Source organism: Acidovorax sp. (assembly GCF_034519795.1).
GTDB lineage: Bacteria > Pseudomonadota > Gammaproteobacteria > Burkholderiales > Burkholderiaceae_C > Acidovorax.
Map to the genome: position 1 here is coordinate 340031 of NZ_JAXHOB010000004.1, position 56372 is coordinate 396402.

At 62.0% G+C, this 56372-nt stretch carries 59 protein-coding genes and 1 pseudogene (2 of these 60 running past the window's edge); 38 read left to right on the top strand and 22 right to left on the bottom strand.

Annotated elements, in window-relative coordinates; genetic code table 11:
- Positions 1 to 540, top strand: the 3' end of a protein-coding gene (gene hpnE, locus U5N23_RS05365; RefSeq protein WP_322591782.1) for a hydroxysqualene dehydroxylase HpnE. The gene continues 774 nt to the left of window position 1, outside the view; 540 of the gene's 1314 nt are visible here — the last part of the coding sequence; its start codon lies beyond the left edge, outside the window; its stop codon occupies positions 538 to 540.
- A 1033-nt stretch (positions 541 to 1573) separates the two neighbouring features.
- Here the strand turns inward: hpnE and U5N23_RS05370 are convergent.
- The 11 genes from U5N23_RS05370 to U5N23_RS05420 form a co-directional block, all read right to left on the bottom strand.
- Positions 1574 to 1786: a DUF2788 domain-containing protein gene (locus U5N23_RS05370; RefSeq protein ID WP_044402495.1), complete on the bottom strand. Its 213-nt coding sequence runs from the start codon at positions 1784 to 1786 to the stop codon at positions 1574 to 1576.
- Positions 1783 to 2670 (bottom strand): DUF2189 domain-containing protein, encoded by an 888-nt coding sequence (locus U5N23_RS05375; protein ID WP_322591783.1) that lies wholly within the window; start codon positions 2668 to 2670, stop codon positions 1783 to 1785. Before U5N23_RS05375 ends, U5N23_RS05370 begins: the two co-directional genes overlap by 4 nt.
- Before the next feature lie 123 nt (positions 2671 to 2793).
- The gene (locus U5N23_RS05380; RefSeq protein ID WP_322591784.1) at positions 2794 to 3498 is read right to left on the bottom strand and encodes an HAD family hydrolase; all 705 of its coding nucleotides are present in this window, start codon (positions 3496 to 3498) and stop codon (positions 2794 to 2796) included.
- Between the two features lie 144 nt (positions 3499 to 3642).
- The gene (locus U5N23_RS05385) at positions 3643 to 4707 is read right to left on the bottom strand and encodes a LacI family DNA-binding transcriptional regulator (RefSeq protein ID WP_322591785.1); all 1065 of its coding nucleotides are present in this window, start codon (positions 4705 to 4707) and stop codon (positions 3643 to 3645) included.
- A complete protein-coding gene (locus U5N23_RS05390) occupies positions 4704 to 5669 on the bottom strand; it encodes a 2-hydroxyacid dehydrogenase (protein ID WP_416208572.1) in 966 nt (321 codons plus the stop codon). The genes U5N23_RS05385 and U5N23_RS05390 overlap by 4 nt, the downstream gene beginning before the upstream one ends.
- Positions 5670 to 5719: 50 nt before the next feature.
- Positions 5720 to 6673, bottom strand: coding sequence for a sugar kinase (locus tag U5N23_RS05395; protein ID WP_322591787.1), 954 nt, complete (start codon positions 6671 to 6673; stop codon positions 5720 to 5722).
- Complete coding sequence (locus U5N23_RS05400; protein ID WP_322591788.1) at positions 6670 to 7047, bottom strand: hypothetical protein; 378 nt, start codon at positions 7045 to 7047, stop codon at positions 6670 to 6672. Before U5N23_RS05400 ends, U5N23_RS05395 begins: the two co-directional genes overlap by 4 nt.
- 431 nt (positions 7048 to 7478) lie before the next feature.
- Positions 7479 to 8267: an amino acid ABC transporter ATP-binding protein gene (locus tag U5N23_RS05405; RefSeq protein WP_322591789.1), complete on the bottom strand. Its 789-nt coding sequence runs from the start codon at positions 8265 to 8267 to the stop codon at positions 7479 to 7481.
- A 12-nt stretch (positions 8268 to 8279) separates the two neighbouring features.
- Positions 8280 to 9086, bottom strand: a complete 807-nt coding sequence (locus tag U5N23_RS05410; protein WP_322591790.1) for a transporter substrate-binding domain-containing protein — start codon at positions 9084 to 9086, stop codon at positions 8280 to 8282.
- Positions 9087 to 9146: 60 nt separating this feature from the next.
- Entirely contained in the window at positions 9147 to 9800 is a 654-nt protein-coding gene (locus U5N23_RS05415; RefSeq protein ID WP_322591791.1) for an amino acid ABC transporter permease, read from the bottom strand.
- A gap of 8 nt (positions 9801 to 9808) precedes the next feature.
- On the bottom strand, positions 9809 to 10480 hold the full coding sequence (locus tag U5N23_RS05420) for an amino acid ABC transporter permease (RefSeq protein WP_322591792.1): 672 nt from the start codon (positions 10478 to 10480) through the stop codon (positions 9809 to 9811).
- Positions 10481 to 10766: 286 nt separating this feature from the next.
- Between U5N23_RS05420 and mutS the strand changes: the two genes are divergently transcribed.
- From mutS to U5N23_RS05460, 8 genes are read left to right on the top strand one after another with little or no spacing between them, the layout of a single operon-like run.
- A complete protein-coding gene (gene mutS, locus U5N23_RS05425) occupies positions 10767 to 13358 on the top strand; it encodes a DNA mismatch repair protein MutS (RefSeq protein WP_322591853.1) in 2592 nt (863 codons plus the stop codon).
- 19 nt (positions 13359 to 13377) lie between these two features.
- The gene (locus U5N23_RS05430; RefSeq protein WP_322591793.1) at positions 13378 to 16434 is read left to right on the top strand and encodes a class I SAM-dependent DNA methyltransferase; all 3057 of its coding nucleotides are present in this window, start codon (positions 13378 to 13380) and stop codon (positions 16432 to 16434) included.
- A 60-nt stretch (positions 16435 to 16494) separates the two neighbouring features.
- Positions 16495 to 17679, top strand: coding sequence for an ATP-binding protein (locus tag U5N23_RS05435; protein WP_322591794.1), 1185 nt, complete (start codon positions 16495 to 16497; stop codon positions 17677 to 17679).
- Positions 17676 to 18197: a hypothetical protein gene (locus U5N23_RS05440; protein ID WP_322591795.1), complete on the top strand. Its 522-nt coding sequence runs from the start codon at positions 17676 to 17678 to the stop codon at positions 18195 to 18197. The genes U5N23_RS05435 and U5N23_RS05440 overlap by 4 nt, the downstream gene beginning before the upstream one ends.
- Before the next feature lie 46 nt (positions 18198 to 18243).
- The gene (locus U5N23_RS05445; protein ID WP_322591796.1) at positions 18244 to 19071 is read left to right on the top strand and encodes a proteasome-type protease; all 828 of its coding nucleotides are present in this window, start codon (positions 18244 to 18246) and stop codon (positions 19069 to 19071) included.
- Between the two features lie 33 nt (positions 19072 to 19104).
- Positions 19105 to 19908 (top strand): alpha/beta hydrolase, encoded by an 804-nt coding sequence (locus U5N23_RS05450; protein WP_322591797.1) that lies wholly within the window; start codon positions 19105 to 19107, stop codon positions 19906 to 19908.
- 9 nt (positions 19909 to 19917) lie between these two features.
- Positions 19918 to 21711 (top strand): ATP-binding protein, encoded by a 1794-nt coding sequence (locus tag U5N23_RS05455; RefSeq protein WP_322591798.1) that lies wholly within the window; start codon positions 19918 to 19920, stop codon positions 21709 to 21711.
- A 5-nt stretch (positions 21712 to 21716) separates the two neighbouring features.
- Positions 21717 to 23423 carry a putative bifunctional diguanylate cyclase/phosphodiesterase gene (locus U5N23_RS05460; RefSeq protein ID WP_322591799.1) on the top strand — a complete coding sequence of 569 codons (1707 nt, stop codon included), beginning with the start codon at positions 21717 to 21719 and terminating at the stop codon, positions 23421 to 23423.
- On the opposite strand, the gene U5N23_RS05465 is transcribed toward U5N23_RS05460, so the two are convergent.
- The 4 genes from U5N23_RS05465 to U5N23_RS05480 all read right to left on the bottom strand — a co-directional run bounded on the left by U5N23_RS05465 (position 23420) and on the right by U5N23_RS05480 (position 27531).
- On the bottom strand, positions 23420 to 24256 hold the full coding sequence (locus U5N23_RS05465) for an undecaprenyl-diphosphate phosphatase (RefSeq protein WP_322591800.1): 837 nt from the start codon (positions 24254 to 24256) through the stop codon (positions 23420 to 23422). The two genes, U5N23_RS05460 and U5N23_RS05465, sit on opposite strands and share 4 nt — an antisense overlap.
- A 64-nt stretch (positions 24257 to 24320) precedes the next feature.
- Positions 24321 to 25556, bottom strand: a complete 1236-nt coding sequence (locus U5N23_RS05470) for an ABC transporter permease (protein ID WP_322591801.1) — start codon at positions 25554 to 25556, stop codon at positions 24321 to 24323.
- On the bottom strand, positions 25553 to 26257 hold the full coding sequence (locus tag U5N23_RS05475) for an ABC transporter ATP-binding protein (RefSeq protein ID WP_322591802.1): 705 nt from the start codon (positions 26255 to 26257) through the stop codon (positions 25553 to 25555). Before U5N23_RS05475 ends, U5N23_RS05470 begins: the two co-directional genes overlap by 4 nt.
- On the bottom strand, positions 26257 to 27531 hold the full coding sequence (locus tag U5N23_RS05480; RefSeq protein ID WP_322591803.1) for an efflux RND transporter periplasmic adaptor subunit: 1275 nt from the start codon (positions 27529 to 27531) through the stop codon (positions 26257 to 26259). Before U5N23_RS05480 ends, U5N23_RS05475 begins: the two co-directional genes overlap by 1 nt.
- A 241-nt stretch (positions 27532 to 27772) precedes the next feature.
- On the opposite strand from U5N23_RS05480, the gene U5N23_RS05485 reads away from it, so the two are divergent.
- The 9 genes from U5N23_RS05485 (at position 27773) to U5N23_RS05525 (ending at position 34863) form a co-directional block, all read left to right on the top strand.
- Positions 27773 to 28297: a DUF6622 family protein gene (locus U5N23_RS05485; RefSeq protein ID WP_322591804.1), complete on the top strand. Its 525-nt coding sequence runs from the start codon at positions 27773 to 27775 to the stop codon at positions 28295 to 28297.
- Between the two features lie 12 nt (positions 28298 to 28309).
- Complete coding sequence (locus U5N23_RS05490) at positions 28310 to 29107, top strand: MipA/OmpV family protein (protein WP_322591805.1); 798 nt, start codon at positions 28310 to 28312, stop codon at positions 29105 to 29107.
- Entirely contained in the window at positions 29097 to 29744 is a 648-nt protein-coding gene (locus U5N23_RS05495; RefSeq protein ID WP_322591806.1) for a DUF2306 domain-containing protein, read from the top strand. The genes U5N23_RS05490 and U5N23_RS05495 overlap by 11 nt, the downstream gene beginning before the upstream one ends.
- 7 nt (positions 29745 to 29751) lie before the next feature.
- Positions 29752 to 30174 (top strand): DUF2306 domain-containing protein, encoded by a 423-nt coding sequence (locus tag U5N23_RS05500; RefSeq protein WP_322591807.1) that lies wholly within the window; start codon positions 29752 to 29754, stop codon positions 30172 to 30174.
- Positions 30171 to 31223, top strand: a complete 1053-nt coding sequence (locus tag U5N23_RS05505) for a sensor histidine kinase (protein ID WP_322591808.1) — start codon at positions 30171 to 30173, stop codon at positions 31221 to 31223. Before U5N23_RS05500 ends, U5N23_RS05505 begins: the two co-directional genes overlap by 4 nt.
- Positions 31220 to 32062, top strand: a complete 843-nt coding sequence (locus tag U5N23_RS05510) for a LytTR family DNA-binding domain-containing protein (protein ID WP_322591809.1) — start codon at positions 31220 to 31222, stop codon at positions 32060 to 32062. The genes U5N23_RS05505 and U5N23_RS05510 overlap by 4 nt, the downstream gene beginning before the upstream one ends.
- Before the next feature lie 25 nt (positions 32063 to 32087).
- The gene (locus U5N23_RS05515) at positions 32088 to 32798 is read left to right on the top strand and encodes a transporter substrate-binding domain-containing protein (protein WP_322591810.1); all 711 of its coding nucleotides are present in this window, start codon (positions 32088 to 32090) and stop codon (positions 32796 to 32798) included.
- Positions 32799 to 32836: 38 nt separating this feature from the next.
- On the top strand, positions 32837 to 33436 hold the full coding sequence (locus tag U5N23_RS05520) for a hypothetical protein (RefSeq protein ID WP_322591811.1): 600 nt from the start codon (positions 32837 to 32839) through the stop codon (positions 33434 to 33436).
- A gap of 212 nt (positions 33437 to 33648) precedes the next feature.
- Complete coding sequence (locus tag U5N23_RS05525) at positions 33649 to 34863, top strand: branched-chain amino acid ABC transporter substrate-binding protein (RefSeq protein WP_322591812.1); 1215 nt, start codon at positions 33649 to 33651, stop codon at positions 34861 to 34863.
- Positions 34864 to 34931: 68 nt separating this feature from the next.
- Here the strand turns inward: U5N23_RS05525 and U5N23_RS05530 are convergent, their stop codons facing one another.
- Positions 34932 to 35060 (bottom strand): hypothetical protein, encoded by a 129-nt coding sequence (locus tag U5N23_RS05530; RefSeq protein WP_322591813.1) that lies wholly within the window; start codon positions 35058 to 35060, stop codon positions 34932 to 34934.
- A 131-nt stretch (positions 35061 to 35191) separates the two neighbouring features.
- Between U5N23_RS05530 and U5N23_RS05535 the strand changes: the two genes are divergently transcribed.
- The 11 genes and pseudogenes from U5N23_RS05535 (at position 35192) to U5N23_RS05585 (ending at position 41466) form a co-directional block, all read left to right on the top strand.
- The gene (locus tag U5N23_RS05535; protein WP_322591814.1) at positions 35192 to 36982 is read left to right on the top strand and encodes a glutamine--tRNA ligase/YqeY domain fusion protein; all 1791 of its coding nucleotides are present in this window, start codon (positions 35192 to 35194) and stop codon (positions 36980 to 36982) included.
- 30 nt (positions 36983 to 37012) lie between these two features.
- Positions 37013 to 37639: a DUF4062 domain-containing protein gene (locus U5N23_RS05540; protein WP_322591815.1), complete on the top strand. Its 627-nt coding sequence runs from the start codon at positions 37013 to 37015 to the stop codon at positions 37637 to 37639.
- A 21-nt stretch (positions 37640 to 37660) separates the two neighbouring features.
- Positions 37661 to 38200: a DUF924 family protein gene (locus tag U5N23_RS05545; protein WP_322591816.1), complete on the top strand. Its 540-nt coding sequence runs from the start codon at positions 37661 to 37663 to the stop codon at positions 38198 to 38200.
- Between the two features lie 107 nt (positions 38201 to 38307).
- Positions 38308 to 38655 carry a nucleotidyltransferase domain-containing protein gene (locus U5N23_RS05550; RefSeq protein ID WP_322591817.1) on the top strand — a complete coding sequence of 116 codons (348 nt, stop codon included), beginning with the start codon at positions 38308 to 38310 and terminating at the stop codon, positions 38653 to 38655.
- Positions 38652 to 39035 (top strand): HEPN domain-containing protein, encoded by a 384-nt coding sequence (locus U5N23_RS05555; protein WP_322591818.1) that lies wholly within the window; start codon positions 38652 to 38654, stop codon positions 39033 to 39035. The genes U5N23_RS05550 and U5N23_RS05555 overlap by 4 nt, the downstream gene beginning before the upstream one ends.
- Before the next feature lie 13 nt (positions 39036 to 39048).
- Positions 39049 to 39225, top strand: a pseudogene (locus tag U5N23_RS05560) (DUF924 family protein); the annotation flags it as partial.
- Positions 39226 to 39343: 118 nt separating this feature from the next.
- Complete coding sequence (locus tag U5N23_RS05565) at positions 39344 to 39973, top strand: nucleotidyltransferase domain-containing protein (RefSeq protein ID WP_322591819.1); 630 nt, start codon at positions 39344 to 39346, stop codon at positions 39971 to 39973.
- A gap of 128 nt (positions 39974 to 40101) precedes the next feature.
- A complete protein-coding gene (locus U5N23_RS05570) occupies positions 40102 to 40371 on the top strand; it encodes a hypothetical protein (protein ID WP_322591820.1) in 270 nt (89 codons plus the stop codon).
- A 9-nt stretch (positions 40372 to 40380) separates the two neighbouring features.
- The gene (locus U5N23_RS05575; RefSeq protein WP_322591821.1) at positions 40381 to 40707 is read left to right on the top strand and encodes a DUF924 family protein; all 327 of its coding nucleotides are present in this window, start codon (positions 40381 to 40383) and stop codon (positions 40705 to 40707) included.
- A 130-nt stretch (positions 40708 to 40837) separates the two neighbouring features.
- On the top strand, positions 40838 to 41128 hold the full coding sequence (locus tag U5N23_RS05580) for a nucleotidyltransferase family protein (protein WP_322591822.1): 291 nt from the start codon (positions 40838 to 40840) through the stop codon (positions 41126 to 41128).
- A gap of 53 nt (positions 41129 to 41181) precedes the next feature.
- Positions 41182 to 41466, top strand: a complete 285-nt coding sequence (locus tag U5N23_RS05585; RefSeq protein ID WP_322591854.1) for a DUF86 domain-containing protein — start codon at positions 41182 to 41184, stop codon at positions 41464 to 41466.
- A gap of 134 nt (positions 41467 to 41600) precedes the next feature.
- On the opposite strand, the gene U5N23_RS05590 is transcribed toward U5N23_RS05585, so the two are convergent.
- Positions 41601 to 42401 carry an MBL fold metallo-hydrolase gene (locus tag U5N23_RS05590; protein ID WP_322591823.1) on the bottom strand — a complete coding sequence of 267 codons (801 nt, stop codon included), beginning with the start codon at positions 42399 to 42401 and terminating at the stop codon, positions 41601 to 41603.
- A 132-nt stretch (positions 42402 to 42533) separates the two neighbouring features.
- Between U5N23_RS05590 and U5N23_RS05595 the strand changes: the two genes are divergently transcribed.
- The 7 genes from U5N23_RS05595 (at position 42534) to U5N23_RS05625 (ending at position 47955) form a co-directional block, all read left to right on the top strand.
- Entirely contained in the window at positions 42534 to 43532 is a 999-nt protein-coding gene (locus U5N23_RS05595; RefSeq protein ID WP_322591824.1) for a GlxA family transcriptional regulator, read from the top strand.
- A gap of 222 nt (positions 43533 to 43754) precedes the next feature.
- The gene (locus U5N23_RS05600; protein ID WP_322591825.1) at positions 43755 to 44207 is read left to right on the top strand and encodes a TerB family tellurite resistance protein; all 453 of its coding nucleotides are present in this window, start codon (positions 43755 to 43757) and stop codon (positions 44205 to 44207) included.
- A 29-nt stretch (positions 44208 to 44236) separates the two neighbouring features.
- Positions 44237 to 44479 (top strand): hypothetical protein, encoded by a 243-nt coding sequence (locus U5N23_RS05605; protein WP_322591826.1) that lies wholly within the window; start codon positions 44237 to 44239, stop codon positions 44477 to 44479.
- Positions 44480 to 44567: 88 nt separating this feature from the next.
- A complete protein-coding gene (locus tag U5N23_RS05610) occupies positions 44568 to 45524 on the top strand; it encodes a GGDEF domain-containing protein (protein WP_322591827.1) in 957 nt (318 codons plus the stop codon).
- A 55-nt stretch (positions 45525 to 45579) separates the two neighbouring features.
- On the top strand, positions 45580 to 46224 hold the full coding sequence (gene udk, locus U5N23_RS05615; RefSeq protein ID WP_322591828.1) for a uridine kinase: 645 nt from the start codon (positions 45580 to 45582) through the stop codon (positions 46222 to 46224).
- Between the two features lie 212 nt (positions 46225 to 46436).
- Positions 46437 to 46763 carry a hypothetical protein gene (locus U5N23_RS05620; RefSeq protein ID WP_322591829.1) on the top strand — a complete coding sequence of 109 codons (327 nt, stop codon included), beginning with the start codon at positions 46437 to 46439 and terminating at the stop codon, positions 46761 to 46763.
- A 25-nt stretch (positions 46764 to 46788) separates the two neighbouring features.
- Positions 46789 to 47955, top strand: coding sequence for a diguanylate cyclase (locus U5N23_RS05625; protein WP_322591830.1), 1167 nt, complete (start codon positions 46789 to 46791; stop codon positions 47953 to 47955).
- On the opposite strand, the gene U5N23_RS05630 is transcribed toward U5N23_RS05625, so the two are convergent.
- The 4 genes from U5N23_RS05630 to mobA all read right to left on the bottom strand — a co-directional run bounded on the left by U5N23_RS05630 (position 47952) and on the right by mobA (position 54381).
- Entirely contained in the window at positions 47952 to 50468 is a 2517-nt protein-coding gene (locus tag U5N23_RS05630; RefSeq protein WP_322591831.1) for an ABC transporter permease, read from the bottom strand. The genes U5N23_RS05625 and U5N23_RS05630 overlap by 4 nt on opposite strands.
- 88 nt (positions 50469 to 50556) lie before the next feature.
- On the bottom strand, positions 50557 to 51375 hold the full coding sequence (fdhD, locus tag U5N23_RS05635) for a formate dehydrogenase accessory sulfurtransferase FdhD (protein WP_322591832.1): 819 nt from the start codon (positions 51373 to 51375) through the stop codon (positions 50557 to 50559).
- Positions 51372 to 53663: an FdhF/YdeP family oxidoreductase gene (locus U5N23_RS05640; protein ID WP_322591833.1), complete on the bottom strand. Its 2292-nt coding sequence runs from the start codon at positions 53661 to 53663 to the stop codon at positions 51372 to 51374. The genes fdhD and U5N23_RS05640 overlap by 4 nt, the downstream gene beginning before the upstream one ends.
- Positions 53656 to 54381, bottom strand: coding sequence for a molybdenum cofactor guanylyltransferase MobA (mobA, locus tag U5N23_RS05645; RefSeq protein ID WP_322591834.1), 726 nt, complete (start codon positions 54379 to 54381; stop codon positions 53656 to 53658). The genes U5N23_RS05640 and mobA overlap by 8 nt, the downstream gene beginning before the upstream one ends.
- Positions 54382 to 54422: 41 nt before the next feature.
- On the opposite strand from mobA, the gene U5N23_RS05650 reads away from it, so the two are divergent.
- Entirely contained in the window at positions 54423 to 54986 is a 564-nt protein-coding gene (locus U5N23_RS05650) for a nitroreductase (protein ID WP_322591835.1), read from the top strand.
- A gap of 49 nt (positions 54987 to 55035) precedes the next feature.
- On the opposite strand, the gene apbC is transcribed toward U5N23_RS05650, so the two are convergent.
- Positions 55036 to 56127, bottom strand: a complete 1092-nt coding sequence (gene apbC, locus U5N23_RS05655; protein WP_322591855.1) for an iron-sulfur cluster carrier protein ApbC — start codon at positions 56125 to 56127, stop codon at positions 55036 to 55038.
- Positions 56128 to 56228: 101 nt separating this feature from the next.
- Here apbC and U5N23_RS05660 point away from each other — a divergent pair, with 101 nt between their 5' ends.
- Positions 56229 to 56372: the start of a patatin-like phospholipase family protein gene (locus tag U5N23_RS05660; protein WP_322591836.1), read on the top strand. Its footprint extends 1140 nt past the window's final position; 144 of the gene's 1284 nt are visible here — the first part of the coding sequence; the start codon lies at positions 56229 to 56231; its stop codon lies off the right edge, out of view.

The following is a 56372-nucleotide window of genomic DNA, read 5'->3' on the forward strand; positions in this document are numbered from 1 at the left end:
AGCCGCCTGGTCGAAGGCCTGGCGGGCACAGCGGGCCTGGCCAGTGCGGCCCGCTGGAGCGCCACCACCAGTGCCCTGCAGTTTGAGGCCATCACCACCGTCTATGCCCACGCCCTGGGCGCCCACCTGCCCCAGCCCATGCTGGCGCTGCGCAATACCGCTGCCCATCCGGCGCAGTTTGTGTTTGACCGGGGCCAGCTCGACGGCCAGCACGGGTTGCTGGCCTTTGTGGTGAGCGCCAGCGACGGCGACCGGGCCTTGATCGAGCAGCAGGTGCTGCAGCAGGCCGCCAAGCAGCTGGGCCTGCCCAGCCTGCAACCGGTGCAAACCGTGGTGGAGAAACGTGCCACCTTTGCCTGCACCCCCGGCCTGCAGCGGCCCGGCATGCAGGTGCTGCCGGGGCTGACGGCCTGCGGCGACTATGTGGACGGCCCCTACCCCGCCACGCTGGAAGGCGCGGTGCTCAGCGGCACGGCTGCGGCGCGGCCAGGTGAGAAAGAGGACCGCGTAAGGGGCAGGGTCGGGCTCGTAACCCGATAGGTTTTTAGGTGATTTTGTGTGATTAGGAATACCTAGATGACGAAGAATGGGAAGGGTCCAAAAAAAAAAGAGCGAAAAGAGCAAGCTATCAGTTCCAACGGGTCTGTCACTTCCAGTTTCAGCCCTGTAGGAGGAGAGAGTGGAGCGCGCCTTTGTGGCCGCCCGTGGCCCCTGTAGTGGAGTGCGCACACTGGGTGAAGGCTTCTTTAACACCCGAATGGGGTGGTCGATTGTGTGGGAGTGCTTCATCTGTGGTACCAAAGCTCATCCATCGTGGGACGTGATGGAGCACACCCATCTGCCCCTGAGGTGTGGTTCCTGGTATGTATCTGCTCACAAGAACAAGAACGCCATCAGCGCTCTGGCCCTCAAGCGCCAACTGGGGTGTCCTACAAAACGGGTGGTATGAAGAAGTGATGAGACATGGGAGGGATGAGGCTACCGCCTGAAGGGGTGTGGAGATCGACGATGCCTACCCTCGGGGGAGGTGAGGCCACATCAACGGGGGGAAGGTGCCAACAAGACAGCCTTCGTCGCCGGGGAGACCAGTGCCGATGGCCGTCCCCTGACATGCGCCTGACGCCCGGGCGGCCCCAAGAGCAAAAGGGGCGACACGGGCTTGGCGCCAGTTCGCGCAGGGTGGCGCCTGGTGTGCACTTTTTAGGGGGCAGGCCAGGCCAGATGAGGCCATGGACGGGGTGGACGCAGGGTGGAGACGCCGAGCTTCGCACTGGGTCAACACCTTCTGGGGAACCTCAAAACCAGATGGCCGGAACCTATCACCGCTGACCATGCCAAGTATGCCCAGCGCTATCTGGCCGAGTTCTGCTGGGATTTAACCGTCCTTTGATCTGCCTGCCATGCTGCCCAGAACTGCGCGAGCTGGGCTACTACACGCCCTCCCATTGCCGTACTACGCCTATCGGGAAACCTCAAGCCATTTCAGCCTCTGGCGCTTATCCATAAAGCGCTTAACAGCTATCCATTCAATAGCAAAAGCACAAGACCCGGCTTACGGATCGAAGGCTCCCCGTCAGCGCTCCAGCCACCACTGGATCACCACCTTGGCCAGGAACCCCAGAAACCCCACGCCCAGGCCCAGGAAGAGCACAAAGGTGCCAAACCGCCCCGCCTTGGACTCCCACGCCAGCTGCCCGATGATGAACAGCATGTACAGGATGAACGCCCCCACGCCATAGGTGAGGAAGAAGCCCGAGATCTGCGCCTCGGTAAAGCCGAAGATCACGGCGCTACCCCGCTCTGTGGGGCGGCGGGTTGTGTGCCGCTGCCGCATCCGCGTGGCGGCAGGCTGGACGGGTCAATCAGGTCGCGGTAGGCGTGCCAGCTGGCATGGCCCAGCATGGGCATCACGACGATCAGGCCCAGCAGCAGCGAGCCCAGGCCCAGCAAGGTAAAGCCCAGGATGATGGCCGCCCAGAACGCCATGGGCAGCGGGTTGGTCAGCACCGCCTGCCAGCTGGCCAGCACGGCTTGCAGCAGCGTGGCGCGGCGGTCCAGCAGCAGCGGCATGGCCACCACGCTGGAGGCAAATATCGGCGCCGCCATCAGGCTGCCCAGGGCCAGCCACAGCTCAAACAACCATCCGTCGTTGGCCAGCACCACATGGCGCAGAAAGTCGAGCGGCGTCTCGATCGGCACCGGGGCCAGCAGCGTGATGAGCGCCGCCGAGGTCATGACCCAGCCCGAGGCCGCCAGCGCCAGCAAGGCACCAAACTGCACCATGCACCAGTAGTCGTTGCCCCATTTGTTCACGTGGCTGTTCTGCCAGTTGAACCAGGTCTTGAGCACCACGCCCAGGTTGGCGCTTTCGCCGCGCTCCAGCGCGCGGCTCAGCGCATACAGGCTGGTGGCCAGCACCGGCGCCACCACCAGAAAGCCCGACAGCGCCCCCGCCAGCAGCCAGAACCGGTTGTGCGCCACGGCCATGATGGCCGCGCCCAGCACCGTCATGGCCAGGCCGTGGGCAAAGCTGATCCAGCCCGCCCGCGCCATGTCGCGCCAGGCCAGCACCAGCCAGGTCAGCGGCTGCGTGAGGCCAATGGTGCGAACGGCGGGTAGTTTGGGAGGTGGGGGATGGTGGAGTGCGCGGCATGAGAGGGTGAAGTGCACGCCGAGTGTGGCGTCAACCGCTGGACGGATCAAGCGCGCATGCGGCAGTTCAAGCCATGCCGCACCCAAGTCTTGACCTGGGACAAGAAACCGGGCGGGAGCGCACCCTGCTCCCGACAGGCGTCAGGCCATCAGCTTGCACAGCGCCGTGAGGCTGCCCACCGTGGCATGGGGCTGTGCGCCGTGCGGCCAGGGGTGGTTGGCGGTGTTGATCCACACCGCCTGCATGCCTGCGTTCAGCGCGCCCTGGGCATCCAGCGTGGCGTCGTCGCCAATATGCAAGACCTCGTGCGGCTGCACCTCGCTGCGTCGGCTGCAGCATGAAATATGCGCACGTCGGGCTTGGCAATACCGAAGCATCGACGCACTGATGCTGGCCCGAAAGTAGTGGCCGATGCCAATGCGGTGCACATCGGCATTGCCGTTGGACAGCGCCACCACGGGGTAGCGCGCCGACAGAAAGGCCAGCGTGTCGTGCGCATCGTCGAAAAGCTCCACACGCTGGCGTTCGGCAAAGAACAAGTCAAAGGCAGGCTCTGCCAGCGCGGGCTCGTCACCCGCCTGCGTCAGCGCAAGGCGGATGGACTCGCGCCGCATGGCGCTCAGGTCGCTTCGCAGATCAGGCCGCAACGACACCATCTGGTTGCGGATGGCCCGCAGCGCCTCGGTGTTGGAGAACAAGGCTGCCGTGGCGGGCGCGTGGTGGGTGAGCCAGTCCAGCAGCACGTTTTCGGCCCGCGTGATGGTGGGCCAGATGGGCCAGAGCGTGTCGTCCAGGTCGATGGAGATGGCGCGGATGCGGGAGATGTCCAGGGAGGGGTTCAGCACAAGGGCGCACCTGCAAAAATCAGCACGGGGAGAGGGAAGCGAAACGGGATGATGGCGCACGGGGCCCGACGCGCCCGGTGGCAGCCACAAAGCATACCGCAGCACCTCCTGCACCAACGGGCCAATGCACCCATCGACAAAGGGTCAGCCCGGCGCCTTGGGCGATGGCAGACCCTGCGATGACCCGCGCACGATTAGCCGCCCCGGCAGCAGGCTTTCGCGCACAGGGCCTTGCAGTCCTCCGAGCCGCTCCAGCAGGCACTGCGCGGCGCGGTGGCCAATGGCGTCGGTGGGCTGCGCCACCGTGGTCAGGCCGGGCCGTATCAGCGGCGCCCACTCGGGGTCGTCAAACCCTACAAACCCCAGCTCCTGCCCAAAGGTCCAGCCCACCCGCGACACGGCCGCTGCCACGCGCAGTGTCACCACCGAATTGCCAGCGACCACGGCGCAGCGCTCGCCCGGCTTTGCCTTTTGGCGCCAGCGCGCAAGGGCCTGGTCCAGCACCTCGTCGCTTTGCTCCGCCGCAAGCTCCAGCACCTCGCCGCGCACGCTGCGCCCTTGTGCAGCCAAAAAAGCGCGAAACGCCGCCGTGCGCTCGATGCGGGAGCTCACGCCCAACAGCGGCTGGGTGATGTACAGCAGGTGCTGCCACCCTTGTTCCACCAGGTGCGCGCAGGCGTCGCGCATGGCGCCTTCGTTGTCCAGCGACACAAAGTCGGCCGCCAGGCCGGTGTGGCGCCGGTCTACCAGCACGGCGGGTTTGCCGTGCAGGGTGTTCACGTCGGTTTGGCCGTCGCCCTGCCCCAGGGTGTTGAGGATGAACCCGTCCACCTGGTAGCTGGCCAGGGCGTCGATGGCGGCGCGCTCACGCTCGCGGTCGTTGCCCAGGTTGAACAGCATGACCAGGTAGCCCGCCTCCTGGCAGACCTTCTCGGCACCGCGCAGCACGGCCACCGAATACGGGTTGGTAATGTCGGCCACCACCAGGCCGATAAGCCGCGAGCGCCCGTGGCTCAGCGCCTGCGCCATGGGGCTGGGCACATAGGCCAGCTTGGCAATGGCGGCCTCCACGCGGGCGGCGATGTCGGGGCTGAGCAAGCGCTCACGGTGGTTGAAGAACCGCGACACCGTGGCCTTGGACACGCCCGCCTCTGCCGCCACATCGGCAATGGTGGGGCGGGCCCGGGGGGTGTTGGGAAGGGTGCTCATGCCTGTGCGCAGTGGTACACCGCTGCGGGGCGCTGGCCTGCCAAGGCCTGCAGCAGGTTGGTGGTGGCCAGCGCCGCCATGGCATGGCGCGTGTCGTGCGTGGCCGAGCCGATGTGGGGCAGCGGCGTGACGCGCGGGTGGGTGCGCAGGGGCGAAGCCAGCGGCAGCGGCTCCGTGGCGAACACATCCAGGCCCGCCGCGCGCAAGTGGCCGCTGTCCAGCGCGGCCAGCAGCTCGTCTTCCACCACGGTGGCGCCCCGGCCGCCGTTGATGAAAATCGCGCCGGGCTTCATGGCCGCAAAAATGGCTGCGTTGACCATGCCCCGCGTGCTGTCCGACAGCGGCAGCATGGCCACCACGAAGTCAGCGCGGGCCAGCAAGCTGGGCAGCGGCACGTGGTGGGCCTTGCCTTGCAGCTCGGGCGCCTGCGCGGCCAGGTCCACCGGCCTGCGCGCGTGGTAGAGCACCGGCATGCCGAAGCCCAGCGCTGCGCGGCGCGCGATCGCCTGGCCGATGCGGCCGAAGCCGAGCAGCCCCAGCGTCTTGCCGTGCACATCGCAGCCAAACAGATCCTCGCCAATGTTCTTCGTCCAGCGGCCTTCGCGCACAAGTTGCGACAGCTCCACCACGCGGCGGCTCGTGGCCATCAGCAGCGCAAACACGGAGTCTGCCACCGTTTCGTCGAGCACTCCGGGGGTGTGGCACAGCAGAATGCCGCGCGCCTGCAGCGCATCGAGCGCGTAGTTGTCCACGCCCACGGAAACGCTGGAGACCACCTCCAGACGCGGCGCGCGGGCCAGCAAAGCCGCATCCACGGGGAAGCTGGAGCCAATCAGCCCGTGCGCCTGCGCCAGCGCGGCATCAAAACGGGCGCGTTCTTCGGGCTTGCGCGGGTCGGCCACGGTCACGTCGTGCACGGCCTGCAGCCGCGCGAGCTGGTCGGGCGGCAGCTCGCGAAACACCAGCACCTGCTTGCGTCACGGCGCCAGGTGCACTAGCGGCTGGGATGGGGTCACAGCCCGCCTCCTGCGCTGCGCCTGGTGGGCAGCCCTTCGGTGTCGCCGAGCACCTGCACGGCACGCGCGCCAATCCATGCGCCGCGGCGCACGGCAGCCTGCACGGGCTGCCCGGCCAGCAAGGCGCTGATCACGCCCACGGCAAAACCATCGCCCGCACCCACGGTGTCCACCACCTGCGCCACCGGCACGCCGGGCACATGGCCCGTGCCTTCTGTGGCGCTGTCGTAGTAAGCACCCTCGGCACCCAGCTTGACCACCACCAGCTTGGCGCCGCGTTCCCGGTAGAAACGCGCCACGCCCTCAGGGGTGGTTTCACCGGTCAGGAAAACGCCCTCTTCCATGCCCGGCAGCACCCAGTCGGCATAGGTGGCCAGGGTGTTGATCCAGTGGCGCATGGTCTCGGGCGATGACCACAGCGTGGGCCGCAGATTGGGGTCGAACGAAATGGTGCGGCCCGCGGCACGCATCACCTCCAGCGTGCGGATGGCGGCCTGCAGGCTGGTGTCGGAAATGGCGGCGAACACGCCGGTGGCATGCAGATGGCGCGCGGACCGCAGCCAGGCTTCGTCCACATCCGCAGGGCCCATCTGGCTGGCGGCCGAGCCCTTGCGGTGGTATTCCACCTGCGGGTCGCGGCCATCGGTCACGCGCTCCTTGAACTGGAAGCCGGTGCGCTGCGTGGCATCGCACACCACGTGCGAGCAGTCAATGCCCTCGCCCTGCATGGCAGCCAGCAGCGCGCGGCCCATGGAGTCGGTGCCCAGGCGGCTGGCCCAGCCCACCTTCAGGCCCAGGCGCGCCAGGCCAATGGCCACATTGGTTTCCGCACCCGCCGTGCGTTTGTAGAAACCCGTGGCGTTCTCCAGCGGGCCGGGCTCGTTGGCGACCAGCAGCAGCATGGCCTCGCCAAACAGCGCAACGTCAAAGGTGGACTCTGTCGTGGTCATGCAAGCTCCCGCGCTGCGCGGATGAAGGCCACCTGGTCGCGCGTCACGGCCACCAGGTCGTCGCCGATCAACGGGTATTCAATGGCGTGGGGCACATCGGCGGGCAGTGCGCGCAGCACGGCGCGCCAAGGCGCCACCGACTCACCCAGCGGCACCGCCACCCACTTGCCCGGCAGGCGCTGCACGCCCTTGCAGTGCACGTAGCGCACATACGGCGCCAGGGCCTGCGCGGCCTGCAGCGGGCATTCGCCCTGCCAGTGCCAGTTGCCCATGTCAAAGGTCATGCCCAGGTCCAGGCCCGCCTGCGCCTGGGCTGTAAAAAAGGCCTGCATGGCAGGCAGCGTGCCTGCGGCAGGTGTCTGGTCGTTCTCCATGCACCAGCTCCACCTGCGGCTGCGCCACGAGCAGAACCTTTCAGGTGGCGCCAGCGATGCCGTGCGACAGCGGCGCCAAAGCCACCGATCGACATCTTCAACCGCGACGCGCCGCAGCACCTGCGCTGCGGTGGCAAGGCCACGCGCCAAGGCCGCCAGTGTCGAGATCGGCCCTGTGCGGTCCACAGGCCTTCGGGGCTGGAATACACCGCAGCCAGGCCCGCCAACGCGGGCAATTCCACAGCCGCATCACGCAGCAACTCGCCGCGCACTTCCACGCCATCGGCACCAGCCGTCTGGGCCAACATCGTGCACCAGAGTTGGCCGTGTCGCCCCACCTCCGCGGCCCCAAAGGACGAGAGAGATATCAATACATCCATGTTGTTTACGTGTTCAACTGCGACCGCCTTTGCGACATCGCGGGTCTGGCCTTAGTGCGCCTGATGTGAGGTCAGGATCTGACCCAAGAATTGGCGTGTCTTCTCGTGTTGCGGCTGGCCAAAGAACTGCTGGGGTGGGGCCTGCTCCAGAATTTTTCCGTCCGCCATAAAGATCACCCGGTCCGCCACACTGCGGGCAAAGCCCATTTCATGGGTCACGCACAGCATGGTCATACCGTCTTCGGCCAGGCCAATCATGGTGTCCAATACTTCCTTCACCATCTCAGGATCCAGCGCCGAGGTAGGCTCGTCAAACAGCATGACCTTGGGCGACATGCACAACGCGCGCGCAATCGCCACCCGCTGTTGCTGCCCGCCCGAAAGCTGGCTGGGGTGCTTGTGTGCTTGCTCGGGAATGCGCACGCGGGTCAGGTAGCGCATGGCAACTTCCTCAGCCTCTTCTTTGCCCATGCCCTTGGAGCGCATGGGAGCCAAGGTGCAATTCTCCAGAATTGTGAGGTGCGGAAACAGATTGAACTGCTGGAACACCATACCCACTTCGGCACGCACGGCATCCACATTCTTGCCACCGGCGGTGAGGTCAATCCCGTCCACCACGATGCGGCCCTTTTGCACCGTCTCCAGACGGTTGATGCAACGGATCAAGGTGGACTTTCCTGAGCCAGACGGCCCGCAGATCACAATGCGTTCGCCCTGCCGAACAGACAAATCAATGTCGGTCAGTACCTGAAAGCGGTCGTACCACTTGTTCACCCCTTCCATGCGGATGATGGGTTCCTGCGCTGCGGGGGCGCCAACGTTCGTGACTGCGTCCGTCATGGCCAGTAGTCCTTATTGCAGCTTAGGCAGATCGGTTTCCAGCCACTTGCGGTAGAGCTTGTTCAACTCACCGTTGGCGGTGTTGCGGGCCACAAATTCGTTCATGGCTTTACTCAAGTCGTCTTGGCCTGGGCGGCTGGCGATACCCATCGCCTGTTGCACCAGGTTGAATTTGTTCTCAAAGGTGTTGGCGGGCACGCGCTTGGCGATTTGGGCCGCCACGGTCACGGAGCAACCAATGGCATCGACCTGGCCGGACATCAGCGCCTGCATGGCAGAAGCGTCGTCGTCAAAGCGGCGGATCTCAGTGCCTTCGGGCGCCGCCTTGGTCACGGCGACGTCTTGGGTACTGGCGCGGGCTACACCCACGCGCACGCCCTTGAGGTCAGCACCCGACTTGATCGGGAGAGCCGTCTTGCCGTACAACACGATGGTGGCGGCGGCGTACGGCGACGAGAACTGGACTTGCTGCGCGCGCGCAGGCGTGATAGCCAACGAAGCCACCAACACATCAACCTTGTTGGTCAACAGAAAAGGAATTCTGTTAGGGCCGGTCACGGGAACCAAGTTCACTTTCACACCCAAGTCTTTCGCCAGCAGCTTGGCGACGTCGGCGTCGTAGCCGTCAGGCTGGTTTTGTGCGTTGGTCGTGCCGTAAGGAGGGAAGTCCACCAGCATGCCGATGGTGATTTCGCCCTTGCTTTTGATATCGCTTACGGTTTGCGCCGCAGCTTGGGTCGCAAAAGCGCCCAATGCCGAGGCCAAACCCAGGGCTGCCAGCGCTGAGGCGGCAGTACGTCGTTGGAAGGAAAAAGTCATGGTGTTGTCTCCTAAGGGTGAGGGAAAAGAAACGAGAAAGGGAAATCGATCTGCAACTGACTAGCGCGCCAAGGCCTTGGCGCGTTGGCGCTCCATCCGCGCTGCAGCCAATGACAGCGGCCAACAAATAGCGAAGTACAAAGCGGCCACGGTGGCAAATACATGCAAAGGCTGAAAAGTGGCGTTGTTGATGATTTGCCCGGCCCGGGTAATTTCGGTGAAACCAATGATGGCGGCCAGCGAGGTGCCCTTGATGATCTGCACCATGTAGCCCACGGTAGGCGGCAGTGCAATCTTGAAGGCCTGTGGCAACACCACATGGCGCATGCGGGCCACATAGTGCAGGTTCAACGCCAGAGCCGCCTCGATTTGCCCGCGCGGCACCGCCTGAATGCAACCGCGCCAGATTTCACCCAAAAAGGCCGCGCTGTTCAGAATGAGCGCGATACCGGCAGCCACCCAAGGGTTGATATCCAAACCCAACACGGGGGCGCCGAAGAAGATCAAGAACAGTTGCAGCAGCAACGGCGTTCCTTGGAACACCTGAATGAACGCGGTGGACGCGACGCGAGCGCCTGCATGTTCTGCCGTGCGGCCCAAGGCGACCAACAAACCCAGCAAGGAGCCGCCGACAAAGGCAATCAGTGAGAGCGCCAGCGTCCACTGGGCCGCCTGCACAATGAAAAGAAATTCGTTATAGCCAAAGGTACGCATAGGGAGCCTCAGCGGCGATCGGGGTAGTTCAGCGCGTGCTGATAAATCAGTTTGAACAGCGCAGAGAACGACAGCGCCAGCGCCAGATAGATAGCCGCTACCACGATGTAAATTTCGAAACTGCGGAAGGTTTCTGACTGCAAGTTGGCTGCTACCGAGGTCAGGTCGTCCGCTGAGATCACCGACACCACGGCCGAACTCAGCATCAGCAAGATGAACTGGCTGGTCAGCGCCGGGTAAATAGCCTTGAGCGCGGGCTTGAGGATGACAAAGCGAAAAATTTCCGAAGGCGTAAGGTTGAGCGCACGGCCGGCTTCGATCTGGCCTTTGGGGATGGACTCAATACCGGCCCGCACGATCTCGGCCGCATAAGCGCCCAGGTTCACCACCATGGCGGTCAGCGCGGCGGTATAGGGCGACCAGCGCAGGCCAATGCTGGGCAAGGCAAAGAAGAAAAAGTACAGCTGGACTAGGAACGGCGTGTTGCGGATCAGCTCGATATAGGCATTGACCAAGAACTTTACCCAGCCCGGACCCGAGGTCTTGCCCCAGGCGCAGCCAATGGCCACGACCAAGCCCAACAGGGTGGCCGTTAAGGACAGTTGCACGGTGATCCACGTTCCCTTGAGCAACAAGGGCCAGGCGGCAAACACGGCATCGAACTGGAATTGGTAGTTCACGGTTAGGTCATTTTCTCGGTTGCTGGAATTGTATGAAACCGGTTTCAGATGACTACTAGGGATTACCCGAATCAACAAACAAGAGCCGATTTAGCAAGGATCGCAGGCGCGCAAGGCGCACTAGCGCACCGACACGGAGCCGCTGTGTCCAGCCTCGATAATCCAACGGTACGCTTGGCGACAGACCCCCGATAGACTGACGCACCCGGGCGCTGGCTAGCCGGGTAATTTTTGGAAAGCAGACACGTTGAAACCGACCACCGCGGGCACCCCAGAACACACGCCCATGATGCAGCAGTACCTGGGCCTCAAGGCCCAGTACCCCGGCACGCTGCTGTTCTACCGCATGGGCGATTTTTACGAGATGTTCTATGAAGACGCCGAGAAAGCCGCGCGCCTGCTCGACATCACGCTGACCCAGCGCGGCCAGTCGGCCGGCCAACCGGTGGTCATGGCCGGTGTTCCCTTCCACGCGATGGAGGGCTACCTGGCCAAGCTGATCCGCCATGGTGAGTCGGTCGCCATCTGCGAGCAGACCGGTGAAGTGGGGGTGAACAAGGGCCCGGTGGAACGCAAAGTGGTCCGCGTGGTGACCCCCGGCACGCTGACCGATGCCGAGCTGCTCAACGAAAAGTCTGAATCCATTCTGATGGCCGTGCACCAGGGCCCGCGCAACCGCTGCGGCCTGGCCTGGCTGTCCGTCACCCAAGGCGTGGTGTTTTTGGCCGAGTGCGCCCCCGATGAGGTCATCAGTTGGATCAGCCGCGTGGCCCCCAGCGAGCTGACCTACAGCGCCGGCTGCACCACGGCGTTTGAAGACCGCCTCAAACGCCTGCGCTCCACCAGCAACGCGCTGTACCTGACCGCCCGGCCCGAATGGCAGTTTGACAGCGCGCTGGGCCAGCGCAAACTGCTGGACGCGCTGCAGGCTGCCAGCCTCAGCAGTTGGAACGCCCAAGACCTGCAACTGGCCCACGCCGCCAGCGCCGCACTGCTGGGCTACGCCGAGCACACGCAGGGCCGCGCCCTCACCCACATCCACCGCGTGCAGGTGCAGCGCAATGACGCGCTGATTGACCTGCCCAGCACCACACGTCGCAACCTGGAGCTGGTGCAGACCTTGCGCGGCGAAGACAGCCCCACGCTGTTCAGCCTCATCGACACCTGCATGACCGGCATGGGCAGCCGCATGCTCAAAAGCTGGTTGCTGGAGCCGCAGCGCGACCGCACCGAAGCACAACACCGGCTGCAAGCGATTGGCGTGCTCAAGTCGAACTTGTGGCAAACCCTGCGCGGCCAGCTCAAGGGTTGTGCCGATGTGGAGCGCATCACCGCCCGCACCGCACTGCGCCAGGTGCGCCCGCGCGAACTCGTGGCGCTGGTGGTAACGCTACAAAAAACAGAGCTGCTCGGGCAACATCTACGAGGGCTAGAGGGCTATTTGGCTCATATTTCAGAGCAATTGCAGCCACCGGGCGACGCCACCGCCCTGTTGGCCCGCGCCATAGCCCCCGAGCCCGCCGCGCTGGTGCGCGATGGCGGCGTGATTGCCAATGGCTTCGACGCCGACCTGGACGAACTGCGCGGCATCCAGACCAACTGCGATGCGTTTTTGCTGGACCTGGAGGTGCGCGAAAAAGCCCGCACTGGCATTGCCAACCTGCGTGTGCAGTTCAACAAGGTGCACGGCTTCTACATCGAGGTCACCACCGGCCAAGTCGACAAGGTGCCCGACGACTACCGCCGCCGCCAGACCCTGAAAAACGCCGAGCGCTTTATCACACCCGAACTCAAGGCCTTTGAAGACAAGGCCTTGAGCGCGCAGGAGCGCGCGCTGGCACGCGAGAAATATTTGTTCGAGCAAGTGCTGGACCAGTTGCAAAGCCATATTCCGCAGCTAACCCGCGTGGCGCGTTCACTGGCGGCGCTGGACGCGCTGTGTGCGCTAACCGAACGCGCGCTGACGCTGGACTGGTGCGCCCCGCAGTTTGTCGCCGAACCTTGCATCGACATCGAAGCTGGTCGCCACCCTGTGGTGCAGGCGCGGCTGGCAGAACTCAGCGGAGCGGTAGGCCCCTCCGGTAGCCGCAACTTCATTGCCAACGACTCCCGCTTCGGTGTCAAGCAGCGCATGCAAATCATCACCGGCCCCAACATGGGCGGTAAGTCCACTTACATGCGCCAGGTCGCCATCATCGTGCTGTTGGCCAGCATGGGCAGCTACGTACCGGCCAAGGCCTGCCGCCTGGGGCCGATTGACGCGATTCACACCCGCATCGGCGCAGCCGATGATTTGGCCAACGCCCAGTCCACCTTCATGCTGGAGATGACCGAGGCCGCGCAGATATTGCACAGCGCCACCCCGCACAGCCTGGTGCTAATGGACGAGATTGGTCGGGGCACCAGCACCTTTGACGGCCTCGCGCTGGCCAGCGCCATCGCCACCCAACTGCACGACAAGACCCAGGCCTTCACACTGTTTGCCACGCATTACTTTGAGCTCACCGAGTTTCCGGCCACGCACCATGCGGCCATGAATGTGCATGTGAGTGCGGCCGAAGCGGGGCGCGACATCGTGTTCCTGCACGCGATTGAGCCTGGCCCCGCAAGCAAAAGCTACGGCGTGCAAGTGGCGCGCCTAGCCGGCATGCCCGCCGCAGTGCTCAACCACGCCCGCCACACTTTGGATGCATTGGAAGCCCAGGCCAGCGAATCGCAAGCCCAAGTGGACCTGTTCGCCGCGCCACCTGCTACAGAAACCGAAGCTGCCAGCGCAGTAGAGACAGCACTTGCAGCCATAAACCCTGATGCCATGAGCCCGCGGGAGGCGATGGAGGCGCTGTACCAGCTGAAAGCATTGGCAGCGAAGAACACCTAAAGAAAGTCAGGGATACAACATGACGCCGCAAGAATTCATCGCCAAATGGGGCCCCGGCGGCCCTGCCCACGACCTCAACGAGCGCCAAGGCGCACAGCCCCACTTTATGGACCTGTGCCAACTGCTGGGCGTGCCCACCCCCGGCACCGATGGCGAATACCTGTTCGAGCAAGGCACCCTGCTGCTGGGCGAAGCGCGCGGCTTTGCCGACGTGTTCATGCGCAACCACTTCGCCTGGGAAAACAAAGCCCCAGGTCGCAACCTGGATGCCGCACTCAAGCAACTACTCACCTACAGCCTGGCTCTGGACAACCCACCGCTGCTGGTGGTTTGCGATAGGTTGACCATCCGCATACATACCCAGTTCAATGGCCACCCCAGCGAAGTCCATACCGTGCTTCTCGCCGAACTGGAGCAGCCTGAGAAACAAGCCTTGCTGCGCCGCTTGTGGTCCGACCCCGAGAGCTTTCGCCCCAAGAAAACCAGCCGCGACATCACCGAAGCGGCCGCCAAGAGCTTTGCCACCCTGGCCGAAGGCCTGCGCAAGCGCGGCCCCGGCACCGATGAGCATGCCGACGAAGTAGCCCACTTTTTGACGCAATGCCTGTTCTGCTTCTTTGCGGAAGACGTGGGCCTGCTCCCCGGCCGCATGTTTGAAGGCCTAGTCAATAACAAGCAACTCACCGCAGACCGACTCAGCCAAGGACTGACCAACCTGTTCACGGTGATGCGCAAAGGCGGCCTGTATGGCAACGACGACATTCCGTGGTTCAACGGTGGTCTGTTCAAAAAGGTAAAAGTGCCCACGCTGACCATCATGGAAGTGACCGAGTTGCGCAACGCCGCATCGCTCAACTGGTCGGCCATCGACGTCTCCATCTTCGGCACCCTGTTTGAACGGGGGTTGGACCCTGCCAAGCGCAGCCAATTAGGCGCTCACTACACCGACCCGGCCACCATCCTGCGCATTGTGGAGCCCGTGCTGACCCGCCCTCTGCTACAAAAATGGGAGCTGGTTGCGCAAGGAATACGGGCGCTAATGGCCAAAAGTGTCAAAAGGAACGATAAGCACCACCGCACCGCCCAAGCCCAGTTTGTGCAGTGGCTGGAGCAGCTCAGCGCCTACCGCGTGCTGGACCCGGCCTGCGGCAGTGGCAACTTCCTGTTTTTAGGCCTCAAGGCCTTGAAAGACATAGAGCACAAAAGCCACCTGGATGCCGCCAACCTTGGGCTGGACCGGCAGGCCGACTTGGTGACCGGCCCGCACAACGTGCTGGGCATCGAGCTCAACGAATACGCCGCCGAGCTGGCGCGGGTGACGGTGTGGATTGGCGAGCTGCAATGGCGCATCGAGCATGGCTACGACTTCAAAACCAACCCCGTGCTGGAGCCGCTGGACCACATTGAGTGCCGCGATGCGCTGCTGGTCTTCTCCGACTCCGGGGCAGTGGGTGGGGCGGACGCCGGGGGCTCATACGGCCCTGAAGGCGCCGCCAAATCGCCCCCAGCATCCGCCCCACCCCCTGCCCCTAACCCCGTTGCCTCTGAAGCGCCATGGCCCAAAGCCAGTGTGGTGATTGGGAACCCGCCGTTTTTGGGCGATCGCAAAATGATCCGTGAGCTGGGCGAGGCCTACACCGTGACGCTCCGAAAGGTATACGCCGATAGGGTGCCCGGTGGCGCCGACTTGGTGTGCTATTGGTTTGAAAAATCGCGCAAGGCCATCGAAGCCAATGGCTTGGGTGCTGCGGGGCTGGTGTCTACCAACTCCATACGTGGCGGAGCCAACCGCAAGGTACTGGATGCCATCGGCGAAACCACCCGCATATTTGAGGCCTGGGGCGACGAGGGCTGGGTGAACGACGGTGCAGCCGTGCGGGTGTCGTTGGTGGCGTTTGGCCACGCCGACCAACCCGCACGGCTAGACGGTGCGCCTGTGGCAGCCATTGCTGCGGATTTGAGCGCCCAAGACTCGGCAGGCAGCGGCGACCTGACCACCGCCGCCAAACTTTCGGCCAACGCGGGCGCCTCGTTCATTGGCACCCAGAAGAACGGCCCGTTTGATGTGCCACGGGACACGGCCGTTGCTTGGCTTGTGCAGCCAAACCCCCATGGCCAATCGAACGCGCAGGTGCTGCGGCCGTGGGCAAATGGCTTGAGCGTCACCCGCCGCCCAGAGAACCTATGGGTTATCGACTTCGACAAAATGTCTGAATCCGACGCGAGTCTTTTTGAGCTGCCTTTTGCTCATGCTGCACTTCACGTGAAGCCAACACGGCTAGAGCTTAGACGTGACTGGCATCGCTTGCATTGGTGGTGCCATGGCGATCCTCGCCCAGCGATGAAGTTGGCGCTTGCGGAGATTCCTCGGCAAATCGTTTCACCGCGTGTATCCAAGCACCGTGTGTTTGCTTGGTTTTGTAGCGCGGTGCTGCCCGACAGCGCCGTGGTCGCCATCGCCCGCGCCGACGACACCACCTTCGGCATCCTGCACAGCCGCTTCCACGAACTCTGGTCGCTGCGCATGGGCACATCGCTGGAAGACAGGCCGCGCTACACCCCCACCACCTGCTTCGAAACCTTCCCCTTCCCTGAGGGCCTCACGCCTGCCGACACCGCCCACCAGCGCACCGAGGTGCTGCCCGGTGGCGCTGTCATTCCAGCAGGGCTTTCTGAGTCAAATATGTCTCTAGCGCAGGCGGAATATGCGCAAGCAGCTCCTAAAAATGTAGCGACCGCTATTGCCCAAGCCGCCAAGCGCCTGAATGACTTGCGCGACAACTGGCTCAATCCGCCCGAGTGGACCGAGCGCCTTCCCGAGGTGGTGCCGCTGGGTATGACTGCCAGCCCTTACCCCGACCGCATAGTCCCCAAACCCGGCTTTGAGAAAGATCTCGCTCAACGCACGCTCACCAAACTTTACAACCAGCGCCCGGCTTGGTTGCACGCAGCCCACGAGGCGTTGGACGCAGCCGTGGCCGCTGCATACGGTTGGACTGACTACACCGCCACGATGCCCGATGAAGATATTCTGAAACGCCTGCTGGCCCTAAACTTGGCGCGCTCAAAGCCCTAAAAAGCAGAGTTAAACCAACTTTTGCACGAATTTTTGTTCAAAAAATGATTTAATAGAGAAATGCTACATAGTTTCGCCTTCTCCAATTTCCAGTCTTTCCGCGAGCGCACCGAGGTTTCCTGGCAGGTAGACCAGCGCAATGCGTCATCTGGCTGGTCTATGTACTCAGCCACCGGGGAGCGCCTGAATACGGTCATGGCGGTTATTGGCCCTAACGCCAGTGGGAAGACAGGCTTACTCAAACCCATGGCGTTCGTGCACTGGTTTGTGGCGCAATCTTTCCACACGGAACCCTCGGCGTTATTGCCATTCAGCTCCCATCCTGCCACTGCTGATGAAGCCACTGAGTTCGAGGCGGAGATCGACTTCGACGGCCAACTCTGGCGTTACACCCTGCGTGCCACACCACAACGTGTGTTGCATGAAGCTTTGTACGTAAAGCGTCAGCGAATGAGCTATGTGTTTATTCGCAATTGGGATGAAGCCCAGCAGGCCTACACCGTGAAGCAGCAGGATTTCGGGTTTGCGCCTTCAGAGGCCGTGAAAGTGCGCCCCAATGCTTCGCTGATCTCCACTGCAGCACAGTATGGTGTTCCGCTGGCATTGCGCATGGTAGAGCCCTATGTGTGCAGCAACATCCACCAATACGGGCGCGTAGTTCAAGATCGGAACCAGCTCCTTGCCGCGGCCCAGTTGTTTGCCAATCATGATGCGCACCGCGCGGCCATGACCGAGCTCTTGTCGCGCTGGGATTTGGGTTTAAATGATGTGCAATTGAGGGAATTTGAAGTCACAGGCCCTGACAACACCCAGAAAAAGCTATGGCGCCCTTACGGCTTTCACAAAATGCAGGATGGCACCAGTTTCGCACTGGACTTTGCGCAGGAATCCAGTGGCACGCAAGGTGCATTCATTTTGCTGTCGCGGCTTTTGCCCGTACTGGAGGCCGGTGGCTTGGCAGTCATTGACGAGTTCGAAAACGACTTGCACCCCCACATGTTGGAGCCGATTTTGGATCTGTTCGCCAACCCACAAACCAATCCGCACAAGGCCCAACTGCTGTTCACCTGCCATGCCATGGAGGTGCTGAACCTACTGCACAAATCGCAGGTGGTTTTGGTGGAGAAGAACGAGTTCAACGAGAGCAGCGCTTGGCGTCTAGATAGTGTGGAAGGCATTCGCAGCGACCACAACTACTATGCAAAGTACATGGCCGGCGCTTATGGTGCTGTGCCTCACCTATGAAACCCTCGCAAGGGCTGCGACGCAGTGTCGCCCGCACCGTACTTGTGGTGGGGGAAGGCCAATCTGAAGAGCTTTTTCTGAGGCATCTTTGTAGCCTGTATCAACAACGGGGCAGCGGCGTTCGTATCACCATCAAAAATGCGCGGGGCAAAGGCGCGCAACATGTGGTGGACTACGCCATCCGCCAATCACGCAACGCGGACTTCGACGAACGTGTTGCGCTGCTGGACACGGATGTGGGATGGAACGCAACGACTCAAAACATGGCACGAAAGGGCCGTATTGAAGTCCTGCAAGCGACGCCTTGCCTGGAGGCAGTCTTGTTGCAGATTCACGGGTACCCTGTAGAAAACCGGACCACGGCGCAACTGAAGCAAGCTTTTGAAGCGGCATTCGGTGCGTCTGCCTCGGCATCGAATGTCTTCGCGCAGCATTTCAATGCAAAGGAAGTTGAGGCGGCTCGTACACGCCTGCCGGTTTTGGGGCGATTACTGACACTGCTACAGACCGGGAAGTAACGACGCCCACCGATACACTCTAGCTTTACGCCTTTCAGAACAAAAAATGACCTACTGCGTCGCTCTCAAACTCAACGCCGGCCTGGTATTCCTGTCCGACTCCCGCACCAACGCCGGGCTGGACCAGATCAGCACCTTCCGCAAGATGATCGTGTACGAAAAGCCGAACGATCGTTTCATGGTGCTGCTCTCGGCCGGCAACCTCAGCATCTCGCAAAGCGTGCGGGAAATTTTGCAGGTCGAAAAGCTCAAGGACCACGAAGAAGACGAAGGCATCACCATCTGGAATGCCAAGAGCATGTTCGACGCCGCCCGCGTGCTGGGCTCGGCGATTCGCCGGGTGCAAGAGCGTGATGGCGCGGCGCTCAACGCGGCTGGCGTGGACTTCAATGTGTCAGTCATCTTTGGCGGGCAGATTCAGGGCGAGGCGATGCGCCTGTTCCAGGTGTACTCCGCTGGCAACTTCATTGAAGCCACGCTAGAAACGCCCTACTTCCAGATTGGCGAATCCAAGTACGGCAAGCCGGTGCTGGACCGCGTGATCACCCCCCACACTCCGTTGGACGAAGCCGCGAAATGCGCGTTGGTGTCTATGGATTCCACCCTCAAATCCAACCTCTCCGTGGGCTTGCCGCTGGACATGGTGGTGTACGAAGTCAATACTTTTCAGACCGACAAAGTGGTCTGTATTGACGAGCACAACCCCTACTTTCAGCTGCTGCACAACAGCTGGGGCCAAAAGCTGCGCGAGGTCTTCGATAGCTTGGAAGACCCCATGTGGAACGGCGGCGCCACCGAAGTACCGCTTCTGGTACCCAGTCAACGCAGCCAGCCGCTGAAAAAAATCACCAACCCCGACGAAAAGTTAATCTAGGCCTCTGCTCTGCGGCCACGCTGCACCGTCACCATGTCCACCATCGTTTTTTCACACGCCAACAGCTTCGGCGCCAGTACCTACAAGGTGCTATTCAAAAGCCTACGTGCGCGCGGCTTTCAGGTGAAAGCAATCGACAAATATGGCCACAGCCCTGAATACCCGGTCAGCAACAACTGGCCCCATGTGGTGCAGCAGCTGGTGGATTTCACGCAAAAAATTGTGGAGAAAAGCGGAGAACCCGTCTGGCTAGTTGGTCACTCGCTGGGCGGTTTCTTAAGCCTGATGGCCGCAGCACGCCACCCCGAGCTGGCCTGCGGCGTGGTGCTGATCGACTCGCCCATCCTGGGCGGCTGGCGCTCCAAAGCTCTGGGGCTGGCCAAAACCACCCAGTTGGTGGGCTCCATCTCGCCGGGCGCCGTCAGCCGGAAGCGGCGCAACAGCTGGCCTACGATCGACGATGCGTTGGCGCACTTTCGCCACAAGAAAGCCTTTGCCCGCTGGGACCCCGAAGTGCTACTCGACTACGTAACCCATGGCACCGTGGAACACGACGGCAAGCGTGTACTCGCCTTTGACCGTGACGTGGAAACCGCGTTCTACAACACCTTGCCCGACAACCTCGACCGGCTGCTGGCGCGCCACCCGGTCCGATGCCCGGTAACCTTCATCGGGGGCAACGCGTCGGAAGAAATGAAGCAGGTCGGCATGGCGATGACCGAAAAGGTCACCGCAGGGCGTACCATGATGCTGGACGGCACCCACCTCTTTCCGATGGAAAAGCCTCTTGCCACCGCAGCCGCCATCGAGGCCGCGCTGCGCAACATGACCCACTGAGCCGCACCTATGCCCAACTCACTGCAAGCGCAACTGGACCGATCTCACGAACAGTTCCAAGCTTTGCAGGCGAAGAACCGGTTACTGCAGGCGGAACTCGAAGAGCAGCAAACCCTGGCCAGCCAATGGCTGGCCCAGCGCACTGAAGAACTCCAGCGAGAGGCTCTGGAGCAAAAGAAGGCCGAAACCCTGCAACGGGTTTTCTACCAAATTGCCGAGCGCTCCACTGCCGGCTTGTCGTTTTATGACTTTCTGAAAGCGGTACACGGCCTGCTGGAAGAGCTGCTCTACGCCAAGAATTTCTACGTCTGCCTGTGCAAGCCCAACGGCACCCATGTCGACTTTCCCTACTATGTCGACGAAAAAGACGGCGACACCATGCAGTGCAACGACGTGCCGCGCTGCAACGGCATGACCGAATTCGTCATGCGCAGCAACGCACCGCAGCGCATTGATGGCGAGCGCATGCGCGTGCTACAACAATCTGGTGAAATCACCCAAGCCGCTGGCGACCTGACATTCACCACCTGGCTGGGCGTTCCCATGCAAATGCATGGTGCCTCGGGCGGAATGTTGGCAGTACAAGCCTACGAGCCCGGTGTGCCGGCCTACTCCGAGGCCGACGCCGACATCTTGGGATTTGTCGCCAACCACGTGAGCGCGGCGATTGAGCGCTACCAGGCCATTGAAGAAGTGCGCAAGTCGGAAGCACGCTACCGCTCGGTGATTGAGAACGTCGGTGTGGGAGTGGCCGTGGCACAAGACGGCCTTTTGGTGTTTGTGAACCCCAGCATGGTTAACATCGTGGGGCATCCAGCGGAGTTTTTGCTCAACCGCCCCCTCACAGCCGCCATCCACCCGGACGACGCCGGCAAAGTCGCAGACCGCCACCACGCCCGCTTGCGCGGCGAAAATGTAGAGTCCAACTACAACTTTCGTATCATCACCCAAACGGGCGAAGTACGCACCCTGGATCTTTCCGTCGTTTCCATTCAATGGAGCAATCGCGAAGCGACGCTGCTATTTGTGGTGGACATTACCGCCCGCGTGGAGGCCGAGAAAAACCAGCGCCATGCCTTGCAGCAGCAAACTGCGCTCAACGACATGAAGGCCCGCTTCATCACCATGGCCTCGCACGAGTTCCGCACGCCGCTGGCCACCATCCACGGCTCGGTCGAGCTGCTGCAGCACTACCAAGACCGCATGCCGGCAGACAAAAAGGCAGCCACGCTACAGCGAATCGACGATGCCGTCGCGCGCATGACCCACATGCTGGAGAACGTGCTTGTGATTGGTCGAACCGATGCCGGGCGCCTCGAATTCAGGCCCCGTGCACTGAGCGTCACTGCGTTTTGCAATAGCCTGGTAGACGAGGTGCGCAGCGCGATGGCGCGCCAGGTGGCGCATATCCGGCTGACGCTGGACTTCCCCCCTGCCGAGCATATGTACCTGCTGGACGAGGCATTGATTCGCAATATCGTTGGCAACCTGCTCTCTAACGCAATCAAATACTCGCCCAATGGCGGCGAGGTGCTTTTCTCCATCGCACCGGAAGGGGAGCAATTGGTGCTCACCGTGTCAGACCAAGGCATTGGCATTCCCAAGGCGGACCAGACGCAACTCTTTGTCAGTTTCCACCGCGCCAGCAACGTGGGCCCCATTGCAGGCACCGGGCTGGGCTTGTCGATTGTGAAAGAGGCCGTGGTCTGCCACCAGGGCAGCATCACGGTCACCAGCGATGTAGGACAGGGCAGCCGCTTTACCGTGCTGCTGCCCACACAAGCGTGTAGTCCCGAGGTTTGAAAGCAATGAACATCCTGATAGTCGAAGACGAGCCCTCGCTGCGCGAAAACCTGCAGTGGATGCTGGAGCTGGAGGGCTACCAGGTGACTGCGGCCTGCAATGGCGCCGAGGCCTTGGTGCGGGCCCGCAACGAGCGCCCCGACCTGGTGTTGACCGATGTGATGATGCCGGAGATGGACGGCTATGCTCTGGTGCGGGCCCTGCGGGAAGACGCGCAACTGGCCGCCGTGCCCATCATCATGCTGACGGCCAAGGCTGACCGGGTGGATGTGCGTTCGGCCATGAACTTGGGCGCCGACGACTACCTCACCAAGCCCTGCCGGCGCGACGAATTGCTGGAGGCGATTCAGGCCAGGCTGCTGCGCAGCAGCAACTTGGAACAAGCGGCGCAGCGCTTGCACCAAGAAGCCCGCCAGGCCATGCAGATCGACACCCTGACCTCACTGCCCGGACGCGACCTGTTCGAACAGCGGATTGAAGCCGCGCTGCAGCAGCAAAGCAGCGTGGCCCTGGTGTGTCTGGGCCTGGACGGGTTTGCCAAGATCAATGAATCACTGGGCACCAGCATCGGCGACCTGGTGCTACGCGAAGTCGGCAAACGGCTCAACATCTACAGCGCGCACTGGGAGTCGCCCACCGCGTACGACAGCGTAAGCCGGATTGGGGGCGATGAATTCGCCCTGTGCATGGGTGGGCTGGCGGGTGAAGACGCCTTGGAACTGCGCGCCTCTGAGCTGCTGCGCCGCTTGGCCGCGCCCTACCAAGTGGGTGGGCACACGCTGTTTCTCACCGCCAGCGCCGGCGCCAGCCTCTACCCCAGCCAGGCCGATAGCGCCCACGCTTTGATGCTCAACGCAGAGTCGGCGCTGCACCACGCCAAACCGTCGGGCCCCGGGAGCTACCTGATATTTGACCCCGCCATGAACCGCCAGGTGGCGCGCTCGCTGCACATCCACAACGAACTGCACCGCGCCTTAGCCCAGGGCGACCTCCAAGTCTTTTACCAACCCCAGGTTCAAATCACCACAGGCAAGTTGGTCGGGTTTGAAGCCCTGCTGCGCTGGCAACATGCCACGCTGGGCTGGATATCGCCCGCCGAGTTCATCCCAGTGGCAGAGCAAAGCGGCATCATTGTGCAAATTGGCCAGTGGGTGATGCACACCGCCGCTGCGCAAGCAGCACAGTGGCTGGCCGAAGGCCACCAAGACTTCCGCATGGCGGTGAACCTGTCGGTGCGGCAGTTTGCGGGCAAAGACCTGCCGCTGCTGGTGCAAGAAGTGTTGCGCAACACCGGCCTGCCACCGCATATGCTGGAGTTGGAAGTGACCGAGAGCATGGCCTTACAAAGCGTGGCCTCGACGCTGGGTACGCTGCACGCCTGCAAGACGCTGGGTGTGAAGCTGGCCATGGACGACTTTGGCACTGGCTACTCCAGCCTGGCCTACCTCAAGCGCTACCCGCTAGACGCGCTGAAGATTGACCAAGCCTTTGTGCGCAACATCACGCAAGACTTGGGCGACGCCGCCATCACCCGCGCCATCGTGGCGATGGCGCACAGCTTTGGCATGACGGTGATTGCCGAGGGCGTAGAAACCGTGGATCAGTTGGAGTTTTTAAAGTCTCTGGGCTGCGAAGACTTTCAGGGCTACCTGTTCAGCAAGCCGGTGCCGGCAGACGAAGCGGTGTTGTGCTTTGCGGGCTATCAGGGCTAGGCTCCAGCCCAAACCACCTGCCCGCTCCAGGCGGTAAGCAACACCACGATGCCAAAGGCAATGCGGTAGTAAGCGAAACCGACAAAGCTGTGGGTGGAAATAAATTTGAGCAACCAGCGCACGCACAGCCAGGCGCTCAAGAACGAAAACACCAAGCCCACCGCAAACATCGGCAAGTCGGCCATCGACAACAGTGCACGGTCTTTGTACAGGCTGTACACGCCCGCGCCAACCAACGTGGGAATGGCCAAGAAGAACGAAAAATCCGTCGCCGTCTTGCGTGACAGACCCAACAACATGCCGCCGATGATGGTGGCGCCACTGCGGCTGGTGCCGGGCACCATGGCCAGGCACTGCACCAGCCCCACTTTGAGCGCATCCAGAGGGCTCATGTCGTCCACATCGTGCACGGTGACTGCGTTGTCGCCCGCAGCTTGGCGCCGCTCCGCCCACAGGATGATGAAGCCACCCACGATGAAGGTGGTGGCGACCACAGCAGGCGTGAACAAGTTCGCCTTGATCGCCTTGCCAAACAACAGGCCCAGCACCACGGCGGGGAGGAAGCCGATCAGCACATTGAGGGCAAACTTTTGGGCATTGCGTTGGGTGGGCAGGGCCAACACGGTATCGCGAATTTTCTGCCAATACACCATGATCACCGCAAAGATCGCGCCGGTCTGAATGGCGATGTCAAACACCTTGGCTTTCTCGTCATCAAAGCCCAGCAAGGCGCCGGCGAGGATCAGGTGACCGGTGCTGGAAATCGGCAAGAACTCGGTCAGCCCTTCGACCACGCCCATGACAGCAGCCTTGATCAGCAATGCAATATCCAAAATACACTCCAAAATATGAACAAATAGGCCTCTAGCCCTTGTATTATCTGCGCGAACAGCTCACTTATTCATAGCGCAACGCCTGAATCGGCAACAATTGGGACGCCCGCCGCGCCGGGTAGTAGCCAAAGAACACCCCCACCACGCCCGAGAACCCCACCGCCAGCAGCACCGCCCCGGCGCTCAATGACACCTGCCAGCCGGCAAAGTGCCCCACGGCCCAGGTCGCCAGCGCGCCCAGCAACACACCCACCGCGCCGCCCAACACGCTCAGCGTCACGGCTTCAATCAAAAACTGCGCCAAGATATCGCGCCCCCGCGCGCCCACCGCCATGCGCAGGCCAATCTCCCGCGTGCGCTCGGTCACGCTGACCAACATGATGTTCATGATGCCGATACCGCCGATCACCAGACTGATGCCCGCCACCGCCGCCAGCAGCAGTGTCATGACCCGGCTGGACTCTTCCTGCGCTTGCAAAATTTCGGTCAGGTTGCGGACCGTAAAAGGATCGTCGCCCCCCTCCAATACCTTGAAGCGCTGGCGCAGCAAGTCTTTGATGTTCTCCTCCACCTGCTTCATGTCCTGACCATCGCGCACCTTCACGCTGATGGCCCCCACCCGCTTCAGGCGGCTGGTCGCGTCCCCGCCCCAAATGCGGTTGCGCAAGGTGCCCAGCGGGATCATCACCACGTCGTCCTGGTCCTGCCCCATAGAGTTTTGCCCTTTGGGGGCCAGCACACCGATCACGGTAATGGGAATATTGCGCACGCGCAGTACCTGATCCACCGGGTCTTGCTCGCCAAACAGTTCACGCGCCACCGTGGCGCCAATCCATCCCACCTTGGCAGACCCCGCCAACTCGGCCACGTCAAACGTGCGGCCGCTGGCCAGCGGCCAATCACGCGCCTCCAGGTAATCGTTGTTGACTCCAATGATGCTGCTACCCCAGTTGCTGTTGCCAAACACAAGCTGGCCTGAGGTTCGGGATGTGGGCGCTGCCACTTGCACCTCGGGGATTTCCAGTGCAATCGCCAGTGCGTCTTCTTCAGTCAGGCGCTGGCGCGTTTGCGCCCCCAGCCGCACGCCGGCCTGCGACACGCCACCGGGCAGCACCAGCATGATGTTGGAGCCTAAGCCCTTCATCTGCTCCTGTACCCGCACCGTGGCGCCTTGCCCCACCGCCACCATGGTGATCACCGCCGCCACGCCAATAATGATGCCCAGCATGGTGAGCAGGCTGCGCAAGGTGTTGGCAGACAGGGAGCGCAATGCACTACGCAGGGCAGCGAACAGATTCATTCGGTTCCACCTGCCCGAACGGGTATTTGCGTCAGGTCTTCCACCATCAGCCCGTCCTTGAACACCAGCCGGCGCCGTGCCCAAGCGGCAATATCCGCTTCGTGCGTGACCAACACCACGGTCATGCCTTGCTGGTTGAGCTCGGTGAGTAACTGCATGATGTCTTCGCTGGTGTGGGAGTCCAGCGCACCCGTGGGTTCGTCGGCCAGTATCAGTTGCGGCTGGTTCACCAGCGCGCGCGCAATCGCCACACGCTGCTGCTGCCCGCCCGACAACTCGGCCGGTGTGTGGTGCAGCCGCTCGCCCAGACCCACGCGCTCCAGCGCCCGCTGCGCGCGCGCACGCCGCTGCGCAGCAGTCACCCCGGCATAGACCATGGGCAACTCTACGTTTTCCAGTGCGCTGGTGCGCGGCAGCAGGTTGAACTGCTGGAACACAAAACCAATGCGCTGGTTGCGAATCGCCGCCAGCGCATCGGCCGAGAGCGACTGCACGGCCTCTCCCGCCAGCGTGTAACTCCCGGTACTGGGCTGATCCAGACAACCCAGGATGTTCATCAAGGTGGACTTGCCTGAGCCCGAGGCGCCCATGATGGCCACCATCTCGCCTTGCGCAATCTCCAGCGACACGCCGCGCAGCGCGTGCACCGTCTGCCCGCCCATGGCGTAACTCTTGGTCAGTTCGTGCGCAGCAATCAGCATCAAAACAGCGAGCGAGGCCCAGAACGAGCAGGCTTGGTTGAGCCCGTACTGGCGGTCCCCACAATGACTTCACTGCCTTCGACCAGCGCCGCTTGGGAGTCCCCGCCATCGACTATTTCGGTCGTGCTGCCGTCAGACACGCCGATGCGCACAGCCCATGCCTGCGGCTTGCCATCGGCCCCCACGGTGTACACACGGCCCTTGCCTGGGCCCCGGCTGCCGCCAGCGGCCTCCACCCCGTCAATCCGCATACGCAGCGCCGCGTTGGGCACCATCAGCACCTGTTCGCGCTGTACCGTCACCACCCGCACATTGGCCGTCATGCCGGGCAACAATTTTCCGCCCTCGTTGGAAAACCCAATGATCGCCACATAGGTCACCACGTTGGCCACATTGGTGGCCGCCTTGCGCACTTGGCGAATCTCGCCCTGAAAGGTCTGGCCCGGAAACGCGTCCACGGTGAAACTGGCCTTTTGCCCGGCCTGGAGCCGCCCCACATCGCTTTCGTCGATCGCCGCTTCCACCTGCATATCGGACAGATTCTTCGCGATGACAAACAACTCGGGCGATTGCAGGCTGCTGGCCACCGTCTGGCCGCGCTCAATCGCGCGCTTGATGACGATGCCGTTGACCGGCGAGGTGATGCGGGTGCGCGCTAAGTCAATGCGCGCCTGGGCCAAGGCCGCTTCGCGTTGGGCCACATTGGCTTGCGCGGTTTTGACCTGCGCCTGCGCCACACCCACTTGCGCCCGCACTGCCTTCAGTGCCTCGGTGCTGGTATTGACCAGCGCACGGGCCTTGTCGGCTTCGCTCTGGGTAATGAACTGCTTTTCCACCAAGCTTTGCTTGCGTTCCCAGTCGCGGGTGGCTTCGTCCAGATCGACTTGCGCGCGCGACACCTGGGTTTGTGCCGCAATGCCGTTGGCCTGCGCTGTCAACACGGCGGCGCGCGCAGCCTCTACATCGGCCTGGGCGCTGCGCACCCGGTACTCAAAGGTTTCCGGGTCAATCAGCGCGATCAACTGCCCGGCCTTGACCTCCGCATTGAAGTCCACCAGCACCTCGCGAATTTGCCCGCTGACCTGGGTACCCACGCTCACCTGCGCCACCGGGCTCACAGCGCCACTGGCCGCCACGGTGGCCTGCAAATTGCCGCGCGTCACAGCCGCGGTGCGGTAAGCCACGGGCGCAGGCCCACTGAGCTGCCACCAGCCTACGCCTCCCGCCACCAGCAATACCAGCACGGCCACAAACCCCAAGCTACGTCGTTTCATGGCACCGATTCTAGGAAGTCACCCAGCACCCTGCGGGTGTACCGGGTCATTCCACGCTGGTGCGATGCACCGCCTGCGCCTTAGAGACTGCATTTGGCGCCAGATTGTTCGCGTTTCGTCGCAAACACATAGGCAAGCCCTATGGCCACGGGCACATTCACACCATCGCCCCGTTTACCCACCCCATTGCGAGCTTATTGCTATGCCACCAACCCCTACGCCGACATTGCTGTCCCACCCCTTGATCGCCAGTACCCCCGTCTGGGTGTGGCCGCTTTTTCTCGTGCTGTTGGCCTTTGGCCTGCGCCAAACGCTGCGCCAGCGCGCCACGATACGCCGCGTCAGCATCGTGCCTGTCGTCCTCACTGGCCTGTCGATGTACGGCACACTGTCCGCTTGGAACAGCGATGCCCAGGCCATCGTGAGCTGGTTGCTGGCGCTGGTGGTGTCGGCCACCTGGGTGGGTCGCCGCCCCCTGCCACGTGGCACGCAGTTCGATCTGGCCCAGCAAACCTTCTCGCTGCCCGGCAGTTGGGTGCCACTGGCGCTGATGATGGGTATCTTCTTCACCAAGTACGCCCTAGGCGCCATGGGCGCACTAAACCCCACGCTGCTGAACAGCCTGCCGGTCATGCTCGTGGCCAGCGCCCTCTACGGCCTGTGCAGCGGCATCTTTTTAGGCCGGGCCGCCCGTCTGTGGCGCCTGGCTTCCCATACCGACGCGCAATGGCACCATGGCACCAGCGCGCACGCAACTGCAACCTAAGGAATACCCCCCATGAAACAACTGCTTTCGTACCTCGTTGTCACCTCCGTTTTGTGGGGTGCGGCGCAAACCGCCACCGCGCAGTCCTTTGACTCGGTGCAACTGCGCCACGCGGCTCCCGGCGTGGACGGCGGCACCGTCGGACTGGCCGCCGCGTCGACTCCCAAATACCTCGGCAGCGACGAGCGCAGCACCCAGCTCTTCCCAAGCATCAGCTACCAATGGGCCAACGGCTGGTTTGCCGGGCTGGACAACGGCATTGGTTACAACTTTTCTCGCAACCCAGCGCTTCATTACGGCCTGCGCCTGACCGCCGACCTGGGGCGCCAAAGCGGTGACCTGGTAGCGCTGCGCGGTATGGGCGATGTCGACGCCAAGCCCGAACTCGGGGGATTTGTGACCTACGCACCCGCCGAGGGGCTGGCGCTGACCGGCTCTGTGCGTTGGGGCTCCGGTCAGAACAGCAATGGCGCTGTGGTCGACCTTGGCGCGGGCTACTCCGTGGCACTTGCTCGCCAATGGCGTCTGGGCACCCAGCTCAGCGCCACCTTGGCAGACAGCCAGCACATGCAAAGTTATTTTGGCGTAGACGCCTTGCAAGCAGCGCGCAGCGGCTATGCGGTCTACACACCAGACGCTGGCCTGCGCGACGCGCGTTTGGGGCTTTCGCTCACCTACGTCATCAACCCACGCATCTTTGTCACCGCCGTGGTCTCGGGCAGCGCGTTGGGCGAGGCCGCGAAAAACAGCCCCGTCGCCCGCAGCAGCAATGCCAACACGGTCGTACTGGTTCTCAGCCATGCGTTCTGATACAAGCCTCACCGGACCCCACTACACCGCTGGGCAGTGGGTGGTCTGGTCCACACTGATGTTGCTGGCTCTGGGGGTATCGGGCTACACCCTGTGGCTGCTACTGGGCAGCGCACGACCAGACTTTGCGGCTGCACTGTTCGCCCGCCACCCGCTAGGCGCGGTGGTGCACATGGTATGCAGCCCGGTGGCGCTGGTAGCCGGGGCCCTGCAGGTCAACCGCAGCATCCGCACCCGCCACCTGGTGCTGCACCGCTGGTTGGGGCGCCTGTATGTGCTGGCGGTGCTGCTGGCCGGCAGCAGTGGCCTGGCTCTGGCCTTGGGCTCCTTTGGTGGCCCTATCACCCACTGGGGCTTTGGCCTGATGGCGGTGTTGTGGCTGGGCAGCACCGGTCTGGGTTTTATGGCTATGCGCCGCGGTGAACGCGAGCTCCACCGCGAATGGATGATCCGCAGCTACGCCATGACGCTGGCCGCCGTCACTCTGCGGATTTACGTGCCCCTCACACAGATCGCCGGCCTGCCGTTTGAAGACGCCTACCGCGCCATTGCCTGGCTATGCTGGGTGCCCAACCTGTTGCTGGCCGAGTACCTGATCCGCCGTCGGCTGCGCGCAACCGCCGTTCCGGCCCTCTAGGCATACCGTGCAACTCACTCCCGTCATCACCCTGCATTTGAGTGCAGCTCTGGCTGCACTGGCCATTGGCCCCATCGCACTCTGGGCGCGCAAAGGTACCACCCAGCGTCCCCGGCTGCACCGATGGGCCGGCTACACCTGGGCCACGCTGATGGTGGTCACGGCCGTCTCCGCTATGTTCATTCGCGATTTCAAGCTGCCCAACATCGCCGGCTACACGCCGATTCACCTGCTGGTGCCCTATACCTTGTTCGCTCTGTGTGGCGCGTTTTGGTTCTTGGCCCGCAAAAACATTCAGGGCCATCGCAAGACCATGCAGCAGCTCTACATAGGTGCCTGCGTCATCGCCGGGGCGTTTACCCTATTTCCGGACCGCTACCTGGGGCAGATGGTGTGGGGCCAGTGGCTCGCGGCATACTTGCCAGGATGAAACCCCGACAATCCAACGCGCTGGGCGACGGTCTGTGGAAGACCCTGGTGCTCAATACCACCATTGCCATCGGTATCTCCTTGTTTGGGGACTACGGGTTCTGGGGCAACTTGGTGTATTCCCATTGCATCGGTCTGTCCATAGGCGGATTCATTGACCTTGGGCGCTATCTCTTCATCCGCTCCTGGTCTTTGCACAGGCGCCGCCTGGTCGCCGTCGTGCCTGCGGGCGTTGTGCTGGGGTTTTTCTTTGGCAATTTTGTCGCTGACCTGTTGCTGGGGGGCGGTGCGATTCACTACTGGGTCGTCTCGCCCAGCAAAGCCTGGGGCATGCTGTTTATGAGTTTGGTGGCCGGCACTTTGCTGACCCACGAATTTGTCAGCCGCGAGATTTTGGCCAAAGAGCGCGAGAACGCCGAAGCAGCGCGCCGCCAGGCCAGTGAAGCGCAGCTGCGCTTGCTGGAAGCCCAGCTAGAGCCGCACATGCTGTTCAACACCTTGGCCAATTTGCGCGCCCTCATCACACTGGACCCGCCGCGCGCCCAGACCATGCTGGACCACATGATTGCCTACCTGCGCGCGACCCTGAGCGCGTCCCGGGCCGATGGGGGCAGGCCCCACACGCTAGAAGATGAGTTCGCCCGCTTGCAAGACTATTTGGAGCTGATGACGATTCGCATGGGGCCACGCCTGCAATTCACATTGGACTTGCCCGAGGCCCTACGCAGCCAACCCGTACCACCCTTGCTGCTGCAGCCCTTGGTAGAGAACAGCATCCAACACGGGCTAGAACCCAAGGTCGCAGGCGGCAGCATCCGGGTCAGCGCCGCCCGCTTGGGCGAAATGCTGGCACTGGAAGTGGCGGACACCGGCCTGGGCTACCCCGACGCACCGGACCAAGCCACCGCACCCCACACCGGCCGTGGCTTTGGCCTGCAGCAAGTACGTGACCGCTTGCAAACTGCCTTCGGCGCCCTGGGCGCTCTCAAAATAGTAGCTACTCCCGCAGAAGGTACAAGGGCTAGCATCACATTTCCCTTAAAAACATGAGCATGCCAACGGCCCTGATTGCCGAAGACGAACCTCTGCTGGCGCAGGCGCTACAGGCCGAACTGGCGCAGGCCTGGCCCGCGCTTCAGATTGTCCGCACCGTGGGCGACGGCCTGTCGGCGGTGGCCGCCGCACTGGAGCTGCAGCCCGATGTGCTGTTCTTTGACATCCGCATGCCTGGCCTGGATGGGCTGGACGCTGCGGTCGAGCTGGCCGACCGTTGGCCCTCGCCGCACGGTGCGGCCCCGGCAGAGGTGCGCCCGTTTCCGGCCCTCGTGCTGGTCACCGCTTACGACCAGTACGCCGTGCAAGCCTTTGAGGCGCAGGCGCTGGACTACCTACTCAAACCGGTACAAGCCCCGCGCTTGCAAAAGACCGTCGCCAAACTGCAGCAGGCATTGGCGCTGCGCGCGCGCCAGTCGGCCGCAGCGCAGGCCGACACGCAACTGGAAGCCACGCTGTCGCAGCTACGCGGCCTACTTGCACCGCCCCACACGACAGCGCCCGCGAGCCCCACACTTCAGGTGCTGCAAGCCAGCGTGGGCACCGCCATTCGCATGGTCCCGCTGGCGGAGGTTGTCTACTTGGAGGCCGCCGACAAGTACGTGCGCGTACTCACGCGCGACCACGAATACCTGCTGCGCACGCCGCTCAAAGACCTGCTGCCGCAACTGGACACTGCAGTTTTCTGGCAAGTACACCGCAGCACGGCGGTGCGTGCCGATTGCATCAACATGGTGACCCGCGACGACGCGGGTCGCCTGCACTTGACCTTACACCACAGAAGTGAAAAACTCTCCGTCAGTCGGCTGTACGCCCACCGCTTCAAAGCGATGTAGGCGCTGACACGACCAGGGAGGAACCATGACTTTGATCCGCACCGCCGCGCTGGCGGTGGCCGTGCTGTGTGTTGGACTAAGAACCGCCGCCGCCGCGCCGCCACTCGTCTTCGCCATTCCGCCGGAAGACCGACTCAGTGTGACCATGGCCCAGCGCGTACTGACCACAGCCTACCAAGCGCTGGGACAAGAAATTCTGTTCACCAAACTGCCCCCGCGTCGTGGCGTCCAACTGGCCAACGAAGCAGACGGTGTAGGCGTGGCCGTCACGCCAGAGCTGGCGCCCACCCTGACCCGCATTGACGTGCCAATCGCCTACGAAGAAGCTGCGGTGTACGCCACCCGGCGCGACATCGTGCCCAACGGCTATGCGTCGCTGCAGCCCTACCTGATTGGCCACATTGCCGGCATTGGCTATCTGGAAGCCAAATTCAAGGGCATGCGCACCGAGACCGCCAGCACCGTGGAAACCCTGTTTCGGAAACTGGAACAGGGCCGCACCGACGTCGCGGTCGACTCGCGCTTCAACAGCTGCGTCATCAAACAACAGGGGCTACACAACGTAGTGCTGCTGCAGCCGTCTTTGGAAAGTGCCCCGGGTTTTCATTTCCTGCACCAGCGACACGCAGACCTGATTCCGCGCATCACCGCCACACTACAACGCATGGCTGCCGACGGCAGCATCAAGAAGATTCAAGCCCAAGCCCTCAAGGAATACCGCGCCCTGTGCGACTGAGCGCAGCGGGTGTACAGTGCCGCACAAGGAGACCTTGTATGACCCTGCGCTACACCAACGTAACCGACGTATTGCCAGAGACCAAGATGCGGATCTACCCCACCAAGGTGATCAATATCATTGGCGGGCCGGGCTGCGACAAATCGTTGATTTCGTCGGCCATCATTCTCAACTTGCACCTGCACAACAAGACGGTTGAAACCATCCCCGACTTTGCCAAGTCGCTGGTCTGGCAACAAAACTTTGAAGTGCTCAAAAACCAGTATTTCATCGCGCAGCGCCAGTATGAAATGCTGAACTTGTTGGACGGCCAGGTGCAGTTTCTGATCACCGAATGCTCGCTTCCGCAGGTCCTCTACTACAACGAAAACTACGCGGCCAACATCTGCGACGTGCGCAAAACACGCGCGCAAATCTTGGAGTGGTACGGCCAGCACGACAACATCAACATCTTTGTAGAGCGCGGCGACAAAAAATACGTCCACACCGGCCGCTTCCAAAACGAAGAGCAAGCCCGGGCGGTAGATCAAGGCCTGCGCGCCCTGATGGTCCAAGAAGGACTGAGCTACACCGCACTGGCACCCAATGTCGAAACCATCAATGCATTTGTACAAACACTGCTGGCGCCCACGCACTAGCAATGTGCATGTGCAGCATTAAAGGCACTCTTACGAGGCAAACATACCCCCAAGCTCCCGCTTTTGGGAGTAATGAATTTCATATAACATTAGTTGTGTGAATGAAAGAAAACCTAAGTGTTTGCCTGATACGCAGGACAGACAACTTAGGCTAACGTTCGCCACGTGGAAATATATTCACGCTTTTTGTTTTTTTAAAATCTGGAGTTTTTATGCAGTTCAAAATGTCAAGCACTTTGACGGTACTCGCAGCAGCAGTTTTGCTGGTAGCGTGCGGAAAGAAGGAAGAAGCGGCAGCCCCGGCAGCAGCTCCAGCAGCACCCGTTGCGGCGGCACCTGCTGCAGACGCTAGCGTTGTCACCATCGCTCACGTTGGCCCTACCAGCGGCGCTATCGCCCACTTGGGTAAAGACAACGAAAACGGCGCCATCATGGCCGTTGAAGAACTCAACGCCGCTGGCGTGATGATCGACGGCAAGAAAGTCACCATCAAGCTGATGGTCGAAGACGACGCTGCTGACCCCAAGCAAGGTACTGCAGTGGCCCAAAAGCTGGCTGACGCTAAAGTTGCTGGCGTGATCGGTCACCTGAACTCCGGCACCACCATCCCTGCTTCCAAAATTTACAGCGACGCAGGCATCCCCCAAGTTTCGCCTTCTGCAACCAACCCCAAGTACACACGCCAAGGCTTCAAAACTGCCTTCCGTTTGGTGGCTGATGACACCCAACTGGGTGGCACATTGGGCAAATACGCTGTCACCACCCTGAAGGGCAAGTCCATCGCCGTGATCGATGACCGTACCGCATACGGCCAAGGCGTTGCACAAGAGTTTGCCAAGGCTGTTGAAGCCGCTGGCGGCAAAGTGGTTGCCACCGAATTCACCACCGACAAGGCTACTGACTTCAACGCCATCTTGACCACTATCAAGGGCAAGAAAGCTGACGTCGTGTTCTTCGGCGGTATGGACGCTGTTGCCGGCCCTATGCTGCGCCAGATGAAGTCCTTGGGCATCAAAGCCAAGTTCATGGGTGGCGACGGTATCTGCTCCTCCGAACTGGTGAAGCTGGCTGGCGACGCAGTGTCTGACGGCCAAGTCTACTGTGCAGAAGCCGGTGGCGTGGAGCCAGGCAGCACCTTCGAAACCGCCCAGGCTGAGTTCAAGAAGAACTTCAAGGCCAAGTTCGGTGCTGACGTTCAGGTGTACGCACCCTACGTCTACGACGGCGTGAAAGTCATGGTCGCTGCGATGGTGAAGGCCGGTTCTTCCGACCCAGCCAAGTACCTGCCTGTTTTGGCCGCAACCAAAGACTACTCCGGCGTGACTGGCAACATCTCCTTTGACGAAAAGGGCGACATCTTGAACGGCGCGTTGACCCTGAAGACCATCAAGGGCGGCAAGCTGGAAACCATGTCTGTGATCCGCTAAATCCCCCTCGTGGCGGCAACTCCGGTTGCCTCACTTGGCAAAAAGCGCACTGCTTGCAGTGCGCTTTTTTATGCCCACACCAGCTGCGCCCGCCCGCTGGCCTTGGCCTGGTACAGCGCGCGGTCTGCGGCGCGCAGGCTCTCTTGCGGGTCTGTGTTCAAGTCCAGCATCACCAGCCCGGCCGAGCAGCCGCGCAACCAGCCGCTCCATGTGCATGGCCATGCTATTGGTCTCCCGCTCGGCACTCTTCATACGCGTCGCACTTCCTTGGTGGCTATTGGGCAATGTAGCGTCGTCTGCACACACCCGCCCGTCTAGAATTACCCGCATGAGCTCCACCCCCACCGACGCACCCAAAATCAGCAACTTTTTGCGCCAGATCATCGAACACGATCTGGCCGCTGGCACCTACGCCCAGCGCCGCTGGGCCGGCTCCCCTGGCGACGCCGCCCACCACGCCGCAGGCCAGCCCGACCCGGCCAAGATCCGCACCCGCTTCCCGCCCGAGCCCAATGGCTACCTGCATGTAGGCCACGCCAAAAGCATCTGCATCAACTTTGGCCTGGCGCGCGACTACGGCGGCGTGTGCCACCTGCGCTTTGACGACACCAACCCCGAGAAAGAAGACACCGAATACGTCAACTCCATCATCGACGCGGTGAAATGGCTGGGCTTTGACTGGAACGGCGCCCCTGATGCCGCCGCCTACCAGGCCAGCGACTACTTCGGCTTTATGTACCGCGGGGCAGAATATTTGATTGAAGCGGGCTATGCCTATGTGGACGAGCAAACCGTAGAGCAAATGCGCGTCAACCGTGGCGACTTTGGCAAGCCCGGTGTGGACAGCCCCTTTCGCGCCCGCACGCCAGCCGAAAACCTGGCCAAGTTCCGCGAAATGCGTGACGGCAAGCACGAAGACGGATCGATGGTGCTGCGCGCCAAGATCGACATGGCCAGCCCCAACATCAACATGCGCGACCCGGCCATCTACCGCATCCGCCGCGCCACGCACCACAACACCGGCGACACCTGGTGCATCTACCCGATGTACACCTACGCCCACCCCATCGAAGACGCGCTGGAGCAAATCACCCACAGCCTCTGCACGCTGGAGTTTGAAGACCAGCGCCCGTTTTACGACTGGCTGCTGGAGCGGTTAGCCGAAGGCGGCCTGCTGCAAGCACCACCCCCGCGCCAATACGAGTTTGCGCGGCTCAACCTCACCTACGTCATCACCAGCAAACGCAAGCTCGCGCAACTGGTGTACGACCACAAGGTGAGCGGCTGGGACGACCCGCGCATGCCAACAATCGTCGGCCTGCGCCGCCGCGGCTACACGCCCGAGGCGATTCAAAACTTTGCCGAACGCATTGGCGTCACCAAGAGTGATAGCTGGATCGATTACTCCACGCTAGAAGGCTGCCTGCGCGAAGACCTGGAGGCCAAGGCCCACCGCGGCATGGCCGTCATCAACCCCGTCAAGCTCATCCTGACCAACTGGGACGAAGTGATGGGCGCGGGCCACCTGGAGCCCTGCACCCAGCCCGCGCTACCGCATCCACCCGAGGGAGTAGAGAGCCCAACGCGCCACTTCACCATCGGCAAAGAAGTGTGGATCGAGCGCGAAGACTTTGAAGAAGTGCCCCCCAAGGGCTACAAGCGCTTGTTCCCGGGCAACAAGGTGCGCCTGAAGGGCGGCTACGTGATCGAGTGCACCGGCTGCAACAAAGATGCGAACGGCGTCATCACCGAAGTGCTGGCCACCGTCGTGCCCGACACCAAGAGCGGCACGCCGGGCAGCGATTTGGTGAAGGTGAAAGCCGCCATCACCTGGGTCGGCGTGGCCAACGGCGTCAACGCCGAAGTCCGCATGTACGACAGGCTGTTCTTGGACGCACAGCCCGACGCAGGCGGCAAAGACTTTATTGAGAGCCTGAACCCCAACAGCCTGAAGGTCGTCACCGCGATTGTTGAGCCTTCATTGGCCAACGCGTTGCCGGACCAGAAGTTTCAGTTTGAGCGGCATGGGTACTTTGTGGCGGATCGGGTGGACCACGTGACGGGTTCCAAGCCGGTGTTTAACTTGGCGGTGGGGTTGAAGGATAGTTGGGGGAAATAATTGTCAGACCTAAATAGGTAGGGAGAAACAATGGCAAGACCACAAGTATTTATTAGTTCGACTTACTACGATCTAAAAAGCGTCCGAGACGATATCGCTCGTTTTCTAAGGGATGTTGGATATGAAAGCATTAGGCACGAAGTTGGGGGAATACCCTATGCAAAAAACGAAAAGCTGGAAAACTCTTGCTACAAAGAGGTAGAGAACTGCGATGTTCTCGTCTGCATCATTGGTGGACGTTATGGAAGCGCCTCGACAACTTCATCTGGCTCGATTACTCAAAATGAGCTTCGCTCCGCCTATGAACAAGGCAAACAAGTCTTCATATTCGTTGAGAAATCAGTTTTTTCGGAGTATCACTTTTATCAAAATAACAAGCAGTTGGAAGGGGCAAAGTACACATCCGTTAACGACAAACGAGTCTTTGAATTCATAGAAGAAGTTGCCCAACTGCCAACAGGAAATTCACTATTTCCATTCGATACTTCAAGCGAAATTGTTTCGATTCTCCGTGAACAGCTAGCAGGTCTATTTCAACGCTTTCTCTCTGAGCAAACGCTACTGCAACAACGACGCCTATTTGAAGAGCTTAAGGAAGGTCTGAATAACTCGCTGCCGAGGGTGGCAGCGAGTTATTCAGACCTTCCTTATGTCTAGTGCAGAACGAGCAACCGCCGTATGCAACTCAAATCCATCCTCCACTTCTGGTTCGAAGAGCTGACCAACAAGCAGCACTTCGTCAAAGACACCGCGCTGGACGAAGCGATGCGCAGCCGCTTTGGTGCCACGCTGGAAGCCGCAGCCCGCTGCGAGTTGTTTGCCTGGCGCGCTACGCCAGAGGGGCGGCTGGCGGAGATATTGGTGTTGGACCAGTTCTCGCGCAACATCTTCCGCGACACGCCGCGCGCGTTTGCGCAGGACGCGCTGGCGCTGGTGTTGGCGCAAGAGATGGTGGCCGGTGGGCATGACCAGCAGCTTGACGTCGCGCAGCGCGCCTTTGCCTACATGCCCTATATGCACAGCGAGTCGTTGGTAGTGCACGCAGAGGCGGTGCGGCTGTTTGCGCAGCCGGGCCTGGAGAACAACCTGAACTTTGAGCAGCGCCACAAAGCCATCATCGAACGCTTCGGCCGCTACCCGCACCGCAACGCCATCCTGGGCCGCACCTCCAGCGCGGAAGAGCTGGCTTTTCTGAGCGAGCCGGGGTCTTCGTTTTAGGTTGTCGCCCTGTGGCTGCTACGTTTTTGGTAGCTGCTTGCGCATATTGCACAGGGGCTGGAGGCCAATTTGACACAGAATCAGCAGCCCACGGTAAACTTCAACCCATGCTGCCCGAGAACCTCCCCGCCGACACCCTGCACGCCACCCGCGCTTTCGCGGCGCGGGTTGCCAGCGCGTACCCTACGCAGAGCATCATGCTGTTTGGTAGTCGGGCGCGTGGTACTGCGCATGCCGAGAGCGATGCCGATGTAGCCGTGGTGCTCAAAGGTGCGCCTGGGCACTTTGTGCAAACCAAAATGGCAATGAACGACATTGCCTACGACATCCTGCTGGACACGGGCATCCGCATCCAACCGCTGCCAGTGTGGGAATCCGAGTGGGCGCACCCCGAGAGTTATTCAAACCCCCACCTGCTGCACAACATTGCGCGTGACGGCATTGCCCTGTCATGAACGAGCTTGATTTGATGGTCAAGGCGCAGCGGGCACTCACCAGTGCGCGCACGCTGTTGGCCGATGGTGATAACGATGGTGCCTGCAACCGTGCCTACTACGCCATGTTTGATGCCGCACGGGCCGCGTTGCTGGCATGCAAAGCTCCGGTTCCGCCCGAGGTCGCTAAAACCCATAGCGGACTGATCAGCGCTTTCTCATTGCACTTGGTCAAGCCAGGAAAGTTTCCCGTGGAATTGGGTAAGTCATTCAACAAGGCAGAAGACTTGCGGCTGATTGCAGACTACAAAGGCGACCCTCTGGATGCGGACGATGCACGTTGGGTGGTTGAGCAAGCTGGCAGTTTTGTCAGCGCAATCCAAGATCTGTTTTTTTCGTAGTGATGTAGTACACGAAGAGGCGGTGCGGCTGTTTGCGCAGCCTGGCCTAGAGAACAACCTGAGCTTTGAGCTGCGCCACAAGACCATCATCGACCGCTTCGGCCGCTACCCGCTCCGCAATGCGATTCTGGGGCGCGCATCCAGCACAGAAGAACTGGCTTTCTTGAGCGAGCCGGGGTCTTCATTTTAGGTTGCCGCCCTGAAATTGCTACGTTTTTTGTAGCTGCTTGCGCATATTCTGCGGGGACTAGAGGCCGATTTGATTAAAATCTCCAATAAACCCCATTTTGGGTACAATAAACCCCAATATGGGTATCATTCAACCAAGTCCCCCACCAGCAGCCAGCCTTGCCGACGCCCTGTTTCCCAAGGTGCGCCAGCGCGTGCTGGCCGTTTTGTTTGGCACGCCAGACCGCAGCTTTTACGCCAACGAGGTGATTGCGCTGGCCCAGTCGGGCACCGGCGCGGTACAGCGGGAATTGGCGGGCCTGTCGGATGCTGGCTTGCTCACCGTCAGCAAGCAAGGTAACCAGAAGCACTACCAAGCCAACGCCAATGCACCCGTGTTTGCCGAGTTGCGTGGGTTGGTGCTCAAGACCATGGGCTTGGAAGATGTGCTGCGGGCTGCGTTGGTGCCGCTGGCGGCGCAGATTGATTTGGCCTTCGTTTATGGCTCAGTGGCCAAACAGCTAGACACTGCCCAGAGCGACATCGACGTGATGATCGTCAGCCCCGGCCTGGGCTACGCAGACGTGTTTGGCGCGCTGGAGCCTGCCACCCACACGCTGGGCCGCAAGATCAACCCCACGCTGTACACCCCCGCCGACGTGGTCAAGCGCATCCAGAGCGACAACGCTTTTGTCGTGCGCGTTTTACAGCAGCCCAAAATATGGTTGATTGGCAACGAGGAGCAACTGCATGCAACAAGCACTGGATAACCTGTGCGGACCCGGCAAGCCGCTCAAGGCGGAGCCCCCCGATGCCACCGAAATCGCTGGTTTGCTACGCACCGGCACTGCGCGCCTGCACGACGCACGCAACCCAGCTTTGGCACTGGAGAGCCGGTTTGACCTGGCCTACAACACCGCGCACGCCTTGTGCCTGGTCGCGCTGCGCCGCGCGGGCTATCGATCTGGCAACCGGCTACATCGTCTTTCTGGTGCTACCCGACACGCTGGGCTTGGGCCCCGAGGTGTGGCGCGTGCTGGACAAGTGCCACAACACCCGCAACCTCGGTGAGTACGAGGGCTTGATGGAGGTGGATGAGCGACTGGTCACCGATTTGATCGGTGCCACACAGGTCGTGGCTGACGCCATCGGGCCACTACCGCTTTAAACGCGCGCCATGCAACCCCAACCCATCCTCCACTTCTGGTTCCAAGAACTAACCGACAAGCAGCACTTCATCAAAGACCTCGCGCTGGACGAAGCGATGCGCAACCGTTTTGGCTCCACGCTGGAAGCCGCAGCGCGCTGCGAGTTGTTTGCCTGGCGCACTACGGCGGAGGGGCGGCTGGCGGAGATATTGGTGTTGGACCAGTTCTCGCGCAACATCTTCCGCAATTCTCTCCACGATGGGCCGCGCGCGTTTGCGCAGGACGCGCTGGCGCTGGTGTTGGCGCAGGAGATGGTGGCCGGTGGCACGACCAGCAAAAGGAGCTGGCCTTCCTGAGCGAGCCGGGGTCTTCGTTCTAGGTTGCAGCCCTTCTCCTGCTACGTTTTTGGTAGCTGTTTGCGCAATATCGACGGGGGCTAGAGGCCTATTTGACATATAAACTGCGACCCACGGCAAACTCCAACCCATGCGTCCCTCCGAAGCCCTTTCTCTGCACCGCACGCAAATCCGCGAGATTGCGCTGCGGCACCGCGTCAGCGGTGTGCGGGTGTTTGGCTCGGCGCTGCATGGCGACGATACGACCGACAGCGACTTGGACTTGCTGGTGGAGCCCACTGTACAAACCACGCTGATGGACATTGGCGCCATCCGATTTGAACTGAAGCAGTTGCTGGGCATGGATGTAGATGTGCTTACACCCAATGGGTTGCCCGCGAGTTTCCGGGAGCAGGTTTTGCGTGAAGCAGTGGCTGTATAAGCTGTGCGTACCCGCTGCGCATTGCGGATTACCTGCGACACATTGTCGAAGCCATAGGTAACATTCAGGACTACACCGCAGGTGCTGACCTTGCAGGGTTCATGGCCGACCGCAAGACGCAGGACGCGGTGATCCGCAACCTCGAAGTGATTGGCGAAGCCTCGGTCGCCATGGGTGCCTGGTGCAGCGCCTTGGCGGCGCTGGACTTTTACGAACGCAATGCCCGGCATCTGGACCTGCAAGCCATGTCTGCCGATGAGCAGGCCTTATCACGCGCGCATGGCACTTCGGCGGGCAACGACCATCAGTTTGAACGGCCGCACCACCAACGTGTGTGAGAGATTGACCTGGCCATGATGGGGCTGCCCCCTGCCAGCGTGGCACGCGACCTAGGCAAGGCCATGCAATTACCCAAGGCAGTGCTGTGGCAGAAGGCACGGGCTCTGCGACGCATCGTGCCTGAGGCTGCTGGCTACGCCGCAACGCCGTCCCGCACGTCACATGCCATCGTCTCCCCATCCTGCGGCACCCACAGGCGCTGAGCTACCCCCGTAGCGCGGGCAGCCGCCAGCAGGTCTTCCCGCGTGACCGGGCAGTGGCTAATGGCCTGTAGATGGTTGGCAATGACAGTGCCCTGGGCCAGGCGGGTGAGTTCCAGCACATCGTCCACGCCCATGATGATGTCGCCGCCCACATCAAACCGCGCGCCGCCCGCCGGGGCCACGCAGTAATCAGGCTGGTGCTGCTGCACAAAGCCAGCCACGGCGGGGGTGAGGATGGTGTCGCCCAGCAGGTAGAGCGAGGGCTCGCCGGGCTGGGTGATGTAGTAGCCCACGCCGTGCTCCATAAAGCGGCCCACCACGCCTTCGCCGTGCGTGCAGTGCACGGTTTGTACATTGCCCTCCCACAGCGGCACGCCATGGGCATGGTCATCACCCAGCGGCTGCACATTGAGGCCGCGCTGGCGCAGGTAGGCCGCATCGTGCGGGGTGCAGATGACAGGAGTTTGCGTGTCGCGCAGCCACTTCTTGCCAAAGGTGTCCAGATGGTCAAAGTGGCCCTTTTGGCAGTGGGTGATGAGGCAATGGGTGACCTGCTGTAGCACGGCCCCGGCCACCTCGGGCAGGGGCACGGTGGGGTTGCGTTCGCGCTTGCCGTCCAGCAGGCGCAGCGGCGGCAGCGCGCCCCGGGGGGCGAGCATGGGGTCGACCAGGATGTGGCGGTTGCCTATGTGCAGAACGATGGTGGCGTTGCGGAGCTGGGTGATGCGCATGGTGTGCCTCGATTTCAGTGTCGGTTTAGGTTGCTTGCTATGCAGTCGATTCTGAAAGCGCTATGCTCTGGCGCCTCATGTCGTTATTGCCATCTTTAATGTCAATAACGCCAAATTCATTTTTCCAAATCCATGAACACCTCACTCGTCGCCCCCAAACCGTTTCGCATTGGCATCCTGGTGTACGAGGGCTGTGTGGCCAGCGAGGTGTTTGCGCTGTTGGATGTGTTGCGCATCGCAGGCCACATTCAGAAGCAGCGGCGCAGTGTCAGCGCAGCAGCGGTGGTACCCGAAGTGCATGTGCTGGGCCTGGCGGGCCCGCTGGTGCGCGTGGCCAGTGGCGTGCCGCTGGGCGTGGAGCGGCCGCGTGGTGCGTGGGACTTGCTGGTGGTGCCCGGCCCGGACATCAGCCGCCTGGACGACTGGGCTGCCGTGCTGGCGCCGCTGGGGCCCGAGGTCGCCTTTATCCGCAAGGCATTTGCCAAAGGCACGGCGCTGGCCGGGGTGTGCGTGGGCAGCTTTGTGCTGGCGCAGGCTGGTGTGCTGGACGGGCGGCGCGCCACCACGGCTTGGGTGTGCACGGCGCAACTGGCACAGCAGTTTCCCGCCGTGCAGGTACAGGCCGACGCGGTGCTGGTGGAAGACGGCGCGGTGGTGACCACGGGCGCAGTGACCTCTGCGTTTGACCTGGCGCTGCATTTGGTCAAGCGGCTGTGGGGCGCGGGCGTGGCCAGCGCCACGGGTAATGTGGCGCTGCTGCCCCAAGTGCGCGCCAGCCAGGCGCCCTATGTAGACGCCACGCTGGTAGACCGCACGCTGCCGCCGTTTTCCCAAGGCGTGGCGCAGTGGCTGCAGACCCGGCTGGCCGAGCCGTTCAAGCTGGCCACATTGGCGCAAGCCTTTTATGTGAGCCCACGCACGCTCCTGCGCCGCGTGAAAGAACAAGCCGGCTGCACACCATTGACGCTGCTGCAGCGCGCCCGTGTAGAGCAGGCCAAACACTTGCTGCGCAGCAGCCAGCAAAGCCTGGCCCAGATCACCCAGGCCGTGGGCTACAGCGACGTACCCACGTTTTCGCGCCTGTTTGTGCAACAGGTGGGTTGCTCGCCGGCGGTGTTCAGGCGGGGGTAAGACCAGCTGGCCAAGGGATAAGCGCTGTCCAGCAAACGAGAGGGGGCAGCTTTTCTCGTAACCCGGACTGGGGAACAGCCTGGGCTTTAAGTTGCGGCACGACTTAAGGTCAATTTTTTACGTAACTTCGCCGTCAGCTCAGCACCGCTACACGCGCGGTTATAGGCCCGGTGCCAAAATAGTAAACCCCATACCCTATTTCGCACCGCTCCTTCCTTGCCCATGCTCAGCTCCCTCCAAAACCTGCTCAGCAGTTTCTTCATACCCGACGACTCCACCGTGGTGCACGGCGGGCGCAATCTGCAGTTGGCCACGGCTGTGTTGCTGTTTGACGTAATGCGCTCGGACGACAACACCAGCGACGCCGAGCGGGCCCAAGCAATGGCTGCCTTGCGCCAGCGCTTTGGCTTGAGCGACGAGGCTTTGGCAGAGTTGATGGTGCAGGCCGAACAAACCGCCACACGCGCGAACGACTATTTCAGCTTCACAAGCCTGATGAACGACGAGTTCACGCAAGACCAGAAAATCCAGGTAGTCGAGTTCATGTGGCAAGTGGCCTACGCCGACGGCGCGCTCGACGCCAACGAGCACCACATCATCAGCAAGGTGGCCGGCCTGTTGCATGTCACCCACGGCGAGTACATCGCCGCCAAGATGCGCGCCAAGTACCCATGACATTGTCAGGCCCACTCACACTCCAGGTCGTGAACGCCAATGTGCACAGCGTGCACCTGGCCAACGGCGCGCATGTGGGCAACCTCAAGCGCATCGGTGCGGTGTGGAAGTTCAAAGCCGTGGGCTACGACGACACCGGCGCAGTAGAGCCCGGCGGCGGCCCGCTGACGGACCAGCACAATATGGTGTTTACCCAGCCCGACGCCGAAACCGTGAGCGCGCGCCTGCTGGGGAACCCTTTTCAGTCAACCGAGCCACCGTTGCCAACCTGAAATAACGGCTTCACAGTACTATGTACTTTACGTTGAGGCTAAAAGGCGTAGACCGGCCCCTTGACCGTAACAACACAGGGAGAGCCGCATGCTGGATTTCATCTTTGACAACGGCTTTATGCCCCACGGATATTGTTTCTTGTGGCGCAAAGATCTGCTGTTCATGATGATTCTTGGCAATGCGCTGACCGTCGTGTCTTACAGCTTGATCCCGGTGGCCTTGGTTCAGCTCGTCAGAAAACGCAAAGACCTCAAGTTCAATGGCGTCTTCTTGTTGTTTGCCGCGTTCATTGCGTTTTGCGGAGTCACGCACGCATTCGAAATCGTCAATATCTGGAATGGCTACTACTTCTTACAAGGCGCGGCGCAGCTGATCACCGGCTTGGTATCCGCGCTCACTGCCTTCGTTTTGTGGCGCCTGATACCGACCATCTTGGCTATCCCCAGTCGCGAGGCTTTGAATACGCAAAACGAAGAGCTGCGCAAGGCTCACGAAGAATTGGCCGCGACCAATCTGCGTCTGGAACAGAAGGTCAAAGAGCGCACTGAGTCTTTGCAGCACCTGGCCAATACCGACCCGCTCACCAAAATCAAGAACCGCCGTGCAATATTGGAAACGCTGGACTACGAGATTCAGCGCTACCAACGCACGCCGCACAGCCTGTCGGTTTTGATGCTGGACATTGACCATTTCAAGACGATCAACGACACCTTTGGCCATCTGGAGGGTGACACCATGTTGCTCAAGGTGGCGCAGGTAGTTTCGGGCGCTTGCCGGCAAACCGACTCGGTAGGCCGCTATGGCGGTGAAGAGTTTTTGATCGTGTTGCCAGAGACAAACATCACGGATGCCAAAGACTTGGCCGAGCGCATTCGGCTGGCCATGAAGGACTGCCCGACCAAGACAGGGGACGCGTTGACTTGCAGTATTGGCGTTGCCACGCTCACCGAGAGCCAGGAGATTTTGGAACTCATTAAGGTGGCGGACGACCGGGTTTACGCCGCCAAAGCCCAAGGCCGAAACCGCGTGGTGTTTGAGGGCTAAGGAAGTACCCCTTCTGTAAAATGCCGCCCTTTGCCCGCCCTGATACAAGGACCAGATGCCCAAAGCCAATAACTACAAACCCTTCGTCATCGGCGTCGCAGGCGGCAGCGGCAGCGGTAAGTCCACGGTGACGCGCCAAGTGCTGGCCTCCATCGGCACTGAGATGACGGCGGTGGTGTTCCAAGACGACTACTACTGCGACCAAACGCATTTGTCGCCTGAAGTGCGGCGCAAGATCAATTACGACCACCCCGACGCGTTTGACTGGCCGCTGATGGTGCAACATGTGCAGGCGCTGCGACGCGGCGAGTCGATTGAGATGCCTACCTACGATTTCACGCAGGACAACCGCGCCAGCCAAACCATCACCGTCAAGCCCGCGCCGGTGATCGTGATTGAAGGCTTGTTTGCGCTGTTTGACGCCGACTTGCGCGCGATGATGTCGCTCAAGGTGTTTGTAGACACCGCGTCCGACGTGCGCTTTATTCGCCGCCTGCAGCGCGACATGGCCGAGCGCGGGCGCAGCGCCGAAAGCGTGATCGCGCAGTACCTCGAAACCGTGCGCCCCATGCACAAGCAGTTCATCGAGCCCACCAAACGCAACGCCGATGTGATCTTGCCGCACGGCGCCAACGGCCCCGCAGTGGACATCATCACCACCAAAGTGGTCAACGTGATCCGGGATTTGGAGCGTACCTAAGCGGCCAAAGTTACAAACCGAACACCCCGTCCCCAGCAACGCGATATGAGCGCTGTTTGTCGGTGGCCGCGAGTTGGCGCGCTGACGCCAGCAGGCATCTCGGGCAGCCATGCACTGCCACGCATCACTATGCTTTTGGAAGCTGCTCGCGCATATTCCATGCGGGCTAGCGGCATAAAACACCATAATGCTGAAAACACCCCGCCGCCACTATGCCCCGCCGCAAGCACCACCACGTTTACGTGATCGAACTCTCCCAAGATGTGCTCTTGGAGCCGCGCTTTCGAAAAAACAACCCGGGCTATGTGGACGGCAAACCCTGTGTGTACGTGGGCATGACGGGGCTGGACCCGGATGTGCGTTTTGACAAACACAAGGCAGGTATCCAGTCCAACCGCTACGCGCAGCAGTACGGCCTGCGCCTGCTGCCCGACTTGTATGAGGGTTTCAACCCCATGGGCTACCAAGATGCAGTCGATAAGGAAATCGAAGTAGGTATCGACCTGCGCTCGGCAGGGTTTGGCGTGTGGCAGGCCTGAGACGAATGCGATACTGGACCGCAAGATGACTACCCTCGTCAGCCTTCAACTCCTGCTCTACGCCCTGCTATGGCTGCTCTGCTCGGCCGGTTTGCGACTGGGGCGTGCAGCCATGCTGCACTGGATGGGCTATGCGCTGGCCAGCGCCGGGTCGATTGCACTCATCGCTTGGCGGCCCGACGGACCGGTGTGGTTGACCCACAGCGGCTCTAGCCTGGCGGTGATGCTGAGCCTGGTCTTGGCCGGGCGTGGGGTGGAGGTTTTTATGGACTTGCGGCCCAGCGACAAGCCGCTGGCGCTCATGGTGCTGGTCGCCGTACTGGGTTTGGCCTGGATCGGGCCCCACCAAACCAATGCCCGAGTGGCGCTGATGTCCAGCCTGAACACCTTGCTGCTACTTCTCTTTCTGGCGCGCATACGCTTGGCATTTCTGGCCGAGTTTGGTTTGCCCACAACAATCGCCGCAGCTATGCCACCGCTGGCGCTGGTTGGCCTGAATATCTACTTCGTGTCGCAAGCCCTCACAGGTGCCAACTTTGACATTGCGGGCGACAGCAGCGCCGCTGCGGGCGCCTGGATCACCACGCTGGTTGCCGCCGCAGCCTTCAATTACTTATTTTTGTTTTTGGTTGGTTTTCGTCTAGTGGGCACCCTGCGTCGCCAGGCCCGGCAAGACAAGCTCACCGGCCTGCACAACCGCCGCGCCATGGAAGATCGTCTGCAGATGGAGTGGGTGCGCGCCCAACGCTACACAAAGCCCTTTACGGTGATCTGCGTGGACATTGACCACTTCAAACTGATCAACGACCAATACGGCCACGCCATGGGTGACCGTGCGCTACAAATGGTGGCCCATGCGCTGCAAGCAACTGCCCGGGACACGGACCATGTGAGCCGCATCGGAGGCGAGGAATTTTTGGTTCTGATGCCAGAGGCCGACGCCCGCAGTGAAGGTGTCGCCCTGGCCGAACGGCTGCGCCAGGCAGTGGCCGCGCTACAGCTGCAGGCCTCTGCGAACACAACGATTCCGCTACGCGCCAGCTTTGGAGTCGCCCAATCGCACCCTGACGATATGGACCAAGAGCGCGTGCTGCGAAGGGCCGATCAAGCCTTGTACGACGCCAAACACGCAGGCCGCAATTGCGTGGTGCTGCACCAAGACGCGCAGCGCGCGCCTGCGACTGGCGACTAACTGGCGGCTCGCCGCAAGGTATCCACCACCGGGCGGCGCAACACGTCGCGCAGACCCCACCAGCCCGCTGCCAACGCCAGCACAGCCCCCGCCAGCGCGCCCAGCAAAGGCACCCAAAGCGACACCGTCCACGCAAACTCAAACACAAACCGCGCCAGCGCCCACCCCACAATGGCCGCCACGATAGACGCCAAGAAGCCCGCCAGCAGGCCCACGCCCGCCAGCTCGGTACGCTGCACCTGGCGCAGCAGGCTGCTGCCCGCCCCCACCGCCCGCATGATGGCGAACTCGCGCGCGCGGTCTTCGCGCGTGGCGGTCACCGCAGCAAACAACACCACCAAGCCCGCGGCCAGCGTAAAGCCAAACAAAAACTCCACCGCGCGTATCACTTGGTCCAGCACGCGCTGCACTTGATTGATGGTGCTGGTCATGTCCACGTTCGTGATGTTGGGGTAGGCGTGCACCAGGGCGTTGTCAAAACCTGGTGTGTCTGGTGCTTTAAACGCGCCCATGAAAGTGCTGGGCACATCCGGCAAAACGGCCACCGGGTACATCACAAAAAAGTTAGCCCGCATCGAACCCCAGTCCACTTTGCGCAACGAGGTAATACGCGCCTCATTCTGCAAGCCGCCAATGTCAAAGCGCAGGCTGTCGCCCAGCTTCAGACCCAATGTCTCGGCGATGCCCTCTTCCACACTGATGGCGCCGGCCTCGTCCTCGGTCCAGTTACCCGCCACGATCTCGTTGTGCGGCGGATTGTTACGCGCGTGCGAGAGGTTGAACTCGCGGTCCACCAAGCGCTTGGCGCGGTCTTCGGTGTAGTCGTCCGGCGAGACCTCTTTGCCATTGACCGCCAGCAGGCGGCCGCGAATCATCGGGTACCAGTCAAACTTGGTCACGCCCGCCGTCTTGAGCGATTGCTGGAACGCGTCCGACTGCTCAGGCATCACATTGATCACAAAGCGATTCGGCGCATCAGGCGGTGTGGCTTTGCGCCAGCTGCTGATCAGGTCAGTGCGCAGCAACACGAGCAACACCAGCGCCAGCAAGCCCACCGACAGCGCGCTCACCTGCACTACGGTGTACGCCGGGCGCGCCGAAATTTGCCGCGTGGCCAACACCAGCCAACGCGGTGCAGTGGCCTCGTTCACGCTTTTGCGCAGTAGCTTCACCGCCACCCAACTCAGCGCGGCAAACACCAAGACCGCCCCCGCAAAACCGCCCACCGCAATCAGGCCCAGCAGCAAGTCGCTGCTCACCGTCATCAGCAAGGCCGCAAAACCGGCCACGCCAATCGCCAACACGCCGAGTGACGCCGGGCGCAGGTTGCCCACATCACGCCGAATCACGCGCAGCGCGGGCACCTGGGCCAGTTGCAACACCGGCGGCAGGCCAAAGGCCATCAGCAGCGTCAACCCCATACCCAGCCCCAACAGCACCGGCATGACCGACGCAGCAGGCAAGGCAGCATCGACCAAACCGGCCAATAGCGCGACGAACAGGTAATGCACGCCAAACCCCACTACCACACCCAAGCCGCTGGCGAACAGGCCGACCAATGCGAACTCAAACGCGTAGGCACTGGCAATGGTGCGCTGCGACAGGCCCAGCACGCGCAGCATGGCGCAATCGTCCAAATGGTTTGCGGCAAAGCCGCGCGCGGCCAAGGCCACCGCAACCGCGCTCAGCAAGGCGGCCAGCAACGCCACCAAGCTCAAAAACTTTTGTGCGCGGTCCAGCGTCTGGCTCATCTCAGGCCGGCCGCTTTGCAGCGACTCGACCTGCACGCCGCGCACGCCGCCCTTCACCTCAGCGTCTGCCCACTTCACGTAGCGCTGTACGTCGGGCTCCGCCCCCGCCACCGCCATGCGGTAGCGCAGGCGGCTGGCGGGTTGGATGAGCCCCGTTGCAGCCACATCGGCGCGGGTAATCATGACGCGCGGCGAAAAGCTCATAAAGCCACCGCCGCGATCAGGTTCGATGGTGATGATCTTGCCCACGGTGAACCGGGCGTCTCCCAGCAGCAGCGGGTCACCCACTTTCAGACCCACAGCCTCTAGCAAGGCCGCTTCGACCCAGGCTTCGCCTTTGGCGGGCGTGTCACTGGTGGGCGCGTCAGGTGCCCCGGGCGCCGTGGTGACGCGCAGCTTGCCGCGCAGCGGGTAGCCCGGCTCCACCACTTTGAGTGACACCAGCTTGGCCGCACCGCCTTGGTCGTCGCTGGCGCGCGCCATGGTCGGAAAGCCCAAGGTGTGGACTACCTGCAGCTTGAGCGAGCGGGCCATCTCTTCGAACGCCGGCGGCGGCGGGTTGTCGCTGGACACCACGGCATCGCCGCCCAACAGCTGGCGCGCATCGCGCTGCAGGCCGCCTTGCAGACGGTCGGCAAAAAAACCCACCGCGGTGAGTGCGGCCACGGCCAGCGTGACGGCCACAATGAGCAAGCGCAACTCACCCGAACGCACATCACGCCACAGCGTGCGCCAGCCCAGCGCAAAAAAGGAAATATTCAAAACCAGCTCCTAGTGCGTCACGACAGCGGGCATTATTCACCCAGACGGTCTACCCCCTGTGCGCTAGGGGACTAGGCGCGCAGCCAAGCTACGGACAGTAGCGCACGGCCTGCTCGCCCCGGCACAAGCCCCACAGCGTGAGCCCCGCCGCCTGCGCCACCTGAATCGCCAGCGCAGTCGGAGCCGAAATGGTGGCCAGCGCGGGAATGTGCAGCCGCGCGCACTTGCGCACCAGCTCGTAGCTGGCGCGACTGGTCATCACCACCAAGCCCGGCTCGTGCAGACGATCCGCTCGCGCCAAGTGGCCCAGCAGCTTGTCCAGCGCGTTGTGGCGACCGACGTCTTCCAAAACATCCGTCAGCACGCCGTCGGCACGCACCCAGCCCGCCGCGTGCAGCGCGCCACAGGCCGCGTTCAGCACCTGACGCTGCGGCATGGCGGCCAGCGCGGCCAGCAACACCCCGGTCGGTAATTGGGCCAGCCAGGCTTGTGGCGCCATCGGGGGCAGCAACAGATCCAGCGCGTCCAGGCTTTCTACCCCGCACAGGCCACAGCCGGTGGCCCCCACCAAGCTACGCCGGCGCTCTTTGAGGCGCGCGAAGCAGCGCGCCGAAATTTCCATCTGCACCGCTGCGCACGGCACAGCCAGCGTTTGCACGGTCTCCACTTCCACGCCGTAGCAATCTACCGGGCTGTCCAGAATGCCTTCGCTGAGCGCAAAACCCAGCGCAAAGCTTTCCAAATCTTGCGGCGTAGCCATCATCACAGCGTGGGCAATGCCGTTGAACACGAGCGACACCGGCACCTCGGCCGCCACCTGGTCTTGCGTGGTCTCCTTGGCAGGCCAGCGCTCTACCGTGGCCGACACCAGCGGCGGCAGTGCAGCTGGCGCTGCGGGATCGCTCATGCCGCGCCACCGTGCGGCAACAGCAACACCGGCACGCATTTGGACGTGGGCGTACCCGCATGCAGCGCCACAGAGTCCAGCGGCACCAGCGAATTGGTCTCCGGGTAATACGCAGCCAGGCAGCCGCGCGGGATGTTGTAGGCCACTAACTTGAATCGCTCGGCTCGGCGCTCTTCACCATCATCCCACACGGTTTGAAAGTCGATCCAGTCCCCGTCTTTCATGCCCAGGGCACGAATGTCGTCTGCATGGATGAACACCACGCGGCGCTGGCCGTAGACGCCCCGATAGCGGTCGTCTGCACCGTAGATGGTGGTGTTGTACTGGTCGTGCGAGCGCAGGGTGGTTAGCGCGAACACGATGGCATCGCCCCGGCGCGCGCGGGCGCGCTGCAGGGGCGTGCCGCGCGGTATCTGGTGGGTGTTGAACTCGGCCTTGCTGCTGGCCGTGGCCCAGACCCGCTCGCTGGCGGTGTTGCGCAGTCGAAAGCCGCCCGGCACGGCCACGCGCTGGTTGAAATCGTAAAAATCGGGAAACACCGCCTCAATCTTGTCGCGGATACGGCGGTAGTCTTCCACCAGCCAGAGCCACGGCGTTGGGCTGCGCGCGCCCAATGTGGCCACCGCCAGCCGCGCCACAATGGCGGGCTCGGACAGCAAATGCGCAGAGGCTGGCGCGTTGATGCCCATGGAGATATGCACCATGCTCATGGAGTCTTCCACCGTCACGCCCTGCGGGCCAGCAGCTTGTTGGTCTACCTCGGTGCGGCCCAGGCAGGGCAAGATCAACGCGGCCTGGCCATGCACCAAATGACTGCGGTTGAGCTTGGTGGCGACGTGCACGGTGAGCGCACACTGGCGCAACGCCTTCCAGGTTTGCACCGTGTCGGGCGTGGCCGCCGCAAAGTTGCCACCCAGCGCAAAAAACACCTTGCCGCGCCCGTCCAACATGGCGCGAATGGACTCCACGGTGTCAAAGCCAGGCGCGCGCGGCGGAGCGAAGCCAAAGTTCTTTTCTAAGCTGTCCAACAACGCTGCGGGCGGCTTCTCCCAGATGCCCATGGTGCGGTCGCCCTGCACGTTGCTGTGACCGCGCACTGGGCACGGGCCCGCACCGGGGCGGCCAATATTGCCGCGCAGCAGCAACAGGTTGACGATCATTTGGATCGTGGCCACCGCGTTTTCGTGCTGGGTAATGCCCATGCCCCAGCAGGCGATGACACGTTTGGCTTGGCGGTACACCTCGGCTGCGGCCCGCATCTGCTCGACGCCCAAGCCAGTCTCGTCTTCCAATAAGGTCCAAGACTCCGCCCGCAAGTCGTCCAACAGCGCCTCGGCGCCGGTGGTGTGCTCCGCGATAAAGGCCAAGTCCAGCACCGGCTCACCCGCATCGTGCAGCTCCACCAGATGCTTCATCATGCCTTTGACAAACGCAAAGTCGCCGCCAATGCGCAGCTGGAAGTAGTGGGTGCTGATGGGCGAATCACCCAAGGTGGCCATTTGCAATTTGTTTTGCGGGTCGGCAAAGCGCTCCAGCCCGCGCTCGCGCAGCGGGTTCAGGCTGACAATGCGCGCGCCGCGCTGGGCGGCCTGGCGCAATTCGCCCAGCATGCGCGGGTGGTTGGTGCCGGGGTTTTGGCCGAAGATGAAGATGGCATCGGCGTGCTCAAAGTCTTCCAGCGTGACCGTGCCCTTGCCCACGCCAATGCTCTGGCGCATGCCGGTGCCGCTGGGCTCGTGGCACATATTGGAGCAGTCGGGGAAATTATTGGTGCCGTATTGCCGCACGAACAACTGGTACAAAAACGCCGCCTCGTTGCTGGCCCGCCCGGACGTGTAGAACATCGCTTGATTCGGATCGGGTAGCGCATTCAGGTGCTGGGCCACCAGTGCAAACGCGTCGTCCCAGGCAATAGGTTGGTATTTGTCAGTCGCGGCGTCGTACACCACAGGCTCGGTCAGTCGGCCTTGGTCTTCTAGGTAGAAGTCGCTCAGCGCGGCCAGCTCGGTCACCGTGTGCTGCGCAAAAAAGTCTGCCGTCACGCGGCGCGCGGTGGCCTCGGCGGCGACGGCCTTGGCGCCGTTTTCACAAAACTCAAAGCTGGAGGTGTGGTTGCGGTCCGGCCAGGCGCAGCCGGGGCAGTCAAAGCCATCCGGTTGGTTAGCCGACAACAGGGTGCGCGCGCCCTTGACCGGAATGTCTTGCCGCACCAGGGCTTGGCCCACGCTGCCCAGCGCGCGCCAGCCACCGGCCGGGCCGTCATAAGGTTCAATTTTTGCGTCACTCATGCTCGGTGTTCTTTGTCTGTTGGTGGCCTACGTCGCGAGCAGCCAGCCCGTCCAAATCATCTTGCGTATTGGCGTTGGCGAAGGCGGCGGGGCCGTAGTCCGCCTCGTCAAACAGCACAACCACCACCGTCTGCTCTGCCGCCCAAGCTCCAATTTTGCGCCCACCGTCGGCCAAGAAAGCATCCAGCCCCGCAGCTACGCTCACCTTCATCAGGCAAAACACGGGCTGCTTGGCACTTTGCCACTGCCCCGGCGCGACTTGCTGGCGGGTTTGCACCATCGCCAAATCCGCACCACTGACCTGCAAGCCCTGCAGCAAGCGCTGCGCCAAGTCCAATGGGAAACGCGGGCTGTCGCAGGGTACGGTCAGGAGCAGCGGCGTCTGGCACTGGGCCAGCCCGGCAGCCACGCCCGCCAATGGACCGGCAAAGTCGGGCAGCGAATCCGCCAACACGGGCGCGCTGCCTACATCCAGCAACTGGTCTGCCAGCGCCTGGTAGCGCGCAATGTGGCGGTTGGCGTTGACCCGCACCGCGCCCAGCGGCCCACCCTGTTGGGCGAGCAAACGCTGCAAAGCGTGCTGTGCCAGGGGTACGCCATTTAGCATTTGCAGACCTTTGTCGACCCCGCCCATTCGGCTGCCGCGCCCACCGGCCAGCAACAAGCCGGTGACATGGGACAAGGTGAGAGCAGCCGAGTTGGCAGAGGGCGTGACCATGGGCTAAGGATAGCCGCAGCGCGCTGCTATTCTTGCGCCCCATGAGCAACCCCGATGCACTCCAGACCCTGCTAAGCCGCTACTCGCTAGGCGTCAAACATTTGGTGACCCCAGCCCCCGACGACGCCGCGCTGGCGCAAATGGCCGCCGCCGCCCTGCGTGCACCCGACCATGGCGAGCTGGTGCCGTTTCGCCTCGCGGTCGTCCAAGGCGAGGCCCGCGAGCGGCTCGCCAAGCTGTTTGCTGAACACGCGCAGGCGCGCGGCAAAGACGCTGAGGGCATTGCCATGGAACGAGAACGCGCGCTGCGGGCGCCGCTCACCGTGGCGGTGATCGCCCGCATTGACCTAGGCCACACGCTGGTGCCCGCGCATGAGCAGTGGATGGCCGTGGGCGGGGCGGTAGCCAACTTTTTGAACGCGGCCCATGCGCTGGGCTTTGCCGGCAAGATGCTCAGCGGCGACAAGGCGCGCTCACCCAAACTCATCGAGGCCTTCTGCGTGCCGGGCGAAACTCTGGTGGGCTGGGTGGTGCTGGGCACACCGGCCCGCACGCCACGCGGGGATGGGCGCAAAGACAACGCCAATACGCTATCGTATTGGTAGCTGCTCGCGCATATTCCACAAGGGCTAGAGGTAGATTTGTCTTAAAAAATCAGGTGTTTTTGCTGATGGCGATGGTGGGAAACTTGCTGGAAAAGTCCTTGGCCTGCGCCGCAATCTTCACCGCCACCTGGCGCGCAATGGCCTTGTACATACCGGCCACTTCACCATCGGGATCAGCCACCACGGTAGGGCGGCCACTGTCCGCTTGCTCACGGATATGCAGCGCCAAAGGCAGAGCGCCGAGGTAGTCCATTTCGAACTCAGCGGCCATTTTTTTGCCACCGTCTTCGCCAAAAATGTGTTCGATGTGGCCACAGTGGCTGCAGACATGCACCGCCATGTTTTCCACAATGCCCAAGATGGGCACGCCCACTTTTTCAAACATCTTGATGCCCTTCTTGGCATCCAGCAGCGCAATGTCTTGCGGGGTGGTCACCACCACCGCGCCGGTGATGGGCACGCGCTGGCTCAGGGTGAGCTGGATATCGCCGGTGCCGGGCGGCATGTCCACGATCAAGTAGTCCAGATCTTTCCAGTTGGTTTGGCGCAGCAACTGCTCCAGCGCCTGGGTGGCCATGGGGCCGCGCCAGATCATGGCTTGGTCAGGCTCCACCAAAAACCCAATTGACATGACCTGCACACCGTGATTGACCATGGGCTCCATGGTCTTACCATCTTCCGACGGCGGGCGGCCTTCGATGCCCATCATCATGGGCTGGCTGGGGCCATAGATATCGGCGTCCAGCAGGCCCACGGTGGCGCCCTCGGCGGCCAAGGCCAACGCCAGGTTGGCGGCCGTCGTGCTTTTGCCCACGCCGCCCTTGCCCGAGGCCACGGCCACGATATTTTTAACCCCCGGCAGCAGTTGCACACCGCGCTGCACCGCGTGGGAGACGATCTTGGTATTGGGGGTAATCTGCACGGTTGCCACACCGGGCACGGCCATGGCGGCCTCGGTCAACAACTGCACCAGCGCAGGCCAGCGGCTCTTGGCCGGGTAGGACAACTCTAGGTCCAACCGCACGGCGTCGCCGTCGACGGCGATGTTCTTGAGGGCCTTGGCGCTGGCAAAACTTTGGTTGGTGTGGGGGTCAACGACGGCCTGCAGGGCGTCGGAAATGGCTTGTACAGTCACTGGCATGAAAACTCCTGAATCCGCCAAGTCTATCTGCGCCCCAAAGCAAGGGTTTACCCCGCGCATTTCTGGGTTTACAAGGGCGCAAGGCTTTTGATAATGGACACATGCACTCGCGCCACAAACCCCTGCCCTCCACCGGCTTGTTACTGACAGGCGGTGGCGCCCGCGCGGCCTACCAAGTGGGCGTGCTAGAGGCCATTGCCGACATCCGCATCGCCTGCGGCGCAGAGAACGAGGGCAACCCCTTT

Coding starts and splice junctions, on each gene's coding strand:
- U5N23_RS05600 (WP_322591825.1), top strand. CDS start 43,755: ATGCTCAGCTCCCTCCAAAACCTGCTCAGCAGTTTCTTCATACCCGAC.
- U5N23_RS05400 (WP_322591788.1), bottom strand. CDS start 7,047: ATGGAGAACGACCAGACACCTGCCGCAGGCACGCTGCCTGCCATGCAG.
- U5N23_RS05410 (WP_322591790.1), bottom strand. CDS start 9,086: ATGACTTTTTCCTTCCAACGACGTACTGCCGCCTCAGCGCTGGCAGCC.
- U5N23_RS05590 (WP_322591823.1), bottom strand. CDS start 42,401: ATGCGCATCACCCAGCTCCGCAACGCCACCATCGTTCTGCACATAGGC.
- U5N23_RS05470 (WP_322591801.1), bottom strand. CDS start 25,556: ATGAATCTGTTCGCTGCCCTGCGTAGTGCATTGCGCTCCCTGTCTGCC.
- U5N23_RS05535 (WP_322591814.1), top strand. CDS start 35,192: ATGAGCTCCACCCCCACCGACGCACCCAAAATCAGCAACTTTTTGCGC.
- U5N23_RS05495 (WP_322591806.1), top strand. CDS start 29,097: ATGCGTTCTGATACAAGCCTCACCGGACCCCACTACACCGCTGGGCAG.
- U5N23_RS05450 (WP_322591797.1), top strand. CDS start 19,105: ATGTCCACCATCGTTTTTTCACACGCCAACAGCTTCGGCGCCAGTACC.
- U5N23_RS05505 (WP_322591808.1), top strand. CDS start 30,171: ATGAAACCCCGACAATCCAACGCGCTGGGCGACGGTCTGTGGAAGACC.
- U5N23_RS05435 (WP_322591794.1), top strand. CDS start 16,495: ATGCTACATAGTTTCGCCTTCTCCAATTTCCAGTCTTTCCGCGAGCGC.
- U5N23_RS05480 (WP_322591803.1), bottom strand. CDS start 27,531: ATGAAACGACGTAGCTTGGGGTTTGTGGCCGTGCTGGTATTGCTGGTG.
- U5N23_RS05555 (WP_322591818.1), top strand. CDS start 38,652: ATGAACGAGCTTGATTTGATGGTCAAGGCGCAGCGGGCACTCACCAGT.
- fdhD (WP_322591832.1), bottom strand. CDS start 51,375: ATGAGCGATCCCGCAGCGCCAGCTGCACTGCCGCCGCTGGTGTCGGCC.
- U5N23_RS05550 (WP_322591817.1), top strand. CDS start 38,308: ATGCTGCCCGAGAACCTCCCCGCCGACACCCTGCACGCCACCCGCGCT.
- U5N23_RS05650 (WP_322591835.1), top strand. CDS start 54,423: ATGAGCAACCCCGATGCACTCCAGACCCTGCTAAGCCGCTACTCGCTA.
- U5N23_RS05415 (WP_322591791.1), bottom strand. CDS start 9,800: ATGCGTACCTTTGGCTATAACGAATTTCTTTTCATTGTGCAGGCGGCC.
- U5N23_RS05475 (WP_322591802.1), bottom strand. CDS start 26,257: ATGCTGATTGCTGCGCACGAACTGACCAAGAGTTACGCCATGGGCGGG.
- U5N23_RS05395 (WP_322591787.1), bottom strand. CDS start 6,673: ATGACCACGACAGAGTCCACCTTTGACGTTGCGCTGTTTGGCGAGGCC.
- apbC (WP_322591855.1), bottom strand. CDS start 56,127: ATGCCAGTGACTGTACAAGCCATTTCCGACGCCCTGCAGGCCGTCGTT.
- U5N23_RS05525 (WP_322591812.1), top strand. CDS start 33,649: ATGCAGTTCAAAATGTCAAGCACTTTGACGGTACTCGCAGCAGCAGTT.
- U5N23_RS05520 (WP_322591811.1), top strand. CDS start 32,837: ATGACCCTGCGCTACACCAACGTAACCGACGTATTGCCAGAGACCAAG.
- U5N23_RS05565 (WP_322591819.1), top strand. CDS start 39,344: ATGGGTATCATTCAACCAAGTCCCCCACCAGCAGCCAGCCTTGCCGAC.
- U5N23_RS05625 (WP_322591830.1), top strand. CDS start 46,789: ATGACTACCCTCGTCAGCCTTCAACTCCTGCTCTACGCCCTGCTATGG.
- udk (WP_322591828.1), top strand. CDS start 45,580: ATGCCCAAAGCCAATAACTACAAACCCTTCGTCATCGGCGTCGCAGGC.
- U5N23_RS05440 (WP_322591795.1), top strand. CDS start 17,676: ATGAAACCCTCGCAAGGGCTGCGACGCAGTGTCGCCCGCACCGTACTT.
- U5N23_RS05515 (WP_322591810.1), top strand. CDS start 32,088: ATGACTTTGATCCGCACCGCCGCGCTGGCGGTGGCCGTGCTGTGTGTT.
- U5N23_RS05595 (WP_322591824.1), top strand. CDS start 42,534: ATGAACACCTCACTCGTCGCCCCCAAACCGTTTCGCATTGGCATCCTG.
- U5N23_RS05575 (WP_322591821.1), top strand. CDS start 40,381: ATGCAACCCCAACCCATCCTCCACTTCTGGTTCCAAGAACTAACCGAC.
- U5N23_RS05430 (WP_322591793.1), top strand. CDS start 13,378: ATGACGCCGCAAGAATTCATCGCCAAATGGGGCCCCGGCGGCCCTGCC.
- U5N23_RS05510 (WP_322591809.1), top strand. CDS start 31,220: ATGAGCATGCCAACGGCCCTGATTGCCGAAGACGAACCTCTGCTGGCG.
- U5N23_RS05540 (WP_322591815.1), top strand. CDS start 37,013: ATGGCAAGACCACAAGTATTTATTAGTTCGACTTACTACGATCTAAAA.
- U5N23_RS05610 (WP_322591827.1), top strand. CDS start 44,568: ATGCTGGATTTCATCTTTGACAACGGCTTTATGCCCCACGGATATTGT.
- U5N23_RS05620 (WP_322591829.1), top strand. CDS start 46,437: ATGCCCCGCCGCAAGCACCACCACGTTTACGTGATCGAACTCTCCCAA.
- U5N23_RS05455 (WP_322591798.1), top strand. CDS start 19,918: ATGCCCAACTCACTGCAAGCGCAACTGGACCGATCTCACGAACAGTTC.
- U5N23_RS05385 (WP_322591785.1), bottom strand. CDS start 4,707: ATGAGCACCCTTCCCAACACCCCCCGGGCCCGCCCCACCATTGCCGAT.
- U5N23_RS05405 (WP_322591789.1), bottom strand. CDS start 8,267: ATGACGGACGCAGTCACGAACGTTGGCGCCCCCGCAGCGCAGGAACCC.
- U5N23_RS05490 (WP_322591805.1), top strand. CDS start 28,310: ATGAAACAACTGCTTTCGTACCTCGTTGTCACCTCCGTTTTGTGGGGT.
- U5N23_RS05640 (WP_322591833.1), bottom strand. CDS start 53,663: ATGAGTGACGCAAAAATTGAACCTTATGACGGCCCGGCCGGTGGCTGG.
- U5N23_RS05580 (WP_322591822.1), top strand. CDS start 40,838: ATGCGTCCCTCCGAAGCCCTTTCTCTGCACCGCACGCAAATCCGCGAG.
- mobA (WP_322591834.1), bottom strand. CDS start 54,381: ATGGTCACGCCCTCTGCCAACTCGGCTGCTCTCACCTTGTCCCATGTC.
- mutS (WP_322591853.1), top strand. CDS start 10,767: ATGATGCAGCAGTACCTGGGCCTCAAGGCCCAGTACCCCGGCACGCTG.
- U5N23_RS05545 (WP_322591816.1), top strand. CDS start 37,661: ATGCAACTCAAATCCATCCTCCACTTCTGGTTCGAAGAGCTGACCAAC.
- U5N23_RS05445 (WP_322591796.1), top strand. CDS start 18,244: ATGACCTACTGCGTCGCTCTCAAACTCAACGCCGGCCTGGTATTCCTG.
- U5N23_RS05460 (WP_322591799.1), top strand. CDS start 21,717: ATGAACATCCTGATAGTCGAAGACGAGCCCTCGCTGCGCGAAAACCTG.